The following is a 51,912-nucleotide window of genomic DNA, read 5'->3' on the forward strand; positions in this document are numbered from 1 at the left end:
GCTCCATCTAGCGCAGCGCCGCCCCTAAAACCCCAGGTCGCGTTCTCCTCGGAGACACAAACGGAGCTAGCTCCATTTGGGCCCTACCAGGCCGCAAAAACCCAGGTCGCCAACACACGTCGCATGCAAACGGAGCTAGCTCCATTGAGGAGGCTGCGGAAACTGCAAGCCCCGGCGACCACACGCGCCGCTAGCTGCCCGCCTCCACCCAGCGATGGCCCGCGTCCTTCGTCTCCGCGGTGCCCTGGGTGGAGGCGGCGAGCTGAGCGTCGACGCGCTCGCGCTCCCCCGGCGCGAACGCCAGCGTGTAGGTGGCTTGCGCGCCGTAGGCGATGTCCACGACCTCGATGCCGGCGTTGCGCAGCTCAGATTCGATCCGCCCGGCCTCGGCGTGCGGCAGGTTCACGGTGACCAGTTCCCGCAGGTTCCGCGTTGCCCGCGGCGTGACTTCCAGCGTGTCGGAAACGGCGTTGGTGTATGCGCTGACCAGCCCGCCGGTGCCCAGTTTGGTCCCGCCGAAGTAGCGGATGACCACGGCGCACACGTTCATCAGCCCCGAGCCTTTCAGCACTTCCAGCATCGGCGTGCCGGCGGTGCCGGAGGGCTCGCCGTCGTCGGAGGAGCGCTCGATTGGCAGCGCGCCGTCGACATGCACGATGAAGGCGGAGCAGTGATGTCGAGCGTCGGGAAACGCTTCGCGGGCGGCGTGGATGAACTCGCGGGCTTCTTCCTCCGATTCGACCCGCCCGACCCAGGTGATGAAGCGGGAGCGTTTAATTTCAAGCTCGCTGGTGGCGGGCGCGCCGGCGGCTGGCAGGTCGTAGGAGGTCAGCATAAGCCCTTAAGTGTAGCGAGTCATTGCAGCGCCTCTGTCACCTCCTTAGGCTTGGGGCCATGGTTGAATCACATGTTGCTCCTGCCCGCTTCGAGGTGTGGGCCCCCCGCGCGCACCAGGTTCGCGTCCACCTCGAAGGCACAGACTTCGCGCTTGCAACCGACAGTGCGCGCGAGGGCTGGTGGGTGCTCGACGACATCGCGCCGCAGCCCGGCACGCGTTATTCTTTCTCGCTGTATAACGGCACGCAGTGGTCGCATCCCATGCCGGATCCCCGCACCCGCGCGCAGCCCGACGGCGTGCACGGGCCTTCCGAGGTGGTCAGCACCGAGTTCTCCTGGACCGACAGCGCATGGGCGGGCATCGAGACCAAAGACCTGCGCATCTACGAGCTGCACGTGGGCACCTTCAGCCCGGAGGGCACCTTCGCGGGCGTGATAAGCAAGCTGGATCACCTGTCTGAGCTTGGGATTAACGCCATTGAGCTGATGCCTGTGCAGCCTTTCCCCGGCACGCGCAATTGGGGCTACGACGGCGTCGACTGGTTCGCCGTCCACGAGGCCTACGGTGGGCGCGAGGGGCTGAAAAAGCTTATCGACGCCGCGCATTCCCGCGGCATCGCCATCCTCCTCGACGTGGTGTACAACCACTTCGGCCCGGAGGGCAATTACAACAACGCCTTCGGCCCCTACCTCGCGGGCGGGCGCACCGGCTGGGGCGAGGTGATTAATCTTTCCGGCCCGGGCTCCGACGAAGTGCGCGCCTACGTGCTCGATGCGGTGCGCCAGTGGTTGGATGAGTTCCACGTTGACGGGCTGCGCCTGGACGCGGTGCAGACGTACGACGACCGCCGCGCGTTTTCCATCATGGAGGAGATCACCCGCCTCGCTGACGAGATTGCCGCCGAGACGGGCATTCCGCGCACTGTCATCGCTGAATCCGACCAGAACGACCCGCGCCTGATCAGCGACGTCGATCGCGGCGGCTACGGTTTGTCCGGGCAGTGGCTCGACGACGTCCACCACGGCATCCACACCCTGGTTACCGGCGAGAATCAGGGCTACTACGTGGACTATGGCACGATGGATATCCTCGCCGACACGCTGCGCCACGGTTACCGCTTCCGCGATTCCTACTCGCGGTACCGGGGCCGCACCCACGGCCGCGAGCTGGACCTAGCCCACGCCGCGCCCTGGAAGCTGGTCACCTACACCACCACCCACGACCAGACCGGCAACCGGGCGGCCGGGGATCGTCCGAGCCAGAACCTTACGCCTGCGCAACTGGTGCTCAAGGCCGCGGTGGTCTTCCACTCCCCGTTTACCCCGATGCTGTTTATGGGCGAGGAGTTCGCCGCGCAGACGCCCTTCCCCTTCTTTGTCTCGCATACCGATGAGGGCCTGCTCGAGGGCACTCGCCTGGGCCGTCTCGAGGAGTTCTCGCGACAAGGCTGGGACGCGACAGATGTCCCCGACCCCGCGAGCCCTGACACCTACGAGCAGGCGAAACTCGACTGGGAGTTCTCGGAGCAGCAGCAAGACGTCCTTGACGCCTACCAACGCCTACTGCAGCTGCGCAGCGAGCACAGCTGCAACCGCGAGGACCTGCGCAACTTACGCGTCGAACACGGTGAACGGTGGCTGACCATGGCCAACGACAGTGATGACGCCGTCGTCCTCGCCGCGAACTTCAGCGACGATCCGGCCACCGTGCCCGTCGGCGGCACGCTTGTGTACTCCTTCACCTCTCCTGAGGTCGGCGCGGACGAGACCGTGCTCGATCCGTGGGGTTTTGCCTATATCAAGCGCTAGCCCGCGACGATGAACTCGTACTCCGGGGTGCCGGGCTTGAGCTGGCGGCACTCGATGACCGAGTCCGCCATGCGCTCCAGCAGCGGCTCGAGATCGCTGGCGCGGGTCAGCTCAATGCCGACGAGCGCCGCCCCGGTCTCGCGGTTGTTCTTCTTCAAGTACTCGAACAACACGATGTCGTCGTCCTCGCCCAGGATGTCGGTGAGGAAGGTGCGCAGCTGGCCCGGTTCCTGCGGGAAGTTGACCAAGAAGTAGTGCTTCAGACCGCGGTGGACGAGTGAGCGTTCCATGACCTCGGCGTAGCGCAGTACATCATTGTTGCCGCCGGAGATCACGCACACCACAGTGCTACCCGGCTGGATCTTCATGCCAGCCAGACCAGCAACCGAGAGGGCACCGGCCGGCTCGGCGATGATCCCCTCGTTCTGGTACAGCGCGAGCATCTCCGTGCACACCGCGCCCTCGTCGGCGCGCAGCAGGTGGGTGCGCCCCTGGTTGTGCTCAATGACCTCGAAGGGGAATTCGCCGATGCGCTTGACCGCCGCGCCGTCGACGAAGGGGTCAATATCAGTCAGGGTGACCGGGCTGCCATGCTCGAGGGCGGCGTGCAGCGAGGCCGCGCCGCTCGGCTCCACGCCAACGACCGCAGTGCGCGGGGACATATCGGCAACGTAGGAGACGATGCCGCCGAGCAGGCCGCCGCCGCCGACGGGCACCATGATGGTGTCCAGCTCGCGGCCGAGGCCGGTCAGCTGCGCGAGGATCTCGGCGGCGACGGTGCCCTGGCCGATCACGGTGTCGCGCGCGTCAAAGGGCTCGATCATGGTCGCGCCGCGCTCCGCCGCGTCCGCGCGGGCGGCCTCCGCTGCCTCGTCGAAGGTGTTGCCGGTGACAACGAGTTCTACGAAGTCCCCGCCGTGGACCAGGATGCGGTCGCGCTTCTGCTTCGGCGTGGGCTTCGGCACGAAAATCTTGCCCTGGATGCCCATCGCCCGGCAGGCATAGGCCACGCCTTGTGCATGGTTGCCTGCCGACGCCGCCACCACGCCCGCAGCACGCTGTGTGTCGCTGAGACGCGAGATGTTGTAGTACGCGCCCCGGATCTTGTAGGAGCGCACGTCCTGCAGGTCCTCGCGCTTGAGGTAGATATCAGCCTCGTACTGCTGCGACAGGCGCGGGCAGTACTGCAGCGGGGTGGGCTCAATCACCGAGGAAATCTTTGCCTGAGCTGCCTGAATATCTGCCGCGTGGACCGGCTGGTAGTTGCTCGTGGATGGCTGTGTGTGCTCGGTGCCTGCATTCATGGTGGATAAGTCTATCCCTTCGCAGGCAGTGGTGTGTCGCGACCTCGGATTCCACTTGAACGTGCGGTGGTTCACCGAGAGTTCACCCCAGATTTTCCTGGCAACTACCTGGCGAAAATACGCTGGCTCCAAGCTTCAATTACGCAGAAAGGTGCCCCATGTCCACGCTTCCCCGTTCCTCCCGCCGCGCGCTGACGCTTCCTGCCGTCGCAGCGCTCGCGGCCGGTCTCGTCGCTGTCGCACCGGCCGATGCCGCAGTCGTCGCCCAGCCTGTCTACGACCAGGCCGCGGATTCCAGCGTCGCGGTCAAGACCCTGGGGTCCTACGGCACGGGCGTGTTCGATGAGTCGGCGGCGGAGATTGTGGCCTACCACGCGGCGTCGAAAAGGCTGCTCACGGTAAACGCGAACTCTGGCAAGATCGACGTGCTGGACGTGTCCAACCCTGCTGCGCCGACCAAGGTCGGCGAAGTCGACGGCGGCAAGGACACCACCATCAACTCCGTCGCCGTGCGCGCCGACGGCCTTGCCGTAGCCACCGTCGAGCCCAACGCGGATAAGACGGCTCCGGGCGAGGTGATTTTCTTCGACGCCGGTGCGGAAACACTCGGCGAGGTGCTCGGGCGCGTGGGCGTCGGCCCCCTGCCGGACATGGTCACCATTACCCCGGAGGGCGACTACGCCCTGGTGGCTAATGAGGGCGAGCCCGCCGAAGACTACTCGGTCGACCCAGAGGGCACGGTGTCGGTGATCAGCCTGCCGAAGGACCTCGCCGCGCCTGCGGCAGACGCCGTGCGCACCGCCGATTTCCGCGCGTTCGAGGGCACGTTGGCGAACAAGGGCGTGCACATCTTCGGGCAGGTGGGGGCGTCGACAAGCGAGGCGCAAAACCTCGAGCCGGAGTACATCGCGGTCGACAGGGGCAAGGCGTACGTCACGCTGCAGGAAAACAATGCGGTCGCCGTCGTCGACATCGCTTCTGCCAAGGTGGAGGACGTCTGGCCGCTGGGCTACATCGATCGCCGCGAGGTGCCTTTCGACGCCTCCGATAAGGACGGCAAGATCAACATCACCAACTGGCCGGTCAAGTCGATCCTGCAGCCAGATTCCATCGCTGCCTACAACGTCGACGGGAAAACCTACCTGGTGCTGGCCAACGAAGGCGACGCCCGCGACTGGGACGGCTACTCCGAGGAGGCACGTCTGAAGAAGTTCGGCTCCAAGGGCATCGCCCCGATCTGCGAGGACTACGCGGGCCTTTCCGCCGACGAGCTGGACACACTCCAGTCCGACGAGCAGCTGGGTCGGCTGAACATGACCACCGCCTTCGGCCTCAACGAGGAAAAGGGCTGCTACGACGACCTGTACGCCTTCGGTGGCCGCAGCTTTTCCATCTTCACCGCCGACGGCACGCGCGTATTCGACTCCGGGGCCGACTTCGAGGAGATCACCGCTCGCGTCCTGCCGGACAACTTCAACTCCAACCACACTGAGACTTCCTTTGAGACCCGCTCGGACGATAAAGGCCCGGAGCCGGAAGGCGTCACTGTCGGCGAGGTCAACGGCCGCACCTACGCGTTTGTCGGCTTCGAGCGGCTCGGCGGCGTGATCGTCTACGACATCACCGACCCAAAGGATGCGAAGTACCAGGCCTACATCAACAACCGCGACTTCTCCATCAACATGGAGGAGCTCGAAGAAGAGGCGCTTGCCGACGGGCTGTCGGAGGTCGGCGACCTCGGGGCCGAAGGCCTCATGTTTATCCCCGCCGCGGACTCACCCAATGGCGAGGCGTTGTTGGCAGTGGGCAACGAGGTTTCCGGCACCACGACCCTGTTTTCGGTCACCTCCCTGCTGGAGAAGCCAGTCAACCCGGGTGCGGACCAGAGTGAGGGCAAGGACGGCTCCTCGACCGCGGGCAAGGTCGCAGCAGCCATCGCCGGCGTGCTCGGCGTCATCGCTGCGGTTGTTGCCGCGGGCGTGTCGATGGGGTGGCTGCACAACCCTATCGACCAGATCCTCAGCCAGCTGCCACAGTTGCCAGGCCTTCCCCGCTAATGGGGTGTACGGGTGCCCACATAGTTTTGCAGTAAAAGCCAGTTGAGCTGCGACGGGTGTGGGCATCCCGCCTGGTAGCGCCACTGCACTATCCAAATCGTTATAAACCTGCTACTTTTTCTAACGACCTTGCTGTAATCGTCCAGTCGATTCACGGCTAAGCACAGAGATTCCCACGAGGAGCACACAACTATGAAGCGTATTTCTACCGCCGTTGTCGCCGCCGCGACCGCACTGGCCATGACCGCAACCCCGGCATTCGCTGCCGAGGAGAACCAGAACGACCAGAACGTCACTGGCACTGACCAGGGCACCGAGAACACGGGAGAGTCTGAGACCCCGGAGAACCAGGGCGAGGGCTCCGAGGAGGGCGAAGGCTCCGAGGACCAGGAGAAGCCTGAGACCCCGGAGAACCCCGAGAAGCCGGGCGATACTGGCAACCAGGGCGGCAACACCAACAAGACGCAGGGCTCCGCTGGTTCCTCCAACGGCCACGTCGTGGGCATCACCTCTGGCCTGGCTGGCGCTACCGTGACCCTCGCGCTGATCATCGGCTCCAACCCGACCGGTCTGAACAAGATCATCGACTACCTCAACGCAAACTTCCAGCTGGGTCTGCCGCACCTGCACGTGCCGAAGGTACAGCTGCCGAACATCCCGAACTTCTTCTAAGTTCGTTGTAGTGTCTTAGACGGCACTGTCGGCGGGGCGCTGTTTGGTGCGCCCCGCCTTTTCTTTTCTCATTCTCCGGAAGGACTCAAGACGTGAAGGCTACTTACCCCGTTGCGGCCGCGACTGTCGCAGCACTTGCCGTCGCTGGGCTCAGCCCCGTCTCGGCGCAGGACAAACCGCAGACTTCTCCTACCCCAGCCGCCACAGCGACTGCGACGCCGAGTGCGACTGCAACGCCGACGACCACCACGCCGACGTCGTCAGCCACGCCCGAGGGCCCGACCCCGGTCACCGTGACCGTCACCGCCCCCGCCGTGACCGCCACCACGACGCCGTTCCGTGCAACGGGTCCGAGCTCCGAGTGGATCAACAAGGGTGCGCTGGATGAGCGAGGCCAGGAGATCTTCACCTACATCTCCTTCGCCCTCAGCATGATCGGTGGCTTGCTGCAGGCTGCGGCCTTCGTGGCGGCCGCCTCCCCCAATATGCAGGCGCAGTTGAAGGCGATGCTTGCGCGCGTCGGCATCAAGTAGCCGCTTGCCTCACGAAAAACGCACCGCCCGTGGTACTGCAGCAAAGCAGTGCCACGGGCGGTGTGCGTTCTGTACCGCTGTCCTAACCCAAAATGCCCATGCCCATGGTGGCCTTGAGGTCACCCATCAGGTTGGCGGAGCGCTCCACGCGCAGGTGATCGCCAAGCACCATCATCTGCGTGTGGTCCCCGTTGACCAGGTTCAAGTACACGTCCGAGTCGCCGGGGTTGTTCTGCAGCACGCCTTTTAGACGCGCGATGTTTTCGATGGTGCACTGGTCGGTGCGCAGCGTCAGGCGCAGGGGCAGACCTGTGCCCTGCCCGGGCCCGAGCTCGGGGACTTTCACGTCGTCGCCGAACAGGCTCATGCGCTCGTCGCGAATGGTCACGCGGGCCTTGACCAGGATGATGTTGTCCTCCACGATCTGCGGGGCGACGAGTGAGTACACCTTGTTAAACAGCAGGACTTCCACCTGCGCGCCGTGGTGGTCCTCAATAGTCACGATGGCCCAGGGCGAGCCGTCCTTCTTGGAGAAGCGACGGTCCACGCTGGAGATCAGCCCGCCGAGGGTGACCTCGGTGCCGTGGCGCAGCTCGCCGGAGAGCACAGTGGTCAGCTCCGTGTCGGTCTGCTGCGCGATCGCCTCCTCGAAGCCGTCCAGGGGGTGGCCGGAAACGTACAGGCCAAGCATTTCACGCTCCAGAGCGAGCTTGTGCTTCTTGTCCCACTCGTCGTCCGGGATGTCCATGGAAAAGACGGCCGTGGCGCTTTCCTGGCCGTCCTCGCCGCCGCCGAGGCCAGCAAAGAGGTCAAATTGGCCCTTGTCCGCAGCCTTCTTCGTGGTGAGTACGGAATCGACCATGTCTTCCTGGACAAGCATGAGCCCCTTGCGAGCGTGACCGAGCGAGTCGAAGGCCCCGGCTTTGATCAACGACTCGGTGATGCGCTTGTTGCACGGCAGCAGATCGATCTTGTCCAGGTAGTCGGAGAAGCTGGTGAAGTCACCCTTCGTGCGGCGGGTTTCCTTGATGGACTCCACCACTTCGGCGCCCACGTTGCGCACCGCGGCAAGGCCGTAGCGGATGTCTTTGCCCACAGCCATGAAGTTCTCTTCCGACTCGTTAATATCCGGCTGCAGCACGGAAATACCAAGGTGGCGGCAGTCGGACAGGTAAATGGCGGACTTGTCCTTCTTGTCGCCCACCGACGTCAGCAGCGCGGCCATGTACTCGGCGGTGTAGTTCGCCTTCATGTAGGCCGTCCAGTACGAGACCAGCGCGTAGCCGGCGGCGTGCGACTTGTTAAACGCGTAGGAAGCAAACGGCTCGATCGTGCCCCACAGCGCGTCCATTGCGCTCTTGGAGTAGCCGTTTTCCTGCATGCCGCCCCAGAATTTGTCGTACTGCTGCGCGAGCACCTCTGGTTTCTTCTTACCCATCGCCTTACGGAAGCCGTCTGCTTCGCCAGCGGTGTAGTTCGCCACCTTCTGGGAGATACGCATGATCTGCTCCTGGTAGACGATCAGGCCGTAGGTCTCGTCCAGGATTTCCTTGAGCGGCTCGTCCAGCTCGGGGTGAATCGGCGTGATGGGTTTACGCCCATTCTTGCGGTCGGCGTAATCCCAGTGGGCGTTCACACCCATCGGGCCCGGGCGGTAGAGCGCGAGCGACGCGACAATATCCTTAAACCCAGTCGGCTTCATGCGCTTGAGCAGTTCCTGCATGCCGCCGGAGTCCAGCTGGAACACGCCGAGCGTGTCACCGCGGGAGAGCAGCTCGTAGACCGCCGGGTCGTCGGTATCCAGGCCCTCCAGGTCGAGGGTCTCGCCGCGGTTCTTCTGCACGTTCTCTAGGGCGTCGCCCAGCACGGTGAGGTTGCGCAGGCCCAGGAAGTCCATCTTCAGCAGGCCGATGGCCTCACAGGCCGGGTAATCCCAGCCGGTGATGATCGCGCCGTCGGCGGGTCGCTTCCACATCGGAATGTGGTCCATCAGCGGCACCGAGGCCATAATCACCGCACAGGCGTGCACGCCCGCCTGGCGCACCACGCCTTCCAGCCCGCGGGCGGTCTCGTAGATCTTGGCCACGTCCGGGTCGGTCTCGATCAGCGAGCGCACCTCGGCCGCCTCGGCGTAACGCTCGTGCTCGGGATCGGTGATACCGGCCAGCGGGATGTCCTTGGCCATGATCGCCGGCGGCAGCGCCGCGTTGATGCGGTCGGCCATCTGGAAGCCGGGCTGGCCGAAGTTCACCTTCGCCGAGTCCTTAATCGCCTGCTTCGTCTTCACCGTACCGAAAGTGATCACCTGGGCGATCTTGTCCTCGCCCCAGCGCTCCGCGGCGTAGGTGATCATTTCGCCGCGGCGGCGATCGTCAAAGTCGATATCGATATCCGGCGCGGACGGGCGCTCCGGGTTGAGGAATCGCTCGAAGAGCAGGCCGTGCTCCATCGGGTCGATGTTGGTAATGGTCAGTGCGTAGGCCACCAGCGCGCCAGCGGCGGAGCCACGGCCGGGCCCAACACGGATGCCGATCTCGCGGGCGTGCTTGATCAGCTCGGCGACGATGAGGAAGTAGGACGGGTAGCCCTTCATGTCGATGACGTCGATCTCGTATTTCGCGCGGTCGAGGTACTCCTGCGGGACTTCCTTGCCCCCGAAGCGGTCCTCCAGACCGCGCTGGACCTCCTTACGCAGCCAGCTGGTCGGGGTCTCCCCTTCCGGCACGTCGGCGATCGGCATGCGGTCGTGTGGGTGTTCCTCCCACAGCTCGCCGTAGTCGCCGACACGCTCGGCGATCCAGAGCGTGTTGTCGCAGCCGTCCGGCACCGTGGAGTCCCACAGCTCGCGCATCTGCTCGGCGGTCTTGATGTAGTACCCGGTGCCGTCGAACTTAAAGCGGTCCGGGTCCATGAGGGTCTTGCCGGTTTGCACACACAGCATGGCCTCGTGCGAGGGTGCCTGGGACTCCAGCACGTAGTGGCAGTCATTGGTCACCAGCGGCGGCAGGTCGAGTTCCTTGCCGATGCGCAGCAAGTCGTCTCGCACGCGCCGCTCGATGTGCAGGCCGTGGTCCATCAACTCCAAAAAGTAGTTGTCCCGGCCGTAGATGTCCTGCCACATCGCGGCGGCCTCGAGCGCCTCGTTGTACTGGCCGAGACGCAGGCGGGTCTGCACATCACCCGACGGGCAGCCGGTGGTCGCGATGATGCCGTCAGCATGCTCGGCAATCAGCTCAGCGTCCATACGCGGCCACTTACCAAGCTGCCCCTCGTAGGAAGCGAGCGAGGACAGGCGGAACAGGTTGCGCAGCCCCGTCGCGTTCTCCGCGAGCATGGTCTGGTGCAGATACGCGCCCGAGGCGGAGACATCGTCGCGCTTCTGGTCCGGGGTGCCCCACAGCTGGCGCTTCTTGTTTAAGCGCGAGCCGGGCGCCATGTAGGCCTCGATGCCAATAATCGGCTTGATCCCCGCGTCCACCATGCGGCGATAGAAGGCGTTGGAGCCGAACATGTTGCCGTGGTCCGTCATGCCTACGGCGGGCATGCCCTGGCGGGACACCTCCTCTGCGAGCAGATCCACCTTTGCCATGCCGTCCAGCATGGAAAACTCGGTGTGGTTATGCAGGTGGACGAAGGAGGATTTTTTGGCCATGCGGCCATCATATCCCGCCGCGCAAACCGGCAAAACTACTCGTAGCGAAGCGCCTCGATGGGCTGCATCTTCGCCGCCTTCGACGCCGGGTATGCGCCGAAGAACACGCCCGTGGCCAAGGAAAACAGCAGGGAGAAGAGCACCGCGCCTAAGGGCGGCCACACAAAGGCGTCGAAGGCTGCGGTAGCGATCATGCCGATCGCCCCGCCCAAAATCACGCCGATGACACCGCCGACAAGGCAGACCAGCATCGCTTCGACGATGAACTGGGTCCGGATGTCGCCGTGGGTAGCGCCAAGCGCCTTGCGCACGCCGATCTCACGGGTGCGCTCGGTCACCGTGATGAGCATGATGTTCATCACGCCGATACCGCCGACCAGCAGCGAGATCCCGCCGATGGCGGAGAGCACCGTGGACATGATCCGGAAGACACTGGTCAGCTCCTGCAGGGAGGACGACAGGTCGATGACCTCGGCCTCGAAGTCCTCATTGCCCTTGTAGAGCCGGTCGAGGTAGGACTGCAGGTCCGCCTGGAAGATTTCGGCTTCCTCGTCAGACGCGGAGCGCACGGAGAAGGAGGTAAACCAGTCGCCGTTGAGCCCCACGCGGTCGGCTGCGGTCACCGGGATGTAAATGTCCGAGTAGGACTCCATCCCGCCAAACATGCCGCCGCCGGAGTCGTTCTCGGCGTCGCCGTTCATCACGCCGATGATGGTGAACACGGCCGGGCTGCCATCCTGGATCACGTCGATGCGCTGGCCGAGTGCGGAGATGGCGTCGCCGTCAAACATGGCGTCGACAAGCTCGGGGCTCACCACCGCCACGGGGCGCTGGCCGGACATGTCTTTGTCCGAAATACCGCGCCCGAACTCGATCTCGCCGCCGCGCATGTCGAAGGATTCGGGCAGCACCGGGTAGATCGTCGTGCTGACCATCTCGCCGCCGTTGTCGATTTCGCCCATGCTGGACAGCTCGATATCCACGCCGGTCACGCGCTCGCCGAACGACGCTTTTAAATCGTCGAGGTCCTGCAACGTCACCGCGTCTTGCTCGTTGGAAGGCGGTGCCATAGACAGTGCGGCAAACGGGTCCTCGGAGCCCTCGCCTTCTTCGGCGCGCTCGTGAATGGTCACCGGGTGGGTTGTCGTGCCCACGCCCTGCAGGCCGGACATCACCTGGTTTTCCAGCCCGCGACCGAGCGTCATGATGATCACCACGGCCATGATGCCGATGATGATGCCCAGAAGGGTCAAAAGCGAGCGCAGCTTGTTCTTGTTCAGGCTGGAGGTGGCCAGCCTGATGGATTCTGTGAGATTCACGTCCTACTCCTCGCCTCGCAGCCCGGAGGGTACCCGCACGTTGTCGATGCGCCCATCGAGCATCTCCACGATGCGTCCAGTTTCCTCGGCCAGCTCCGGGTTGTGGGTAATAAACACCACGGATTTGCCTAGCTCGTCGTGCAGTTTGTGGAATAAGTCCATCACCAAGCGGCCGGTTTTGGAATCGAGGGCGCCGGTCGGCTCGTCGGCAAGCAACAGGTCCGGATCATTGGCCAGGCTGCGCGCGATCGCCACGCGCTGCTTCTGACCACCCGAGAGCTCGTTCGGGTTGTGGTGGAGGCGATCCCCCATCCCCATCATCTCGAGCAGCTCGGCGGCGCGCTCCTCACGCTCGTGCCGTTCCACGCCCGCGTACATCATGGGCATGGCCACGTTTTGCAGCGCGTCGATGCGACCGATCAGGTTGAAGTTTTGAAAGATAAACCCGATGTTCTGGCTACGATAGGCGGCCAGCTCCTTATCCTCCTTGGCGTAGACCGGCTCGCCGTTGAAGGCGTAGCCACCCTTAGTGGGCCGGTCCAGCATGCCGATGAGGTTCATCAGCGTCGACTTACCGCAGCCCGAAGGCCCGACGATGGAGACGAACTCGCCGTGCTCGGCGTAAAAATCAATGCCGTGCAGCACGGTCAGCTCGCTCGGCTCGCCCTCGTTGTAGGTCTTGACGATGCCGCGCATGTCGATGAGCAGCCCAGAGTCAGCCATCGAAGGCTGCTTGTCGACGCCCACCTGCTCACCCCCAGTGACCACCCCAGCTGGGGCGTCAGTCACCGGAAGTACCTCGGTATCGGAAGTGTCGACAGGTTCAGCGGGTTCTGCTGGTGTGTCGTCGCCCTCATCCCCGAAGAAGAACGGGTCCGTCTCCGGATTGCCGTCGTACTCTTCCTCGGCGGGTTTGGCGTGCCTGGACTTTTTGGAAAACTTTGAGAACTTCTTCGAAAACGGAGTGCTCAATGGCTCACTCCCCTACTTGTCCTCGCCGCCGTCGGCGGCTTCGGCGTTGTCGTCCTTCTTGGAGTCTTTCTTGTCGCCCTGCTTGTCGTTCTTGTTCTCCTCGGTGGTCTTGCCCTCTTTCGCCTCACGGACCTGCTCCGGGTCGAAGCGCGGGTCCGAGATGCTCACCTTTTCCCCGATCTGTTCGGAGTACTCGTCGGGCCAGTTGATGACGATGTCGCCAGCCTTGAGCTCGCCGCCGGTAATCGCGATGTCGACGTCGTTGCTGGCGCCGGTTTCCACCTTGCGCTCTTCCACCACGCCGGAGGATGCGTCATCACCATCGGTGGCCATGACCAGGACCTTCTTGTCACCCTCTTCGCCGTAGACGGCGTCAAGCGGGACGTTGAGCGCATCCGCGGACTCCTGGGTGATGATCTCCGCGCGCACCGTGCCGCCGAGCAGGAGGCCCTTGGTGTCGCCGGTGACCTCGATCTCAACCGGGAAGGTCACGCTGCCGGACTCGCTATCGGATCCGCCCCCGCCTGCTGACATTCCGCCCGGCATTCCGGCCGGTGCGGCGCTGGACTGGTCGGCGGCGGGCGCGATGCGCTTAACACGCCCCTTGAACTTCTTATCGCCCGTTGCCGTGGAGGTAAATTCCACGCGGTTGCCCTGCTTGATGTTGGGCACGTCCGCTTCGCGGACTTCGGACTTAATGAGCAAGCTCGAGTCGTCGGCGAGGCTGAGCAGCTTGCCCTGCGGGATGTCGCCCTCCTCCACATCGACGGAGGTAACTACGCCGGCGAGCGGCGAGTACAGGGTCGCCTCCTGCAGCTGGTACTCCAGGGTGCCGTCGGACTCGGAGATGCCGGCGCTTTCCGCCTGCCTACGTGCCGAATCTACCTGGCCCTGGAGCTGCTGGCGCTCCTGCTGCGCCTGCGATTGTGCAGCCGCGAGTGCCGCCTTGGCATCCTGGAGGGCGGCGTAGGCCTCGTCCACGCTCATCGGTGCCCCGCCACCTTCCGCGCCAGCGATCTGAGCGATCTCGTCGGGCGACATGCCGGCCGCAGCACCACCCGGCGCGGGCGCGGCTCCCGGTGCAGCGGGTGCGCCACCCGGTGCGGCCGGTGCGGCTGGTGCCGCCGGTGCCTTGGGGCCCTGGCCTCCACCGCTGGACGTGCCGTTGGAGCTGTTGCCTGGCAGGTGGGAGGAGAGGTTGCCGGCCATCTGGCTGAAGACATCGGCCACGCGGGTGGCGGAGCGGCCGCCCTGGGCGGCAAGCGCAGCGTCGTAAGCCGCCTGCGCCTGGTTGACCTGGGCCTGTGCCTGCCGGATCGTCTGGTTCGACCCGTTTGCAACCGACTGGTCGTGTGCGTTGAGCTGCGACTGCGCCTGCTCGAGTGCCTGGGCGGCTTCGGCTTGCGCGTTGGCCTGCTGGCGCTCCTGGGCGGCGAGCTGTCGGTCCAGCTGTTCGGTGTTCATCGAGGCGAGGAACTGATCCTTTTGCACCCGATCGCCCGGCTGCACGGCGATCTTTTCCACCTCGGACTGCACCGAAGTGGTGATGTTCATGGCCCGAATCGGGGCGATGTGCCCGTTGACGATCACGCTGTCCGAGACGTCCTCGGCAGCGGCGATGGTGTAGTCACCCGGCTGAAGGCCCGAGCCGTCCGCCTCGTCTGACCCGCCAAAGCCACACGCGGACGCGAACAGCGCCACGCTAGTCAGCGCGGCGACGGTGCGCAGCTTCAGCGAGCGGCGACGGGTGGTGGCGTGCGGGGTGGTTGTTCCGAATTCGGACACCAAACATTCTCCTCACAAACGAGCGCGCCACGAAGAAGGCCCAAATTACGAAGGGCGACGGGCGCGAAGGGCGTGCAACTTCCGAAAACTATACACGCCGACCCCGCCAGATGGCAGTGCTGGACGAGCGTTTACGCTCTCGGTGTGGAAACCGCGATTGCGCCCCACACCGCATCGGCGGGCAGCGCCTCGACTGCGGCGATGTCCGGCCCGGCCGCGATGGCTTTGAGCGTGGCCGCGTCCGCGGTAATGATCGCGCCGACTACGCGCGCGTCGGCAGGCTCCGCGTGGGCGCGGAGCACCGCGCGCTGCAGTTCGCGCTCGCACACCTGGGCACGGTTGGCACCGGCGGCAGGTTCCGGAGTGTCCTTGTGCGGCAGCCCTTGAGGCACGATCGCGTTGACCCGGGGCGCGGCCTCGTAGGCAGCCGCGGCTAGGTCACAGGAAAGCGGTGTGGTGAAACTCACGAGGGCCAGGTGGTCCAGGCCGTCTTCGCCCAGCGCTTCGAGGGAGGCGGCGGCACGCGCTGCGTAATGCTCGGCTGGTTCGTTGTTGAAAGGCCCGAGCGTGTCACCCTGCACCACCGGCGGGACGGGCGGGTGCAGCGCGCCGACGGCGAAGATGCCTGCACCAAGGACGGCCGCGGCCACCAGCGCCCCGATCCCCTCCTTCGCGCGCACCTTAGGGCGCTCGCAACATATCGAGGGCGTGCTGCAGGTCCTCCGGGTAGCCGGATTCCACCACCATGTACTCGCCGGTGCGGGGGTGGGTAAAGCCGAGCGCCTTGGCGTGCAGCCACTGGCGGATCAGGCCGAGGCGCTTGGCCAGGTTCGGGTCGGAGCCGTACATGGGATCGCCCACGCACGGGTGTCCGGTGGCGGCCATGTGGACGCGGATCTGGTGGGTGCGGCCGGTCTCCAAGTGGATCTCGAGCAGGCTGGCCTGACGGAAGGCCTCGAGCACCTTGTAATGGGTCACGCTCGCGCGGCCGTCGTCAGTCACGGCGAACTTCCACCCGGCGGAGGGGTGGCGGCCAATGGGTGCGTCGATGGTGCCCACGATCGGATCCGGCAGGCCCTGGACCACGGCGTGGTAGGTCTTGTCCACAGTGCGCTCCTTGAACGCACGCTTGAGCACCGAGTAGCCCTGCATACTCGCGGCGACGACCATCACCCCGGAGGTGCCCACGTCCAGGCGCTGCACGATGCCCTTGCGCTCGGGCGGGCCGGCGTCCGGCAGCGTAAAACCCATGGCCTGCAGGCCGCCGAGCACGGTCGGGCCCTCCCAGCCAAGCGTGGGGTGCGCGGCGACGCCCACCGGCTTGTCCACGGCGATGACGTCGGCGTCGTGGTAGAGCACGTGCATCCCCTCGACCATCTCCGCGACTGGCTCCGGGGCGCGCTTCGGCTCGGGCAAGGTTGCCTCGATGATCACGCCGGGGGTGACGCGGTCGGACTTTTGGGGCAACGTGGCGTCGATAAGCACCTGCTCTGCGGCGATCATCTCGACAGCGACGCTGCGCGAAATCCCGAAGAGCTTGGCGAGCGCGGCATCGACGCGCATGCCCGCCAGGCCTTCGGGGACGGGGAGGCGGCGGAAATCACCCGGCATCCGACTCCTCCTTCAGAAAGAGGGCGAGCGCGAAGATCGCCACGCCGACGGTGATGGAGGCATCGGCCAGGTTGAACACCGCGAAATTGCCCACCGAGATGTAATCCACCACGTGCCCGAACCAGAAGCCCGGGTCGCGCGCAAGCCGGTCGATGAGGTTGCCGAGCGCGCCACCGGCGATCATGGCCAAACCGATGGCCTCGACGCGGTTGCTCAGGCGCGGGGCGGCGATGAGCGAACCCACGACGAAGACGAGCTGGATCGTGGTAAACAGCCAGGTCGAGTTCTGGCCCATGGAAAAGGCCGCACCCGGGTTAAACAGCAGGTAGAAGCGGAACCAATCCCCGATTACGGCGACCGGTTCGCCCGGGGTGAGCCAGCCCAGCATCAGCTGCTTGACCGCCTGGTCAATCGCGGCGATGGCGAGCATCATGCCCGCTACGAGCGGCAGGTACCGCGGCCTTTTGCCCGCGGGCTGCGCCGAGCTCCCTTCACTTGCTTGGCTAGTTGTGTGTTGCATCGCCTGTTTACTGTAGTCGGTTGGCAACAAAGCGGGTATCGCCTCAATCGCTGCGGGTGCCGTGCGGTAGGTTCGAAGTGTGTTTTCTCTGCTCGATCGCCCTGCTCACCCCGCCCTCCTGCTGAGCGCTAGCCTGCTCGTTTTCCCACTGGCCGCCTGCGGCAGCGAGGAATTCGACCCGCTGGAGACCATCCCCGCCTTCGCGCTCGACAGCCCGGCCGTGGAGGTCGTCGAGGCGGGTGAGCGCCCGCAGCTTTTGCAATTCAAGGACGCGGCTGTTGAAAAGGCCGAACCGTGGGAGACCACCGTGGAAGTCGCAACTGGGGTCGAGCAGGACGTGGTGCCGGCCGAGCAGGCCGACGAGCTGGGCCAGGCCCCCGCCGGCGGCGACGTGGACACGGTCACGCTGCCGCTCACGGTCACCGCGGAGCCCGCGGACGAGCCCGGCGAGGGCGAGTCGCCAGCCGCGCGCGCAGTCGAGCTGGCCGTGGGCACTGCTACCCACTCGGACTTGAGCCGCAACGAGGAGCTCGCCAGCGCCAAGGACTTCCTCATGCGCTGGCGCGCCGCCGAGAGCGGGGCGATCTCCACGCTCAAGCTCTTAGCCCCCGGCGATTCGACGGAAGCGGGACGCGAAGCCGTGGAGCGCTCGCTGCTCCTGCTCGCCTCCACCAACGTGGTCCTGCCCAAAGACCCGGTGGGCGTCGGCGGGTCTTGGACGGTGCGCAACCGCATCACTGGTGCGTCGAACATGCTGCGGACCAGCACGTATACGGTCACCGCGATCGACGGCGACCGGGTTGAGCTTGACGTGAGCGTCGAGGAGCGCCCGACCCAGCAGTCGCTGTCGATCGATAACGAGGTGGCAGGCGAGCTCGACGGTTCTTCACTGGATGTGGAAACCACCTCCACAACCGCGCAGGGCAGTATTACGCTGGACCTCACACGCCCGCTGCCGGTGGCCGGCCAGGTCGCCGCCACGACGCGCCTCGTCTACTCGGGTACCGAGGGCGCAGGCGGATTCAAGGTCGTCCAGGACGTCACCGAGGCGCTGACCTACGGCGCGGACGCTTAAGTTACACGGAGGTTTCCCATGGTTGCACCGCTGCACATCGGCCTTGACGGCATCTCATTTTCCTACCCCGGCGGCAAGCGCGTGCTCACCGACATCTCGTTCGCCGTCCCCTCCGGCTCGGTCACGGGGCTCATCGGCGAGAACGGCGCGGGCAAATCCACCCTGCTGTCCGTCATCTCCCGCGAGCTTGTCCCCGACACCGGCGAGCTGATCACCCCGCCGGTCACCGGCTTCATCGCGCAGGAGACCTCCCTGCCTTTCACCGAGCCCGCCAGCATGCTTATCGACGCCGCCGTGGCCGAACTCCGCAACGTCGAAGCCGACATCACCCGCCTCGGCGAGGCCATGGCGACCGCGGAAGGCGCGGACAACGCCGCGCTCGCCGCCGACTTCGACCTCGCGCTCGCCCGCGCGGAGCAGTCCGGCGTGTGGGAGCTGGATGCGCGCATCGCCACCGTGCTCGCCGGCCTGGGCCTGGCCAACGTGCCGCTTTCCACCCCGCTCGGCGAGATGAGTGGTGGGCAGCGCCGCCGCTTCGCCCTGGCCACGCTCCTTCTGCGCCCCGTCGACGCGATGGTGCTCGACGAGCCGACCAACCACTTGGACGACGAGGCCGTCGACTTCCTCGTCGGCGAGCTCGAGGCGTTCAAGGGCCCGGTGCTAGTGGCCTCGCACAACCGCTACTTCTTGGACACCGTCTGCGACGGCATCGTGGACCTCGACCTCGGCCTGGGCGCCGAGGGCGGCTTCGGCGAGGAAACCCGCCAGGGCGCGCGCTTTTCCGGCGCGTTCTCGGACTACCTTGCAGCCCGCGAGGACCGTCGCCGCCGCTGGGAGAGCGACTACGCCGCCCAGGAGCACGAGCGCGTGCGCCTGGAAAAGGCCGCCGAACAGGACGAAGAGGACATCTTCCACTCCCACGAGAACAAGACCGAGACGCGCAAGGCCGCGAAGTTCTACGCCGATAAAGCGGCGAAAACGGTGGGTAACCGCCGCCGCTCTGCCCGGCTGCGCCTCGAGGCGCTCGAACGCGAGGCGATTCCCGCCCCGCCCGCGCGCCTGGCGTTTCGTGGCGTGCCGGAGCACACGGTGACGTCGATTGGCGTGCCCGCGATCGTGACCAAAGGCCTAGCGGTACCAGAGCGGCTCGCCCCGCTGGATCTCAAGGTGCAGCCGGGCGAGCAGCTGCTCATCGAGGGCCCGAACGGCTCCGGCAAGTCGACCCTGCTGAAGATTCTCGACGGCACACTCACCGACTATGAAGGCGAATGCCTCATCCCCGAGGAATACACGGTCGCCCGCTTAGAGCAGGACGACAACTGGCAAGACCTCAGCGTCACCGCTGCGGAAGCCTTCGCCGCGCGCACCGGCGAGACCGGCCCCACCCTGGTGGAGATGGGACTGATGACGCAGGCGCAGTCGGAGAAGAAACTCGAGGACCTCTCGCTCGGCCAGCGCCGCCGCGTCTCGCTCGGCATTATCTTGTCGTCGCCGCCGGACCTTTTGCTTCTCGACGAGCCCACCAACCACCTCTCACTCGCACTCGCCGAAGAACTCGAGCACGCGCTGCTCGACTTCGCCGGCACCGTCGTGATCACCAGCCACGACAGGTGGGTGCGCCGCCAGTGGCGCGAGCGCATCCGCCAAAAAGACGGACGCGCCAGGATCCTCACCCTGTCCACGATGTGGACCGGGGAGGTCTGGCGCGACGAGACGGACTAGCGCTTGGTTTTTACAGCGCCGGAGCCTCCTGGTACTCGCCCTCCGGGGCCGGCGCCTCCGCAGGCGCTTCCGCCGGCGCTTCTTCGCCTGCCGGGGCCGGTGCCTTACACATCTGCGGCAGCTGCTCCGGCGGCAGAGTGTTGCTGACCAGGGTGCAAGCCCACTCCTGAGACAGCTTCCACTGGCCGTCCTCGAAGACGAACTCCACGTCCTCCGCCTGCTGGGAGGACTGCTGCTCCGGCTGGGTGAAGTTCACCGTAGCCAGCACGGTGTTCGGCCCATAGCCGGGCAGAATCGGGTCCACGACCTGGAAGTTCGCGCCGGACTCCTGCTGGGACTGCGCCATGACGTCGAAAAGCTCGGGCACTGTCTCCCCGCCCTGCACCGTGTTAGTGCGCTCCCCGATCGGCAGGTTGGAATCGGTGGCGCGCGCGAGCACCGCGTTGAGCTCGTCTGCGGTGGGCAGCTCCGCGACCGGTGCGGCCTGCTGCGCCGAAGTCTGCTCGCTCGAGCTGGCAGGATCGTTGTTGGCGGCATCATCGTTGGAGCAGGCGGCCAACCCCAGGCTCAGGCCTACGGCGGCAACGGCGGCGACGAGTTTGTGTGCGTTCACTGGTTCTCCTTGCAGCAGCTCATGCGCCATACCTTCTGGTATGGGCTCTTCTTGCACCCAAGCGTACCGCCCGCGTAGCCCCACACCAACTACACCATCTGGCACGCTAATAGCTATGGATCCCAAAGAACCTTGTGTCCTCGTGATCGCCACCGGCGGCACGATCGCCTCCACTACCGACGCCAGCGGTGCCCGCGTGCCCACGCTCGACTGTGCTGCACTTGTCGCCCGCGCCGACGTGAGCGCGCCCGTGCGCACGCACGATGCGGTCAGCCTCGACTCCTCCGCCATGACGCTCGCCGACGTCGATATGCTGCGCGAGCTCGTGCGCGCCTCGCTTGCAGACGCCTCCGTCACCGGCATCGTGATCACCCACGGCACCGACTCCATGGCCGATACCGCGCTCGCCCTAGACCTCGTCCACGACGACTCCCGCCCCGTCGTGCTTACCGGCGCACAGCGCCCCGCCGACGCCGCCGCCTCCGACGGGCCAGCCAACCTGCGCGGCGCGATCGCCGCAGCCGCGTCCCCGCAGCAGCGCGACCGCGGCGTACTTGTACACTTCGGCGGCGACACCCTGCCTGCCCGCGGCCTGTACAAGGCCGACACAGAGGAACTGCGCGCCTTCGCCTCGACCGCCCCGCACCCGCTGCCCCGCCCCGCTGCTGTCGACGGCGCGCCATTGGCGGGTTTGCGCATCCCCGTCCTTGCCGCCTGGCCCGGCGCGGACGCGGAAGTTGCCGACGCGCTGGTTGCGCAGCACCCCGACGGCATCGTGGTGGCGGGCCTTGGCTCCGGCAACGTTTCCACAGCGATGGGACAGGCGCTCGCCCGCGCGCTCGAGCTCGGCATCGAGGTGGTTATGTCGACTGCTGTCGCGCACGGCCCGGTCTCGCTGGCCTACGGCGGCGCCGGAGGCGGGGCCACGCTGGCAGACCTCGGCGCGCGCTCCGCAGGTTTCCTACGCCCGGGGCAGGCACGCATGGCGCTGGCTACTGCGCTCGCCTCTGGTGCGGCCCCGGCGCGACTTTTGGGTTCCTAGTCTCCGCGCCCGTCGAGCCAGTCGCCCCAATCCAGCGAGTCGAGCGGATCCGCGGGTACGAGGTCCGGGTCATCCTCGCGCAGGCTCTTGATCCGGCCGGGCCCGGTCGCGCGCGTTTCAAAACGCACCGTCACCCAGCCCTTGCCCGCGCCCTGGACCCAGCCGTGGCCGAACTCCGGGTGGTAGACGTCCTGGGTGGCCTGCCACTTGCCTTTTACCGGCCCCTGCTCGGTCGCGACCTCGATCTCGGTGTCTGCGTCGTGGTCGCTCACGCCTGTCTCGTAGTCCGTGTTCGCAGGCGCCGGCTTCACAATCGCCTGGTCGAGCTCCGGGAACAGCACATCCTGCAGGCTGTCTTCCAGCCCGGAGTAAGACACGCCCACGAGCCGGACGGGGCCGACCTCGTCCGGGTAGCGCACCAGCTTGAAGGCGGTGGCGAGTAGCGTGTCGGCGTCGTCGGTGGCGTAAGGCAAGGTCGCCGAGCGCGACTCAATGCGAAAATCCGCCATGCGGAGCTTCACCGTCACCGTGCGCGAGCCGCGCCCGGCACGGGTCAGCCGCCGGTGCGAGTCGGCGGCCGCCCGTTTCAACGCGGCGTCTACCTCCGGCTCGGTGGTGAGGTCTTGCGGATACGTGTGCTCGGAGGAGATCTGCTTGGCCTCCGCGCGCGGGGCAACAGGCCGCTCGTCGATCCCGCGGGCCAGTTCCCACAGCTGCCTGCCCACGACTCCCCCAAGCGAGATGTCAACTTCCTTCTCGCTGAGCGCGGCGAAGTCCCCGATCGTGGTGATCCCGGCTGCGGCGAGCTTCGCCTCGGTCACCGGGCCCACACCCCACAGCTCGTTGACGGGCAGCGGGTGCAAAATGTCGAGCTGCTCCGCGTGCGGGATGACAAACACACCGTCGGGTTTCGCCAGGCCGGAGCCGATCTTGGCGTACTGCTTGCCGCTACCCGCGCCAATTGAGCTGGGCAGTCCGGTCTCTTCCTTGATCGCCGCGCGCAGCTCGTTGGCCCACTCGCGGACCTTTTCCGGGCTCGCGCCGACGAGGTCGACGGGCTCCATGAACGCCTCGTCGATGGAGAGCTGCTCCACCACATCCACGTGGCGGGCGATGACCTCGAAGACGCGGTGCGAGGCCGCCTTGTACACGGCGCGGCGCGGGGCGACGAGCACCGCCTGCGGCCCCACCAGGCGCGCGGCGCGGTGGGTGGGCATGGCGGAGCGCGCCCCGAATTTGCGGGCCTCGTAGCTCGCGCCGGCGACGACACCGCGCCCGCTGACGCCGGCAACCAGCACCGGGCGGCCCTTGAGCGTGGGCCGGGTGAGCTGCTCGCAGGACGCGTAGAAGGCGTCCATGTCGATGTGCAGCACCCAGCGTGTCATGTGCTCAAGGTACCAACCCGCTATAGCTGGCTAGTTCTTGTGCACCTTCGCGGTCACGCCGTCGATGACATCGTGGCCTTCGACCGGCTCGGTGACCACGTCGAAGGAGGTCGCCAGGGTCTCGGCCGCGATGTGCTCGGCGTGGCGCGTTGCCCACTCCTCCTTCTCGGACGGGACCGCGAGGGTGACCGAGATCCGGTCGGAGACCTCGAAGCCCTCGCGCTTACGGGCGTCCTGCAGGCCGCGGATCACGTCGGCAGCCCAGCCCTCTGCTTCGAGCTCCTCGGTGACCTCGGTGTCCAGCACAACCAGGCCGACGATGCCGCCGTCGGCGTCGACGCGCGCGGTGCTGTCCGGGTCTTCTGCAACCAGGCGCTCAGTGTAGAGCTCCGGGGTGAGCACGATGTCGCCGTCAACCACCACGTCATCGCCGCGGCGCTCGTAATTGCCTGCCTTGACGTTCTTGATCGCGCGCTGCACGTCGCGGCCCAGCTTCGGACCTGCGACCTTCGCGTTGACGACGACCTCGAAGGAACCGGCCGAGTCGACGTCGTCGGTCAACTCGATGTCCTTGACGTTGACCTCGTCGCGGATCACGGCTGCGAAGTCCGACAGGTCGCCCGCGTTCGGCAGTGCGACAGTCAGCTTCGGCAGCGGCAGGCGGTTGCGCAGCTTGCGAGCCTTGCGCACCGAGGAGGCTGCCGAGCAGACCTCACGGGTGGCGTCCATGGTGGCGACCAGCTGTGCGTCCGCCGGGATCTCCTCCGCCTTCGGGTAGTCCGTCAGGTGGACGGAGCGCTTGCCGGTCAGGCCGCGCCAGATCACCTCGGAGATGTACGGCAAAAGCGGCGCTGTGACGCGGGTGAGAATCTCCAGCACCGTGTACAGGGTGTTGAAGGCCTCCGGGTGCGCCTCCTGGCCCTCCCAGAAGCGGTCGCGGGAACGGCGCACGTACCAGTTGGTCAGGGTGTCGGCGAAGCGGCGGACCTCGTCGCAGACATCCGCGATGCGAGTATCGGCCAGCGCGGCGTCGACAGCCGCGACCAGATCGTGCGTCTTCGCCAGGATGTAGCGGTCCAGCACGTCGGTGGAATCCACCGACCAGGTGGCCTCGTGCGAGCTGTAGAGCTGCAGGAAGGTGTACGCGTTCCAGATCGGCAGCAGCGCCTGGCGCACGCCATCGCGGATGCCTTGCTCGGTGACGATCAGGTTGCCGCCACGCAGGATCGGGCTAGACATGAGGAACCAGCGCATCGCGTCCGAGCCGTCGCGGTCGAAGACCTCGTTGACGTCCGGGTAGTTGCCCTTGGACTTGGACATCTTCAGACCGTCATTGCCCAACACGATGCCGTGGGCGACGACCTTCTTAAACGCCGGGCGGTCAAACAGCGCGGTGGCCAGCACGTGCTGCACGTAGAACCAGCCGCGGGACTGCCCGGAGTACTCCACGATGAAGTCCGCGGGCTGACGGGCGTCGTGCTCTTCGACGTTCTCAAACGGGTAGTGGTACTGCGCGAACGGCATCGAGCCGGACTCGAACCAGCAGTCCAACACGTCCGGCACGCGGCGCATCATGGACTTACCCGTCGGGTCGTCCGGGTTGGGGCGCACTAGCTCGTCGATGTGCGGGCGGTGCAGCGATTCCGGGCGGCGACCGAAGTCGCGCTCCAGCTCGTCCAGCGAGCCGTAGACGTCAACGCGCGGGTACTCCGGGTTATCGGAGACCCAGGCGGGTACCGGGGAGCCCCAGTAGCGGGTACGCGAGATGTTCCAGTCGCGGGCACCCTCGAGCCACTTGCCAAACTGGCCGTCGCGGATGTGCGAGGGGATCCAGTCGATCTGCTGGTTCAGCTCCACCATGCGGTCGCGGAAGTCGGTGACCTTGACAAACCAGGCCGGCAGCGCCATGTAGATCAGCGGCTCGCCGGAGCGCCAGGAGTGCGGGTAGGAGTGCACGATCGTCTGGTCGCGCACCACGCGGCCAGCGGCCTTGAGGTCGCGGATGATGTCGCGGTTGGCGTCGAAAACCAGCTTGCCGGCGTACTCGGGCACCTGGCTGGTGAACTTGCCATCCGCATCGACCGGGATGACCAGGTCGATGTCGTACTTTTCGGTGGTGAGCATATCGTCCTCACCAAAGGCGGGTGCCTGGTGGACCACACCGGTGCCGTCCTCGGTGGTGACGTAGTCCGCCAGCAGGATCATAAACGCGTTCTTCGTGTCCTGGAAGTGCTCGAAGACCGGCTGGTACTCCAGGCCCTCCAGCTGCGCGCCTGCGAAGGTGGCAACGACCTCCGGGTCCGTGCCCAGCTCCTTGGCGTAGGCGCCCATCAGGTCAGTGGCCAGCAGGAGCTTCTTGCCGACGAAGCCCTCGACGCCGTCCTCCGCAACGCGGACCAGCGAGTACTCCACCTCCGGGTGCACCGCCAGCGCAAGGTTCGACGGCAGGGTCCAGGGGGTGGTGGTCCAGGCGATCGCGGCGGCGTCGTGAAGCTCTGGGTGCTCCTCCCACGTCTTCGCAGCGGCGAATCCCTCGCGCCCACCGGTAAACGGAAGGGTCACCGTCACGGTGGGGTCCTGGCGCTCGCGGTAGGAATCGTCCAGGCGGGTCTCCTGGTTCGACAGCGGGGTGTGCTCCGCCCACGAGTACGGCAACACGCGGAAGCCCTGGTAGATCAGGCCCTTGTCGTAGAGCTCCTTGAACGCCCACATGACGGACTCCATGTACTCCGGGTCCATCGTCTTGTAGCCGTTTTCAAAATCCACCCAGCGGGCCTGGCGGGTGACGTAGGCCTCCCACTCGTCGGCGTAGTGCATGACGGACTTGGCGCAGTACTCGTTGAAGCGCTCGAGGCCCATGTCCTCGATCTCCGCCTTGTCTTTGATGCCCAGCTGCTTCTCCGCCTCCAGCTCGGCGGGCAGGCCGTGGCAGTCCCAGCCGAACACGCGCGGCACGTAGTAGCCGGCCTGCGTGCGGTAGCGCGGCACAATGTCCTTGACGTAGCCGGTCAGCAGGTGCCCGTAGTGCGGCAGGCCGTTGGCGAACGGCGGGCCGTCATTGAACACGTACTCTTCCGCGTCCTTGCGGTTGTCCAGCGACGCCTGGAACGTGTCATCCTCGTTCCAATAGTCCAGCACGACGCGTTCCATATCCGGGAAACGGCTGCTGCCACCAGTCATGTCTACCTTGGGGTAGACGCCGCCAACCTCGGTCATATGCATCCTCCACACACTGCTCGTGCAGGGACGCAGGCTCACCTGCGCGGTACCACCCTGCTTGGAGCTGGCCTTCTGCCCGCTCCCGCTTCATTTGTGGTGAAGGAAGTAACGTCTTCCCCTTTAGGCTGAAACGTCCGGTTCTACTTGCCGCATGCGGGGTTCTTCCGGAAACGCTCCCCGGTGATGGCCGGATCAACGCGTGCGCTATTCAAAGTGCCCCGCCAGTATAACCCACAGCCGCAACACAACAACGCCCCGCCACCTCCTGCGCGCAAAACGCAGGTGGTGGCGGGGCGTGAAACCTGTGAGGTGTTACTTGTTGCCAGCGTCGCCGCTCGGGGCGGAGGTGCCGCGGGTCTCCAGCTCCTCCAGCTGGGACTGCAGCAGCGTCTTCAGGCGAGTGCGGTACTCGCGCTCGAAGGTACGCAGCTCGGCAATACGGTTCTCCAGCGCGGTCTGCTGCTGCTTCACCGTGTTCATGATCTCGGTGTGTTTGCGCTCCGCGTCGGACTGCAGCTTCTGCGCCTGCTCCTCGGCCTGGCGGATCTGCGCCTCGGCGCGGGAGTTGGCCTCGTTGGTGGTCTCCTCGGCCTTGCGCTGCGCCTCGGACACCAGCTGCTGGGCGCGGGCTTCCGCGGAGCTCGTGGTCTCCGTCGCCTTCTTCTTCGCCTCTTCCAGCTGGGTGCGGGAACGGGTCTCGGCGTCTGCCAGCTGCTTCTTCGCCTTGCTGTCCGCGTCAGACAGCTGGCGCTCCGCAGCACCACGCGCCTCGTCCAGCATGGAGCGGGCCTCAGCCTGTGCGTCGTTGGTCAGGCGATCCGCCATCTCCTGTGCCAGGCCAAGCACCTTGGCTGCCTGCACGTGGGTGTCAGCGGATGCGGCCTCTGCGGCCGGGGCTGCGGCAGCGCTTGCCGCAACAGTGGAGCCCTGCGACTGCTCCGCAGCCTTCTGCGCCTCAGCGACGCGCTTGTCTGCGTCCTGGGAAGCGGCCTCTGCCTGCTTGCGGGCCTTCTCTGCCTCGCTCTTGGCGGTGCGTGCCTCGGCCTCAGCCTTGTCCACGGACTGCTTCGCCTCGCGCAGCCTCTGCTCGTACTCAGCGCGCAGCTCCTGCTCGACCTGCTTGCGCACGGCCGCCTCATCAGCGCCGGAGGAAGCAACCGGTGCCGCTGCTGCCGGAGCGGCGGAGCCGGAAGAGAGCTCGTCTACGCGGGCGCGGAGATCATCGTTCTCGTCCTGCAGTTGCGCCAGCGTATCCTCGACGAGGTCCAGGAACTGGTCAACCTCATCCTCGTTGTAGCCACGCTTGCCAATCGGCGGCTTACTGAATGCGACATTGTGCACGTCTGCTGGAGTCAGCGGCATGGGCGTTCCCTTCGAAGTCAGTGACGTACCCGAACCTCGGGCACAAGATTGCTCCCCACGTTACGGGAAAGTAATCCGTGTTTCTAATAATTTGTAACGCTTTTACTGGACGATTCTAGCCGATACAGCGAAGCTCGCCATGTCCGGCCAAATCTATTTATACACACCTAGGCACTTCACAGGGGCGAACGCACCACCAAAACCCCCAAAAAGATATGAAAAAAGCCCCTCGCCATTTGAGGGGCTCAATTTCGCTTTTCGACGCCTACGACAACATCGTTCGCGCGATAATCATCTGAATAATCATCAGCGCAATAAAGAGCACGATCACACTGACGTCAATGCCAATGCCGTTGCCCGCGCGCAGCGGCGGGATCAGACGGCGCACTGCCTTGACCGGCGGGTCCGTGAGCCGGAAGCAGAATTCGCCCGCCACCATAAACCAGTGCGGCGGGGTGAATCGCCGGGAGAAAGACTCGATCATCTCGATGATCAGGCGAATGATCAGAACGAGGGAATAGAGTCCCACGAGTGCGTAGAGTATTGCTCCTAAAAGTGCCACGCAGCTACCTTAACCTACCTGTTAGATCAGGTGCGCTTCGCGCTGCAGCTCGCGCACCGTCACGTCCGCGCCCTGCGGCACGATGGCGAACACGCGGCGGTCAACGTCCAGACCGCGAGAGAGGTTGTGCATCTGGCCGAACAGCGCCATGCACATACCGGAGGCGAAGTCGATGTAGGCCTTCGCGTCCAGCTTCTTCATGTTGGTCAGGTCCATGATGACGATGTCGCCGTTGCGGAAGGGCTCGCCGACCTGCTTCGCGTCCCGGTAGGAGTGCAAAAGGGGCACGACCACGCTCGGGTTCGGGCGGGCTGCCGGTGCCTGTGCGTAGTCGGCGGCGCGCGCAGAGGAGTAACGCTCGCCGCGGGCGTCGTGGCGGGCGCGATTGTGCTCGCCGCGGGTGGCACGCTCGTCCACGTCGTTGTCGTACTCGTCGTCGTAGTACGCGTCGTTCTCGTAGGGGCCGAAGCCGAGGAACTCGCGCGCGCTTTCAAAGATGGACATGAGTCGTGCTCCTTTAAACAGGGGTGTACAAGTGCTGGTTATGCTGCCGTAGAGGTCAACCGCAAGTACTGCCATTTCCCCTGCTCCCGGTGCATGAATACCTGGAACAAGAGAATACAGAGCATGTAATTTACGGGTTCGCGCCTAGCCTACGGGGCGCGGTCCGCACACCGCGGTTCCGACACGCACCACATCGGAGCCGTGTGCAATCGCCAGCTCAAAATCGCCGGACATGCCAGCCGAAAAACGCAGAGGTCGGCCCAGCTGCGCGGCAAGGCGGTCGGTGTGCTCGCGAACCTCGGCGAATACGGCAGCCGGGTCGGCGTCGAGTGGCGGGACCACCATGAGGCCGTCGAGCACGAGGTGGGTGGCCTGCTCGGTGGCGTCGACAAGCGCATTAAGCTCATCGAGCGAAACCCCGCCGCGGCTGGTATCGCCATCGGCCGAGACCTGGATGAGACACGGCAGGCGGTCGCTGACCCGGTCCCCGCGCTCGAGCGCGAGCGCCATCCCGCGGTCGAGGCCGTTCGCGAGCTTCACCGAGTCGAGCGAGTGCACCTCGGCAGCCCAGCGGGCCACGGCGTTGGCCTTCTTCGACTGGATCTGGCCGATCATGGCGATGCCGCAATCGACGCCGTCAGCGGTGAGCGTCTCGGCCTTTGCGCGGGCCTCCTGCTCGCGGTTCTCCCCCACCAGGCGCACCCCGTTCTCGGCGAGCGCGCGGATGACGGCGACGTCGTGGAACTTCGTCACCGGTAGCAGCTGCGCGCTGCCCGGCTCGCGCCCGGCCGCGGCTAACGCGGCCTCGATGCGCGCGTTCACGGCCGCGAGGTTCTCCCGCAGCTGGGCGGTGGTCAGTTCCGTCATTTATTTTGCTCCCGTCAACCAGATCACGCCCGCCTGGCGGCCAGTGGTGCCCTCGCGGCGGTGCGAGAAGAACGTGTCGTCAGTAATGGTGTCGCGTGGATCCGCGTCAATGTGGGTCACGCCGACCGACATGAGCTGGCGCACGATACCGGCCCGGATATCCAGGCCCGGGGTGCCCTTCGCGGTGGTGGTGGCCGAGCCGGGCAGGTGCGCTTCGACGTCCGCGGCCATTTCGGCGGGCACCTCGTAAGACTCGCCTGCCGCGGCGGGACCAAGCAGCGCCTGGATGTTCGCCGGGCTCGCGCCGAGTTCCACCATCTTCTCCACCGCGCGCTTGACGATCCCGTTGCGCGCGCCCATCCGGCCGGCATGGACCGCGCCGATCACGCCCGCGGCGTGGTCAGACAGCAGCACCGGCGTGCAGTCGGCCACCAGTACGCACAAGGCGAGGCCCACCTGGGTGGTCACCAGCGCGTCGGTGGCGGGCACCGGTTCCACCTGTGGCCCGTCGACGACGGTCACGGTGTTGGTATGCAGCTGCTCCATCCACACGAAGCTGTCTGCGGGGAGCCCCAGGATCTCGGCGAGGCGCTCGCGGTTAGCGCGTACCGCCGCAGGGTCGTCGCCGACGTGCTCGGCCAGGTTGAAAGAGTCGTACGGGGACGCCGAAGCCCCGCCCGCACGGGAGGTAAACACCATGCGGACGGGGCGCAAAGCAAGATTTTCCATGCCCCTCAGGCTAGCGCGTCTGCCTAGCGGAGGAAGTCAGGCACGTCGATATCGAAGTCGTCGTCGCCGCCATCACGCTCGTCGCGGCGGTCGTCGCGGCGCTCCTCCTGGCGCCCGAAGTTCGATCGCTCCGTGCTGGCAGCGCTGGTGAACAGGCCGCCGCGCTGCGAGTCGTAGCTGTGGCGCGGGGCGCGCTCCTGAAGCGGCGCACGCTCCTCGCGCGGCGCAGGCGCGGGCTCGCGCTCGGGGGCGGGGGCGGGCGCGGACGGCTGGGACGCGCGGTCGTCGAAAAGCGAGGCGCGCGGCGCGGGCTCAACCTGCGCCTGCTCGGTGGCCTGCGCGGCGTCCGGGCGCACGTTGGCGGCCTCGTCGAAACCGGTCGCGATGATGGTGACGCGGACCTCGTCGCCCAGGTTGTCGTCGATGATCGTGCCGAAGATGATGTTGGCATCCTCGTCGGCCTTCTCCTGCACGATGGAGGCGGCGGTGTTGACCTCCATAATGCCCAGGTCGGAGCCACCGGCGACTGAGAGCAGCACGCCCTTCGCGCCCTCCATGGTGGCCTCGAGCAGCGGCGAATTTATGGCCTGCTCGGTCGCCGACATCACGCGGCCTTCGCCGCTGGCGGAGCCCACGCCCATCAGCGCGGAGCCGGCATCGGCCATGACGGAGCGCACGTCGGCGAAGTCGACGTTGATCACGCCCGGGATGGTGATCAGGTTGGTAATGCCCTGGACACCGTTATAGAGCACCTCGTCGGCGGCGCGGAAGGCGTCCATCATGGACAGCTCCGCATCCCCCAGCTGCAGCAGGCGGTCGTTCGGGATGACGATGACGGTGTCGCAGACCTGCTTGAGCTGCTCGATGCCCTCGAGCGCCTGCCGGGTGCGGCGCTTGCCCTCGAAGGTGAACGGACGGGTGACCACGCCGATGGTCAGCGCGCCCATCTTCTTCGCGATGCCCGCGACGACCGGGGCCGCACCAGTACCGGTGCCGCCGCCCTCGCCTGCGGTGACGAAGACCATGTCGGAGCCCTTGAGCGATTCCTCAATCTCCTGCTTGTGATCCTCAGCAGAGGTTCGGCCTACCTCGGGGTTCGCACCCGCGCCGAGGCCGCGGGTGGCCTCGCGGCCGATATCGAGCTTGGTGTCGGCATCAGTAAACAGCAGCGCCTGGGAATCGGTGTTGATGGCGACGAATTCGACGCCCTTCAACCCTTCTTCAATCATGCGGTTGACGGCGTTTACGCCACCGCCGCCGACACCGACGACGCGGATCATGGCGAGGTAGTTCGCGGGAGAGGTCATGATGTGAGGTCTCGCCTTTCAGAGAGTCAAGTGGTTTAAGTCAGTAACGCCATCCATCATGAATGACACGCGCGAAATTTTTGTGTTCTCCCCCGGCGTGTCACTACCCTCAACCTCTACTTTAGACTTTTGACCTGGGCTTTTAGCGAGTAGTGACCAGCTCCGGGTTCGAAATATTGAACTCGGTGCCCTCCATCTGCAGCACCGACTCCAGCGCGAGCGCCTTGTTCGCGTTGTCCTCCGCCGCGCCCCAGACCACAGTGCGCCCCTCGCGCAGCCGCAGCACGTACTCATAGGGGCCGCGCGCGTCCAGCGCCTCGACTTGACCGCGCGCCTTTTCGCTTATCGACGCCGCGATCTCCACCGCAGCCCGCTTCCCCTCCTCATCCTCAATCCCAGGACCGACGAGCTCCATCGCGCCCGGCGGCGGGTCCGCCACCAGGAAGTCCTTGCCCTCGGCATCGATCAGGTGCGCGCCATCCTCAAGCGCCACAAACGCGACCGCGGTGTACTCCTCCACGTCCACCTGGATGGAGCTCGGCCAATCGCGCTTGACCGTCGCCGACTTCACCCACGGGTTCGCCGCCACGCCCTCGGCTGCGGCTCGCACATCGACGCGCCCCATCGGCGTCTCCGGCACAATCCCGGTCAGCTCCTCGACCTGCTCCGGCGTGAGCGCCGCGTTGCCGTCCACGTTCACGCCGTGCACAGGCATCATCGGCGTAAACGGCATCGCCGCGGCAATACCCGCCAGCACCAGCAGCGACACGCCGACCGAGGCGATCGTGCGCCGCCGCGTGCGCTTGCGCTCCTCCGGGTCGGGCTCGGGCTCGGGTGCTTCTCGACGCTCCGCCGCCGGTTCAGGCTCGGGGGCCGGCTCCGGTGCAGGCTCGGGTTCTTCGGGCTCCTCTGGCTCTTCGGATACTTCGGGTTCCGGCTCCGGCTCTGGCTCGACGGGCTCTTCCTCGATGTCTGGCTCGGTTTCCGGCTCTGCCTTTTCGGTTTCCGGTTCGGTGTCCGGATCAGTGTCCGGTTCGGGCTCCTGCTCCGGCGTATCCTTCGGGGTCTCGTCGTCTGGGTTGCCAATGACCGTGGACATCTTATGCCTCCGGCTGCTCGCGCAGCTGCGCCAGGATCTCCGGGGCGAGCAGGGTGACCGTGCCCGCACCCATGGTGAGTACGAGGTCGCCCGGCTTGGTCACCGCGGCGACCGTCCGCGGCGCGGCGGAGAAGTCTGGCTCGAGGCGTACCACGGTGTCCTCGTCGATGCGGTCGGTGATGATGCGCGAGGTCACGCCCTCGACGGGGGTTTCGCGGGCGCCGTAGATATCGAGGATGACGCAGGCGTCGGCAAGCGAAAGGGCCCGGGCGAACTCCTCGGCGAACGCCTCGGTGCGGGAGAAGAGGTGCGGCTGGAAGCACACCACGACGCGGGCGCCGTTGCCCTCGGAGACCACCTTGTCGCGGGCGGCGGTGAGCACGGCGGCGACCTCAGTCGGGTGGTGCGCGTAGTCGTCGTAGACGCGCACGCCTTCGAAGGGGCCGGATTCGACCTGGCCGGTGAACTCGAAGCGGCGGCGCACGCCGGTGAAATCGCTCAGGCCGTCGGCCAGCTTCGCCGGGTCGCCGCCGACGAGTGCGCCGGCGAGCGTCGCGGCGGCGGAGTTGAGCACCATGTGGCGCCCCGGCACGGTGAGACGGTAGTGCACCTCTTGTGGGTCCTGATCGGGCAGGCGCAGCTCGACGGTGGTGTTGACGTAGGAACCGTCCGGCTCCTCGCCGGTGATCACGGCGCCCGCTGGGATCTCCGGGTGGTGGGCGGCGGCCTCTGCGGTGCCATAGCCGAGCACGTGCACACCGCGCTCGATGGCGCGCGCGCCGCAGCGAGCCGCGAGCTCATCGTCCAGGCAGACCACGAGGTGGCCGCCAGGCTGGACGCGGTCGGCGAAGTCGTCGAAGACCTTGAAGTAGGCCTCGTGGGTGCCGAAGAAGTCCAGGTGGTCCGGCTCGATGTTGGTGATCACGGCGACATTCGGCTTGTAACGCAGCAGCGAGGCATCCGACTCGTCGGCTTCGGCCACGAAGACTTTGTCTGCGCCGTGATGGGCGTTCGTGCCCGCGCGGTTGAGCTGTCCGCCGATGGCGAAGGAGGGGTCCACGCCCGCGGCCTGCAAGGCGACGACCGCCATCGAGGTGGTCGACGTCTTGCCGTGGGTGCCGGCGAGCAAGAGCTGGGTGTAGCCCTCCATGAGCTCACCAAGCAGGTCCGAGCGGCGGATGACCGGGATGCCAGCCTCGGCGGCCGCGACCAACTCGGGGTTGTCCTTCGGGATGGCCGCGAAGCTGGTCACCACCACGGTCGGCAGCTGGCCGGAGAGTACGAGGTTCTCCTTCGCGTGCCCGACGGCAACCTTCGCGCCCTGCATGCGCAGCGCGCGCACCGGTCGGGAATCCTTCACGTCCGAGCCGGTGACCACCGCGCCGCGGTCGAGCAGGATGTGGGCGACGCCCGACATGCCGGAGCCGCCGATGCCGATGAGGTGGACACGCGAGAGGTCAATGGTCTGCGTCATGATTGTGCTCCTTGCTCCAAGGCGGTGAATCTACTTCTGGTGGCTGCGGGCGGCTGCGGTGACCACGCGGCGGGCCAGTTCCTCGGCGACGTTGCCTGCGCCCGAGGTCGCCAGCGCGTCGCGCATCTTTGCGTAGCGCGCCTCGTCGCCCAAAATGGCGGTGACTTCGGCGGCAAGCGTATCGGGGGTCAGTTGCGCGTCGTCGATGCGCACGGCCGCACCCGTGGCCACGAGGTGGGCGGAGTTTAAGCCCTGCTCCCCGTTGCCGTGCGGCAGCGGCACGTAAATGGCGGGCAGGCCTGCCGAGGAATTCTCCGCGACCGTCATCGCGCCCGAACGGCACACCACGAGGTCGGCCACGGCGTAGGCGGCCTCCATGTCGTCGATATACGGCACTGCGGTGTAGCCGTCGTGCGGCGTGGGGGCGTCGTTTTTGCGCCCGTATGCGTGCAGGACCTGGAACCCGGCCGCGGTGATCGGCTCGACCGCACCAGCGAGCGCAGTATTAATGCTCACCGCGCCCTGCGAGCCGCCGGTCACCAGTACCGTCTTTGTGGCCGGGTCGAGGTTCCACATCTTGTGGCCGCGCTCAGCCTTCGCCCCGTCCGGGTCCACGCCCACGCCGGGTCGCACCGGGATGCCGACGACATCGCCGGCCATGCCAGAGTTCGGCACCGCGTTAAGACCCACGCCGCCAAGGCGTACGCCCAGCTTGTTCGCCATGCCAGCCAGCGCGTTGGTCTCCAGCACGAAAAACGGCAAGCCGAGCTGCTTCGCCGCCAGGTAAGCGGGCGCGGCGACGTAGCCGCCGGTGCCGAAGACTACGTCCGCGTTCGCCTCACGCATCGCGTCTTTCGCCTGGCGCACCGCACGCCGCAGGCGCGTCGGAACTTTCAGCAGCTGCAGCGGCTTCTTGCGCGGGATCGGCACTGGGTCGATCAGCGCAAGCTCGAAGCCGCGGGCCGGGACGATCGTGGTCTCCAGCCCACGCTCGGTGCCAAGTGCGACGACGTGCGCGCCATACGTATCGCGCAGCACCTCCCCGACGGCAAGCGCCGGCTCGATATGCCCGGCGGTGCCGCCACCAGCGAGAACGACAGACAGCTGTTCGGGTGTCTCACTCATGATCTGTTATGCCTTTCTAGCCCGCGCGGCGGTTGCGCGGTTCATCGTAGCGCGGCCGCTGGCGCGAGCGGGGGGAGCTTGCTTGTTTGCGCCCCGCTGTCCGGTCCGGGCGCGCCACCCGCGCATGCCCCGGCGTGCGCCCCACCTGACGAGTGCGCTCGCCGCGCGCGGTGACCGGGGTACCGAAGCGTGCTTCACGTTCAGAGGCGTGCACCACCCGGCGTCCCCGCATGACGCGCTGCTTGTGCGGGCGGCGCTCCGGCTGGGGTGCGGCGGCTGCGCGCGCCCGGCGTTCCGGCTGCGCGGCGACGGCCGGCTGCGGCTCCGGGATGCGGAAGACGCGGTCGAAGCGCGGGCGGCCGTAGTTCTGCATCGCCGAGACCGCGTCGGGTTCGTGGCGCGCGATCGAGGCGAGCACGCCCATCGCGCCGAAGGTCACCACCGCAGAGGAGCCACCGGCGGAAATCATGGGCAGCTGGATGCCGGTCACCGGCAGCAGGCCAACGACGTAGCTGATGTTGATCAGCGCCTGCACCACCACCGCGGCAGTCAGGGAGGCCGCGATCATGCGCTGCTCCTGGGTCGCCGCGCGGCGCGCCGCTCGCAGGCCGAAGTAACCGAGCGCAGCGAACAGGCCGATGACCAACGCGCCGCCCCACAGGCCGAGTTCCTCGCCGATGATGGCGAAGATGAAGTCATTCTTCGCCTCGGGAAGGTAGAACCACTTGGCGCGGGACTGGCCGAGTCCGACGCCGAAGAGGCCGCCGTCGGCAAGCGATAAGAAGCCCTGGTGGGACTGGAAGGCGATGCCGCGGGTGTCGTCGAACTTGCCGAAGAGCGCGTCGAAGTAGACGTGGAAGCGGTCGGAACGGAAGCTGCCGCTGAGGAAGGTGAACAGCAGCAGCCCGACGCCGATGAGCCCAAAGCTGAGCAACACGGTGCGCGTCACGCCAGCGAAGAACATGATCAGGCCCATGATCAGCGCAAAAGACAGGGCCATGCCCATATCCTTCTGGGCGGCGATCAGGAGGAAGCCCCCGATTCCCACGAGGTAGAAGGCCGCGCCGCTGTCCCACTTGAAGCGGATCCCCTTGCGGGCGACCTCTTGCGCGCCCCAGATAGCGAAAGTCAGACGCGCGATCTCCGAGGGCTGCACGCGCAACGGACCCAGCGCCAGCCAGGACTGCGAACCGACCTCATCCCCGCCCGTACCGAACGGCAGCACGAGGACAAGCAGGACGTAGGAGACAAGCAGCATGACCGCGCTGATGCTGCGCAGCCACCGCAGCGGCATCTGCAGCGCCGCGAGGAAGGCCACCAGGCCCATCACCACCATGAGCCCCTGGCGGGCGGCGGTCTTCCAGGGCGACGCCGCCTCGAAGTACGACATCGCCATCGACGAGGACAGCACCATCACCAGGCCGAGCCCGGCGAGCACGAACACGACGCTGCGGATCATCGTGTAGTCGATCAGCGGGCGCGCGTCGAGGAAGTCCTCAACCCGGCGCGAGGCCGCCCCCAGCCGGGACACCGGCCGCTGCGCACGGTCGTTGCGCCGTGCCGTTCGTGCGGCTGGGTGTCCGTCGCGGGTGACCGTCATGGCCTCATCCTTTCGCCAAAGGCTGAACAAAAAGTATCAAGTACCACTTGAGAGTACACGGTGCGTCGCGCCACAAGGCGCGGCCCGCCTCCGTGTCTCCTGTCAATCCGATGGGCACGCGCGCAGCGCCGCCGCGCGGAAGGCCTCCCCGCGCGCGGCCATGCCCGGGTACATGTCCAAGCTCGCCGCCGCCGGGGCGAGCAGCACCGTGTCGCCAGGCTGCGCCTGCGCGGCCGCGTAGTCGCAGACCTGCTGCATCGCGCGCTGCGGGTCCATCTCGTCCGTGACAAAGACGGGTACCTGCGGGGCAAGGCGCGCGCACGCCTCGCGGATCAGCTCCCGGTCCTGACCAAGCAGCGCGACGGCGCGCAGCTGCCCGGCGTGCTCGCGCACGAGTTCGTCGACACTCGCCCCCTTAAGCTGGCCGCCGGCGATCCACACGACTGCCCCTTCGCTGCCTGCGAGCGCGGAGTGCGCGGCGTGCGGGTTCGTCGCCTTCGAGTTATCCACCCAGTTCACGCCCTGCGCCGTATGCACGAGCGCGCCGCGGTGGTCCGCCACCTGGTACGAGGCAAGCCCCGCCTGAATCTGCGCGGGCGTGGCGCCCTGGGTCAGCGCGACAGCCGTTGCCGCCAGCGCGTCGAGCACGCCCGCCGCACCGGGTGGTTGGATGCCTTTGGCGGAGGCGACGTCGAGAAGCTCACCGCCGAGGCGAGCCACGATCCGTCCCTGTTCGACGCCGACCTCACCCTCACGCGGTGCGGCCCGGGTAAAACCGATGATGTCTTGATAGGCCGCGGCGAGCTCGCGCACGTGCGCATCGTCGATGCCGGCCACCGCGAATCGTGCGCGCAGCACTTTGCTTTTCGACGCCGCGTAGCCCGCAAACGACCCATGCCAATCAAGATGATCATCAGCCAGGTTGAGCAGCACGCCCGCATCGGGCACAAGCTGGCTCGACCAGTACAGCTGGAAGCTGGACAGCTCCGCGACCAGCACGTCGACGCGGGGCTCGGCCACGAGCGCATCCGCGACCGCAAGCCCGATGTTGCCGCAAGCCTGCGCCCGCTTCCCCGTGGCTTGACCTACCTGCGCCATGATCGCGGCGAGCATGCCGGTGGTGGTGGTCTTGCCGTTCGTACCGGTGACCACCAGCCAGTCGCGCGGGTGGCCGAAGATGCCGGCGCGGTCGAGGCGGAAGCACAGCTCCACGTCGCCGATGACCTCGAGCCCGGCCGCGGCGGCTGCGACGAGCAGTGGCGTGTCCGGCCGCCAGCCTGGCGAGGTCACCACGGTGGCGAACTCGCCGAGGCGCGCGGCGGCCTCTGCGGTCGTGAGCGTGGGAGAGCCGGTCGTTTCGTGGAGTGTGGTGCGGCCGGTGGCGTTGTCGTCGGCAACCGCGTGCGCGACGCCGAGCTGAGTGAGCAGCTTCGCCGCGCCCATACCGGACACGCCCGCGCCGGTGACCAGGACGGGTTCGGCGACCGGGATGTGTGTGGCCATTAGAGGCTCACCCCGTTTTGCGTGAGCCACTCGCCGTAGAACAGGGCTAGACCGAGGGCGACCGACATGGCGGCGATGATCCAGAAGCGGACCACCACCGAGGTCTCGGCCCAGCCGCCGTTTTCAAAGTGGTGGTGGAAGGGTGCCATGCGGAACACGCGCTTGCCAGTGGCCTTAAAGGAGGCAACCTGGATGACCACGGAGGCGGCCTCGATGACGAAGAGCGCGCCAACGACCACCATGAGCAGCTCGGTGCGCGAGGTCACCGACAGCCCGGCGACCAGGCCGCCGAGCGCGAGCGAACCGGTATCGCCCATGAAGATCTTCGCCGGCGCCGCGTTCCACCACAGAAAACCGATGCAGGCGCCGAAGCCGGCGGCGGCCAGGATCGCCAAGTCGAGCGGGTCGCGCACCGAATAGCAGCCCGGGGTGGCCTCCAGCGAGCAGGAGTTGCGGAACTGCCAGAACGTAATGGTGACGTAGGCCGACATGACCAGCGCGGTGGTGCCCGCAGCCAGGCCGTCGAGGCCGTCGGTGAGGTTGACCGCGTTCGACCACGCGGCCAACAGGACGTAGATGAAGACGAGGAAGACGATTGTGCCGATGATGCCCCCGCCAACCGCGATGTCGAGAGTGTCGATATCGCGCACAAAGCTCAGCGCGGTCGAGCCGGGGGTCAGCCCGTTATCATCCGGGAACTGCAGCACCAGGATGCCGAAGGCCAACGCGATCGCCAGCTGCGCGACAAGCTTGGCGGTCTTGTTCAGGCCGAGGTTGCGCTTCATGAAGAGTTTGATGCCGTCGTCGGCAAAGCCAACCAGCCCGAGCGCCAAAGTCAGGCCAAGCACGATCAGGCCCGTGGCCGTGAACGCCTCGTGGCCGGTCACCAGCGCGATCACCGAGCTCGCGATGTAGCTCACCGTGATCGCCACCAAGATGGCAATACCGCCCATCGTGGGCGTACCGCGCTTGCGCGCGTGGGACTGCGGACCATCCTCGCGAATCTCCTGCCCCATCTCCCGCCGGTGGAAGTACCGGATGAGCACGGGGGTGGTAAAGATTGCGACGAGGAAGCTGATAATCCCTGCGCTGATGACTTGAATCATGACACTGCTTCCTTGCTTAAAGTTCTCAAAACGAAAAATTCCGCTATGTATGAGGATAATTCCGCGCATCCTCGCGCAGACGATGCCCCGCCAACAGTGACTCCGCCACCGTCCACAGCTTGCCCGCGTTCGACGCTTTGACCAGGACGACGTCGCGATCCTCGCGCGCCTCCCAGCCGCTCTCGCCGTGCGGTGCCGACGCCAACAGGTGGCGCACGTGCTCGGCCGCCTCCTGTGCGTCCGCGACGTGGGCGGTGTGGATGCCGGCTGCGTGCGCACCGGTCAGCAGCGCGTCCATCGACGGGTTGTGCCCGACCGCCACCAGGTGCGTGACCCGGTAGCGGGCGAGTTCTTCGGCGAGTGCAGCGTGGGCGTGCGGGGCGTCGTCGCCAAGCTCGCCCATCTCCCCGAGCACCGCGACCGAGCGCACGCCCGGGCGCGCCGCGGCGGTGTAGCCCAGTGCGGCGATTGCCGCGCGCATGGACTCCGGGTTCGCGTTGTACGCGTCGTTGATCACGGTCACGCCGTCCTCGCGGGTGTTCACATCCATGCGATTGACGGAGACGGAACGCGCAGCGCTAAGCGCCTCGGCAACCTCCGCGCACGAAAGGCCGGCCTCGATCCCGACGGCCGCGGCCGCCAGCGCGTTGCCCACTTGGTGCGCGCCGAACACGCCGAGAGACACCCGCTGCGGTTCGCCTTGCGGGCAGTGCATCGTAAACGTGGCGCGGGCGACCGCGTCCAAGGAGATATCGGTGGCGTAGAAGTCGCCGCCGCGCGGGCGCGTAGAAAAGGTGACTACACGGGCTTGTGTGCGCGCAGCCATCGCAGCGACCAAGTCGTCGTCGGCGTTGAGGACGGCCACGCCGCCGTCGCTAGCCGCGGGCAGCGCCTCGACCAGCTCACCCTTCGCCTGGGCGATGTTGGCGCGTGAGCCGAACTCGCCCAGGTGGGCGGAGCCGACGTTGAGCACCACGCCAATGCGCGGCGGGGCGATCTGCGCCAGGTGCGCGATGTGCCCGATGCCGCGCGCCGACATCTCGGCGACCAGGAAATCCGTCGACTCGGTGCACCGCAGCACGGTATACGGGTGGCCGATCTCGTTGTTAAAGGAGCCGGGCGGCGCGACCGTCTCGCCCGCGCGCGCAAGCAGCGTGGCCATGAGGTCTTTGGTGGAGGTCTTGCCTGCCGAGCCCGTCACCCCGGCGATAGTCAGCCCGTGGTGAGCGGTCAGCTCGCGCGCGACGTGCGCGGCCAACGCGCTCATGCCCGCGACCACGCCAGCGGTCGAACCGTCCGGGTCGCCCGCGGCCAAGTCGGAATTGTCGTCGGGGCGGCGCGGCATCTTCGGCACGATGACGGCGGGCACGCCGACCTCGCGCACGGTCAGCGCCGCGACTGCCCCGTCGCGCACGGCGGCTTCTGCGAAGTCGTGGCCATCGACGCGCGCACCTCGCAGGGCGACGAACAGCCCACCCGCGGCGAGCTTGCGGGAGTCGAACTCCACGTTGCCGGTCACCACCGAGTCCGGGTCGGCCTCCGGGCTGAGCCGGCCGCCGGTGATCTCGGCAATCTGGGCCAATGTCAGCGGGATCATGCCTTACTCCTTGTCGCTCGTTGCTGTATAGCCTTGCTCCGCGAGCGCGCGGCGCATCTCTTCGCGATCGTCGAAGTGGTGGGTCGTCGTGCCGACGATCTGGCCAACCTCGTGGCCCTTGCCCACCACCACGATCGCGTCGCCCGGCTTCGCCCAGGCCACCAACTGGTCGATCGCGCCGGCGCGGCTTGCATCCTCGCGGATCTCCACGCCCTCAGCGGCCGCTTCCTCTGCACCGGCGCGTACGGCAGCGCGGATGGCGGCCGGGTCCTCGGTGCGCGGGTTATCGTCCGCCACCACCACGAAATCAGCACCACGGGCGGCCTCCGCACCCATGATGGCGCGCTTGGAGGCGTCACGGTCGCCGCCGGCACCAACCACGATGCCGACGCGCCCGGCAACTTGCGAGCGCAGCGTAGCCAGCACCGCGGCGATCGCGGCCGGCTTGTGGGCATAGTCCACCACGGCGACGAAATCCTGCCCGGCGTCGATGCGCTCCATGCGCCCCGGCACCGCGGCCTGAGAGAGCCCGCGCACGAAGGCGGCCACGTCCACGCCCACCCGGTACGCCAGGCCGGTCGCGAGCGCGGCGTTGGCCACGTTGAACTCGCCCGGCAGCGGCAGCCGGAACTCAAAGTTCTCCCCTCCGAGCTCGAGCGTGACCTCCTGCGCGCCGGAGTCCTCTACCGACAGCTGCGAAGCCGCAATATCGACGCCGCCCTGCCCGCGCGTACCGACCGTAAACGGGTCCTGCGCCAGCGCCGCCATCCGCTCGCCCCAGGAGTCGTCGACGCAGATCACGCTCAAACGCGCGGCCAGCGGAGAGGCGGGGTCAAAGAACAGCGCTTTGGCCTGGAAGTAGTCCTCCATCGTCGGGTGGAAGTCCAGGTGGTCCTGGCTCAGGTTGGTAAAGCCGGCGACGTCGAAGTCAGTGCCGCCGACCCGTCCGAGCATCAGCGCGTGGGAGGAGACCTCCATGACCACGTGGGTTACCCCCTCGTCGCGCATCTGCGCAAACAGGCGCTGCAGGTCGGGTGCCTCCGGGGTGGTCAGCTTGCTCGGAACATCCCTGCCGGTGATCCGTGTGCCGGTCGTGCCGATCAGCCCCACGGTGCAGCCCGCCGCCGCCAGCCCGCGCTCCAGCAGGTAGGTCGTCGTGGTTTTGCCCGAGGTGCCGGTGACCCCGATCAGCGTCATGTCGCGTGAGGGGTGGCCGTAGACCGCGGCGGACACCTCGCCGAGGATGGCGCGCACGTCGTCGACAACCAGTACGGGGCGGGTGTCGCCGGTGGCGGTGATGATGTCCAGGCCGGCGGCGTCGGTAAGCATTGCCTGCGCCTTGCTCTCAGCAGCGAAGGAAGCGCCATGCACCCGCGTGCCCGGCAGCGCGGCGAACAACCCGCCCGGGGCAAGCGCTGCGGAATCGAGGCCGATGGAGCGCACGGGCGCGGGTGTGGCCGGCGGGTTGACCACGCGCGCCCCCGCCAGCTCGGCGAGCTGCATAAGTGTGGGTGCCTCGTGGGAAGTCATTGGTTCTCCTTCGTTGTGATTCATTGTCGCTACTGCGCCTGCAGCACAAACGGTTTCGCTTCCGGGCTCGGCGGAATGTTCTCGCGGTTGAGCAGCCACGCCGCGATCTCCTTGAACACCGGGGCCGCGGACTGGCCGCCACCGCCGCCCTCGAGCGGGCCGCGCTGCGGCTCATCCAGCATGATGGCGACGACGAAACGCGGATCGTCCGCAGGTGCCACACCCGCAAACGTAATCCAGTACCGGCTTTGCGAGTACGCGCCGGTGTCCTCGTCGACCTTCTGCGCCGTGCCGGTCTTGCCGGACAGCTGGTAGCCCTCGATGCTGTTGCCCTGCGCGGTGCCGTTCTGGATCCCGTTCGGGTCCTCCTGGAAGGTCGCGCGGAACATATCGACGGTCGTGCGCGCCGTCTCCGGGCTGACCACCCGGGTCGTCGCCGGCTCCTGCTGGTCGAGCTCCTCGCCGTCCGGGCCGGTAATGCGCGAGATGATGCGCGGTTCGATGCGTTCGCCGCCGTTAGCCAGCGTCTGGAACACGCTGGCCATCTGCAGCGCCGTCCAGCTCATCCCCTGCCCGATCGGCAGGTTGGCGAAGGTGCCGCCCGACCACTGCTCGAGCACCGGCAGGATGCCCGCCGACTCGTTCGGTAGCTCAATGCCGGTGGTTTTGCCCAGGCCGAAGCGCTGCAGGTAGTCCCAGAAGCGCTCCTCGCCAAGCCGCTGCGCCAGCTGCAGGGTGCCCACGTTCGAGGACTTACCGAAGATGCCGGCTGTGGTGTACGGCAGGTCGCCGTGCTCCCAGGCATCGGCGACGGTCACGCCCGCCATGTCGATGGAGCCGGGCACGTTGTGCACCTCCTCCGGGTTCGTCGTGCCCTCCTCGATGGAGGCGGCCGCCGTGATGACCTTGGCCACCGAGCCAGGCTCGAAGGGGTGGGAGATGGCGTTGTTTTCAAAGTCGCGGCCTTCCGCGAGCTGCTTCTCGACGTCGCCGTTCGGGTCAATCGTGCCCGTATTCGCCATCGCCAGCACTTCCCCGGTGCGCGCGTCGAGCACCACCGCCTCGGCACCCTTCGCCTGCGAATTCGCCTTCGCCTGCTCGATGGTCTGCTGCACGTAGGTCTGGAGGTCTAGATCGATGGTCAGCTCTACTTCCGAGCCGTCGACGGCGGGCACCACGTCGCGCAGCGTCCCGGGGATAGACATGCCCAGGCCGGAGACATCTTCGGTGGAGCGGCCGTTAATGCCGGTGAGCACCGCGTCACTCGAGGCCTCCAAGCCGAACTGGCCTTGGCCGTCCATGGAGACCTTGCCCACGATGTTCTCCCCGATCGCGCCGTTGGGGTACTTGCGGATGTCCTGGTGATCCGCCGCCAGGCCCTGGAACGTGCGGGCCAGGCCCATCGCCACGTCCGGGTCGACGTTGCGCACCAGCACCTCGTAGTTGGTGTCGGCGTGCAGCTTCTCGTAGATGTCCTTCGAGCTGACCGCGCCGATCTTGCGCTCCTCGTTGTCTTTCGCGTCGGTGACTTTCGCGCCGGAGCCGCCGTCGGCGTCGATCTCGGCGAGCGCCCGGTCGAGGACCTCCATGCGGGTCTCGTCCTCGCCCGCCTCCGGCAGCACGTAGTCATTGCCGATGATCACGGGGATGGAGTTGGCCATCTTGCGCAGGTAGTCCTCCACGCGCGCGTCGAGCTGCGCTTCGATGCTCCCAACGGAGACACCGTCTTTACGCATCTGACTCGTCATCAGGTCCGCGACCTCGCCGCGCAGCATCTTCGGCGAAATAGTCAGCGAGCGCGCCTGCATGGTGTAGGCGAGCTGGTTGCCCTCGCGGTCGACCACCTGGCCGCGGCGGGCCGGGTCGACGTAGACGCGCGTGCGCTGGGTCTGCGCCTGCTCGCGCAGCTCCGGCCCCCACACCACCTGGACCCACGCGAGCCGTCCGATGAGTATCACGGCCACCACGATCACCACGGTCACCACGATGCCCACCCGCGAGTTGGTGATCTGGCGCTTGGACCGCGCCGTCTCACGTGGCCCTCGCGACCCCGAATCCACCACGTGTACTCCTTCTATGTGTGCTGTGTCCGCTCCTGCGGATGCAGGTACCTCATCTTAGAAGTTCGAGGCGACATTTGGTTGGTACGGCGCGACATTATCGAGCCGCTGCGCGGGCGCCGGCCGTCGGTCGTTGCCGCCCGGGGTTGCGGTGAGCGAATCGCCGATCTCATCGGTGGCTTTCCTATCGCTCGAGGCGCGCCCGGCGTCGGCTTGCGCGCTGTTGACGTCGATGACCTTCGCGTTGGCCTCCGGGTTGAAATCCCGGCGGATGTGGGTCGCCCCGTTGTCGGTCACGTCCACGATGCCGGGCTGCGAAGCCACGAGCATGCCCTGCTCGGAAGCGCGCTGCGCCAGCTCCGCTGAGGAGCGGCGCTGCTCCAGGTCGCGGTTGAGCGTCTCCACCTCGGCCGCCAGCTGCCGCTCCTGCTTCTGCAGGTCCTGAATGCTAAACGACTGCGACGTCGCCAGCCCCGACAGCCCCATCGCGGTAAGCACACCGGCGATCAGCAGCGGCACGCCAATCGACGACACCTTGGAGAAGCGGTGCGGCGCATCAGTCACCCGCGCCTCGGCGACGCGCCGGCCGCGCACCGAAACGACCTGGCTCGAGCCGAGCCGTCCGCGCGCCTTTTCGTGCGGCACGTGCGGCCGCGCCACCCGCGTGCGCTCAGGGTGCCGGCGGGGCCGGGTGAGCGTGCTTGTCGACGCCACCGCGTTGAAGTCTCGTGCTCCCATAGTTTCTTGCGTCCTTTTCGGCCAGGTGTGTTATGCGGACAGTTTCTCTATTCCCCGCACCCTGACGGGCGCGGCGCGCGGGTTGCGCTCAATTTCTTCTTTCGACGCCTGCTCCGCCCCGTGCGTAATCAGGGCGAACTTCGCCTCGGTGCCGGGCAAGTCCATCGGCAGCCCCGGCGGCGTTTTCGAGGTAGTCAGCTCGCGCAGCGCGGACTTGATGATCTTGTCCTCGTGCGACTGGTAGCTCATGAACACCACCCGCCCGCCGACGGCAAGCAGGTCCGTGATCACCGGGATGACGTTCCGGATCGCATCCAGCTCGCCGTTGACCTCCACGCGCAGCGCCTGGAACGTGCGCTTCGCGGGGTGCCCGCCGGTGCGCCTGGTCGCCGCCGGGATCGTGTCGTAGAGCAGCTCGACCAGGCGCGCACTCGTCGTAAATGGCTCACGCTCCCGCTCTTTGACCACCGCCGCAGCAATCTTGCCCGCGAACCGCTCATCCCCGTAGGTCTTGAGCACGTGCGCAAGCTCGCCGTGGCTGTAGGTGTTTAACACCTCCGCCGCGGTAATCCCGCGGGTCGGATCCATCCGCATATCCAGCGGCGCGTCCACGCGGTACGCAAAACCGCGCTCAGCCTGATCCAGCTGCATCGACGACACGCCAAGGTCAAACAGCGCCCCGGCCACGCCATTAGCGCGGACCAAGTCGAAGGCCTCCCCCTCGGCGGCGGCGATGGCTTCGCCCATCTCGTCGAAGCGCGCCTGCACCGCGGCGAAACGGTCGCCAAACGGCGCGAGCCGCTCGGTCGCCTCCGCGAGCGCATTCGGATCACGGTCGACGCCAATCACCCGTGCGCCGGGGAACGTGGTGAGGAAGTGCTCGGTGTGTCCGCCGGCGCCGAGTGTGGCGTCGATAAGCACAGCATCAGTGCCCACCGCCGGGGCGAGCAACTCGGCCATCCGCTCACGCATCACTGGCACATGCCCGTGCATCTGCTGATTCGTCACCCGAGGAACCTCCCTCCGTCACACTTGCCGCTTCCTTCACACTCACACAAGGGGAGCGCATAGAGCCCTGCCCGGGGCGGCTGTTCTGATGTCGGGGAAGTACACCAGAACGCTCCACGCCCCAGACAGAGTCCGTACACGCTCTCCGTCAGTAGTCACGCCCACTGCCGGGGAGTCAGCCCTACAGCAGACCGGAGAGAATGTCGTCATCATCCGCCGCCGAGAAAGCGGCTTCAGTCTCTTCTTGGTACTGAGCCCACGACTCAGCGTCCCAAATCTCGAGAAAATCCACCGAACCAATCACCACGCACTCCTTAGTCAGGGAGGCGTACTCCCGGTGCGCCGGCGACAACGTAATACGGCCGGACCCATCCAACGTCTGCTCATCCGCACTGGCAGCCAGGTTACGAATAAACGCGCGCGCCTTCGGGTTCGTCCGGGACGCCGCCGCAGCCTTTCTGGCCCTGGCGGTGAACTCCTCCCGCGGGTATACCGCGAGCGAATGATCCTGCCCCTTCGTCACCATCAGCCCGTCCGCAAGCCCCTCACGGAACTTCGCGGGCAGCGTCAAGCGACCTTTGTCGTCCAGCTTGGGAGTGTAGGTTCCCAGAAACATCCGGCGACCCACCTTCCCTTCACCTTCGGAATCGGCTCTGAAATTTTCTCTACGGCGATTCGCGCCGCACACGTAGTCAAGATGTACGCCACTGCTCGCCGCTACGCCCCACCTTAACCCACTTTGCCCCACAAACGCCACACTACGGGCGAACTTTCCGCGTTTGATTGTTGTTTTCGCAGGTAGATTGAGAGTTTTTTGGTGGGGAGAAATCCCCTAAGCGCGGGCAAAGAGCGCGGTTGTCGACGGCGCAGACGACGGGTTTCGGGGCGTACACACGCGAGGTCGCCCGCCCCAGGGGGCACGGGTGGGTGAAAGTGGGGAATTTCGGGCGGGCACGAAAAAAGCGCACCCCCTACGCGGGGATGCGCTGTGTTTTACAAAAAGGCGTTACTGACGGTCCTCGAAACGACGCCGGAAGCTCTCCTCCAACGAAGCGCCACGCTGCGAGCGCTGCTTCGCGCCGCGCTGCGGCTGCACGTGCGCGGTCGGGGTCGACGGGGTGCGCAGCGCCATGACTCCGCCCGCCATCATCACGCCGAAGCCGACGATGCTCAGCGCCACCATCCACACGCTCACCGAGGCGAGCGCTACCCCGCCCAGCAGCAGCACGAGGCCGAGCACCATGAGCGCCACGCTGCGGAGCGTGAGCTTGCCCGCCGGGTGCTCGCCGCCAAAGCTCACCTCTTGCGCTACGGAGCTCCCGAACTTCGGATCCTCGGCGAGGAGCGATTGCTCAATCTCGCGGAGTGCGCGCTGTTCCTGTTCAGAAAGAGACAATGGTTCACTCTCCAGCTACCCGACGGACATTCTTACTTATACAACGGTCATCCTACCCAGTTTGTTCCCGCCGCTGAATTCTTTTGCGCAAAACCTTTCCCACCTACGCAACCAGCGGGGCACCGGTGCCGAAATCGGGTCGCGCAAACTCGTAGAAGCGCTCGGCCTCACCCAGCAGTTCCGCCACGCGGGCCGCCGGAACCTCGCGCTGGATCCCCGAGGCGACGCGCCCCCGCAGCGCAGAATACTGGCGAAATGTGCCCGCCCAGCGCTTGCCGTCCGCGCCGGTGATGGCGAGCTTGTCCCACGCGCTGGTGGGCAGCCGCCTCCTTTTCCGTATCGCCGGCGCGGTCGCGCACACCGCACCCGCGATCCGTAGCGCGGCAAGGTAGGCCTGTTCTAACGCGATATCTTCGCGGCCCGCCTCGAGTTCCTCGTGCGCCTGGGCAAGGAATCCGTCGGCGGCGGCGAGGAAGCGATCCCGCTTGCCTTCCGCCGAGCTGGCGCGGGAGACGGTGGCAGAGACGACGCTGGTGTTGGTGTGCATGGTTGTGCTCCTTCTGTAGTTTGTGTTGCCCCAAACTTTAGGAACACGACCGAACATCACCCCACACACTTTCGATCACGTGTTCTAACTTGCCGATTCTTCCCCGCCCCACGCGCAGCCGTGGTTCCATGGAAAGCGTGACCGTCACTATCCGCCGCCTCAGCGCTGCCGAGTTCAGCCAGCTCGCGCCACAGCTCGTGGACATCTACCTCGACGCCATGGACTACCCGCGCACCATCCGCTCCGAGCGGATCCGCGTCTGGCGCCGCGACGTGACCACCCCGGGCTTCGAAGCCTTCGCGGCAATCGAAGGCACACGCATCCTCGGCGTCGCCTACGGCTTCCTCGGCCAGAGGGAGCGCTGGTGGGACCGCCAGCTCATCCGCGCGCTGCGCGAAAACAACCGCCTCGACGACACCGCCCGCGAGATGCTGCGCAGCTACTTCGAGATCGCCGAAGTCCACGTCTCCCCCGCCGCGCAGTCCCGCGGCATTGGCACGCGACTTCTGCGCTCGCTTCTCGACGCCGCGCCCGCCCACTGGGCACTCCTGTCCACCCCCGAAGCGCCCGGGGAAGCCAACGGGGCCTTCCGCCTCTACCGCGCCTTCGGCTTTGCAGACCTCGCCCGCAACTTCTACTACTCCGGCGACCCACGCCCGTTTGCCATCTTGGGACGCCGCCTGCCCTGTGGGTAACCTGGGGCAGAAGATCTACCTCAGCAAAGGAGCCCCACCGTGGCCACAAGGCACACCTCACTCGAGACGATCCCGGCAGCAGTCGAAGCACAGCTGCGCGAATTCTTTGCCGACCAGCGCGACACGGTGAGCCGCATCGGGGCACCCGTGTCCAACTCCGTGGGCTACCTGGAGCGCTTCGTGCTTGGCGGCGGCAAGCGCATCCGCCCGCTCTACGGCTGGGCAGGCTTCGTCGGCGGGGGCGGTCTCGATCGCACCGACGAGGACCCGGTCGCCGTGCTGCGCGCTGTCAGCTCGCTCGAGTTCATCCAGGCCTGCGCGCTTGTCCACGACGACATCATCGACGCCTCCGATACCCGCCGCGGAAACCCCACCGTCCACCGCGCCGTCGAGGCCGCGCACCGCGAAGCGGGCCGGCGCGGCGACGCCGCCGAGTTCGGCCGCAACGCCGCCATCCTCATCGGCGACCTCGCACTCGTCTGGGCCGAGGACATGTGGCGCTACTCAGGCGTCAGCGCCGCCGCCTTAGCGCGCGCCGCCGAGGCCTGGCGCGGCATGCGCACCGAGGTCATCGGCGGCCAGCTCCTCGACATCATGCTGGAGGGCGAGGGCAGCGAGTCGATCGAACTGGCTGATCGCGTCAACCGCTTCAAGACCGCCGCCTACACCATCGAGCGCCCCCTCCACTTAGGTGCCGCGCTCGCCGACGCGTCGCAGGCCACCATCGACGCGTTCCGCGGCTACGGGCGCGACATCGGCATCGCCTACCAGCTGCGCGACGACATCCTCGGTGTTTTCGGCGACTCCGCGATTACCGGCAAGCCCGCCGGTGACGACATCCGCGAGGGCAAGCGCACCGTGCTCTATGCCACCGCGCTCGAACTCCTCGACGACTCCGACCCTGCCGCCGCCGCAGAGCTGCGCGCCGGCATCGGCACCGCGACCGCGCCGCAGGAGCTCGCGCGGCTGGCGGAGGTGATTGCGGAAAGTGGGGCGCGGGCGGGCGTCGAGAAGCGAATCGAAGCACTGACTGCCTCGGGCCTGGCGCACCTCGAGCGAGCGGAGATCGACGCCGACGTTGCCGACACGCTGCGCCAGCTCGCAATCCGCTCCACCGAACGGCGCGCCTAATGCGGCGTGTACTCGCCCTCGGCACCGCCGCCGCCACCTTAATCGCGCTCGGCTCGTATGGCGCCGGCGCCACCCGCAACCGCAGCGGCATCATGCGCGAGCTCGGCCTCGACCCGCTCATGTACGGCCACGGCCGCGGGCTCATGGAAGCGCTTTTGACCATCGGTATCCTCGGGCTCGTCGCCGCCTGGCTTACCCTCGGCCGCGCCCGCCCGAGTTTGCGCACCACGCGCCTGGCCACCTGGGCGTGGACCGCGCCGCTCATGCTCAGCGCCCCCATCCTCTCGCGCGACGTCTACTCCTACCTCATGCAAGGAGCGATGCTTCGCGACGGCTACGACCCCTACACCGAAGGCGCCGCCGTCAACCCCGGGCCATATCTGTGGGAAGTCAGCCACGACTGGCGCAACACGACGACCCCCTACGGACCCGCCCACCTCGGGCTGGGCAAGGCGATCACTTCCCTGGTTGGCGACGACGTCACCGCAGGGCTGATCGTATATAAGCTCGTCTCGCTGTTGGGGTTCGCGATGATCGTGTGGGCGGTACCGCGGATTGCCGAAGCGCTCGGTGCCAACCCCGCGTTCGCGCTCTGGATCGGGGCGGCGAACCCGCTCATGCTGCTGCACATGGTCGGCGGCATGCACAACGAATCCATCATGGTCGGCCTCGTCTCCATCGGGCTGCTCGCCTGCATCGCGCCGACGCGCCGCCGCTTTGCGTGGGCGAGCGGCGGGATCGCGCTGATCGCGCTGGCGGTCTCGCTCAAAGCTACTGCCGCGATCGCGCTGCCGTTCGTCGTGTGGATCATGCACGCACACTTTGCGACGGGCAACTGGCCCCGCCGCCTCGGCGTCTTCGCCGGCTGTGGTGCGTGGGCGCTCGCGCTGACCCTCGCGGTCGTGGACCTGGTCACCGTGGTCTCCGGGGCCTCCTGGGGGTGGGTCGCGGAGATCTCCGGCAACTCCAAGGTGGTCAACCCGCTCGCCGGGCCGACGCTTTTGGCGGAGCTCATCACCCCCGTCGCCCAGCTGGTCAACGAGAATTTCCACTACAACACCGCCCTTGCCGCCACCCGCGCCGCCAGCGGGGTGGTCATGCTCGCGGGCCTGGTCGTCGCGTGGTGGTACTTCCGGCCGCGCAAGGGCGGCTACCCCACCCGCGCAATCGCCGGGACCTGCGCCGCCTACGCCGTCGCGTTTGTGGCAAACGCGGTCACCCTTCCGTGGTACTACGCCTCGCTGGTGTCCTTGGTGGGCACGTTCCGCGCACCGGCGTGGGTGCAGCGGGTCGCCGTGGGGGCCTCGGTGGTGGTCTCGCTCGCGTTTACGGGTAGCGGCAACCACCGGTTTTACGACCCCTGGTTCCTCATCCTCGCCCCCTTCGTCGCCCTTGCCGCCGTGGCGTTCGTGTGGCCGCGCACCGCTCCTGTTGCGGAGGCCCAGGGCCTGCGCTAGGTTTTGGGCTTATGGGGGATCAACAACAATTACGGGCCTTTTTGGCCTTCAAAGCAGGGGGAATCGGAGCACTCCGGCTCGTCTACGAGGCAGGCCTGGATGCGGACGCGCTCATTGGGATGGGCGCGGCCGACGACTACGCCGACACGCTCGTGCGCCTCGCCCGCCGCTTCTTTCAGCGAACGAGCCACTCGCGCTACCAACTCGAAGCACGCGCTGCGGCAGAAGCTAACCGGCACTGCATCGAAACCCTAGAACTCATCGAGCGCACCGCACGCCGGATCACGAACCCCACGAAGCGCTGGGAGTACACCGCGCAGCTGTGCGCCACCGAAGGGGATACCACCACCATCAGCAAGAAAGCCACCCGGCTGCGCAAAGAGTATCT

The 51,912-nt window shown here is 66.7% G+C and carries 42 protein-coding genes and 1 pseudogene; 11 read left to right on the plus strand and 32 right to left on the minus strand.

What is annotated here, in order from left to right; genetic code table 11:
- Window positions 1-190: 190 nt before the first annotated feature.
- Window positions 191-835: a YigZ family protein gene (locus HMPREF2550_RS09010; protein WP_070763526.1), complete on the minus strand. Its 645-nt coding sequence runs from the start codon at window positions 833-835 to the stop codon at window positions 191-193.
- A gap of 59 nt (window positions 836-894) precedes the next feature.
- Between HMPREF2550_RS09010 and treZ the strand changes: the two genes are divergently transcribed.
- A complete protein-coding gene (treZ, locus tag HMPREF2550_RS09015; protein WP_070763524.1) occupies window positions 895-2,646 on the plus strand; it encodes a malto-oligosyltrehalose trehalohydrolase in 1,752 nt (583 codons plus the stop codon).
- Here treZ and ilvA read toward each other — a convergent pair.
- Window positions 2,643-3,950: a threonine ammonia-lyase IlvA gene (ilvA, locus tag HMPREF2550_RS09020; protein ID WP_070763522.1), complete on the minus strand. Its 1,308-nt coding sequence runs from the start codon at window positions 3,948-3,950 to the stop codon at window positions 2,643-2,645. The genes treZ and ilvA overlap by 4 nt on opposite strands.
- A gap of 158 nt (window positions 3,951-4,108) precedes the next feature.
- On the opposite strand from ilvA, the gene HMPREF2550_RS09025 reads away from it, so the two are divergent.
- From HMPREF2550_RS09025 to HMPREF2550_RS09035, 3 genes are all read left to right on the plus strand, one after another.
- Window positions 4,109-6,007 (plus strand): choice-of-anchor I family protein, encoded by a 1,899-nt coding sequence (locus HMPREF2550_RS09025; RefSeq protein WP_210400224.1) that lies wholly within the window; start codon window positions 4,109-4,111, stop codon window positions 6,005-6,007.
- Window positions 6,008-6,199: 192 nt separating this feature from the next.
- On the plus strand, window positions 6,200-6,679 hold the full coding sequence (locus tag HMPREF2550_RS09030) for a hypothetical protein (protein ID WP_070763520.1): 480 nt from the start codon (window positions 6,200-6,202) through the stop codon (window positions 6,677-6,679).
- 92 nt (window positions 6,680-6,771) lie between these two features.
- The gene (locus HMPREF2550_RS09035) at window positions 6,772-7,212 is read left to right on the plus strand and encodes a hypothetical protein (protein WP_070763518.1); all 441 of its coding nucleotides are present in this window, start codon (window positions 6,772-6,774) and stop codon (window positions 7,210-7,212) included.
- An 82-nt stretch (window positions 7,213-7,294) separates the two neighbouring features.
- Here HMPREF2550_RS09035 and dnaE read toward each other — a convergent pair whose 3' ends face one another.
- From dnaE to lspA, 7 genes are all read right to left on the minus strand, one after another.
- Window positions 7,295-10,864 (minus strand): DNA polymerase III subunit alpha, encoded by a 3,570-nt coding sequence (dnaE, locus tag HMPREF2550_RS09040; protein ID WP_070790757.1) that lies wholly within the window; start codon window positions 10,862-10,864, stop codon window positions 7,295-7,297.
- A 35-nt stretch (window positions 10,865-10,899) separates the two neighbouring features.
- A complete protein-coding gene (locus HMPREF2550_RS09045; RefSeq protein ID WP_070763514.1) occupies window positions 10,900-12,183 on the minus strand; it encodes an ABC transporter permease in 1,284 nt (427 codons plus the stop codon).
- A gap of 3 nt (window positions 12,184-12,186) precedes the next feature.
- Window positions 12,187-12,906, minus strand: a complete 720-nt coding sequence (locus HMPREF2550_RS09050; RefSeq protein ID WP_038594517.1) for an ABC transporter ATP-binding protein — start codon at window positions 12,904-12,906, stop codon at window positions 12,187-12,189.
- A gap of 261 nt (window positions 12,907-13,167) precedes the next feature.
- Entirely contained in the window at window positions 13,168-14,940 is a 1,773-nt protein-coding gene (locus tag HMPREF2550_RS09055; RefSeq protein WP_070790758.1) for an efflux RND transporter periplasmic adaptor subunit, read from the minus strand.
- A 131-nt stretch (window positions 14,941-15,071) separates the two neighbouring features.
- The gene (locus HMPREF2550_RS09060; RefSeq protein ID WP_070790759.1) at window positions 15,072-15,620 is read right to left on the minus strand and encodes a hypothetical protein; all 549 of its coding nucleotides are present in this window, start codon (window positions 15,618-15,620) and stop codon (window positions 15,072-15,074) included.
- A 1-nt stretch (window position 15,621) separates the two neighbouring features.
- The gene (locus tag HMPREF2550_RS09065; protein ID WP_070790760.1) at window positions 15,622-16,551 is read right to left on the minus strand and encodes an RluA family pseudouridine synthase; all 930 of its coding nucleotides are present in this window, start codon (window positions 16,549-16,551) and stop codon (window positions 15,622-15,624) included.
- Window positions 16,541-17,071, minus strand: a complete 531-nt coding sequence (lspA, locus tag HMPREF2550_RS09070) for a signal peptidase II (protein WP_083319872.1) — start codon at window positions 17,069-17,071, stop codon at window positions 16,541-16,543. Before lspA ends, HMPREF2550_RS09065 begins: the two co-directional genes overlap by 11 nt.
- 79 nt (window positions 17,072-17,150) lie before the next feature.
- On the opposite strand from lspA, the gene HMPREF2550_RS09075 reads away from it, so the two are divergent.
- Together HMPREF2550_RS09075 and HMPREF2550_RS09080 are read left to right on the plus strand one after the other, a co-directional pair.
- Window positions 17,151-18,146 carry a DUF6263 family protein gene (locus tag HMPREF2550_RS09075; RefSeq protein WP_083319873.1) on the plus strand — a complete coding sequence of 332 codons (996 nt, stop codon included), beginning with the start codon at window positions 17,151-17,153 and terminating at the stop codon, window positions 18,144-18,146.
- A gap of 18 nt (window positions 18,147-18,164) precedes the next feature.
- Window positions 18,165-19,868, plus strand: coding sequence for an ABC-F family ATP-binding cassette domain-containing protein (locus HMPREF2550_RS09080; protein ID WP_070790762.1), 1,704 nt, complete (start codon window positions 18,165-18,167; stop codon window positions 19,866-19,868).
- 10 nt (window positions 19,869-19,878) lie between these two features.
- Here HMPREF2550_RS09080 and HMPREF2550_RS09085 read toward each other — a convergent pair whose 3' ends face one another.
- Window positions 19,879-20,481 carry a WKL family lipoprotein gene (locus HMPREF2550_RS09085; protein ID WP_141760580.1) on the minus strand — a complete coding sequence of 201 codons (603 nt, stop codon included), beginning with the start codon at window positions 20,479-20,481 and terminating at the stop codon, window positions 19,879-19,881.
- A 115-nt stretch (window positions 20,482-20,596) separates the two neighbouring features.
- Here HMPREF2550_RS09085 and HMPREF2550_RS09090 point away from each other — a divergent pair, with 115 nt between their 5' ends.
- A complete protein-coding gene (locus tag HMPREF2550_RS09090) occupies window positions 20,597-21,523 on the plus strand; it encodes an asparaginase (protein ID WP_070790764.1) in 927 nt (308 codons plus the stop codon).
- Here HMPREF2550_RS09090 and HMPREF2550_RS09095 read toward each other — a convergent pair.
- The 22 genes from HMPREF2550_RS09095 to HMPREF2550_RS09200 form a co-directional block, all read right to left on the minus strand.
- A complete protein-coding gene (locus HMPREF2550_RS09095; protein WP_070790765.1) occupies window positions 21,520-22,908 on the minus strand; it encodes a DNA polymerase IV in 1,389 nt (462 codons plus the stop codon). The two genes, HMPREF2550_RS09090 and HMPREF2550_RS09095, sit on opposite strands and share 4 nt — an antisense overlap.
- Window positions 22,909-22,938: 30 nt before the next feature.
- Window positions 22,939-26,124: an isoleucine--tRNA ligase gene (ileS, locus tag HMPREF2550_RS09100; RefSeq protein WP_070790766.1), complete on the minus strand. Its 3,186-nt coding sequence runs from the start codon at window positions 26,122-26,124 to the stop codon at window positions 22,939-22,941.
- A gap of 315 nt (window positions 26,125-26,439) precedes the next feature.
- Window positions 26,440-27,489, minus strand: a complete 1,050-nt coding sequence (locus HMPREF2550_RS09105; protein WP_070790767.1) for a DivIVA domain-containing protein — start codon at window positions 27,487-27,489, stop codon at window positions 26,440-26,442.
- A gap of 265 nt (window positions 27,490-27,754) precedes the next feature.
- Complete coding sequence (locus HMPREF2550_RS09110) at window positions 27,755-28,051, minus strand: YggT family protein (RefSeq protein WP_070790768.1); 297 nt, start codon at window positions 28,049-28,051, stop codon at window positions 27,755-27,757.
- A gap of 21 nt (window positions 28,052-28,072) precedes the next feature.
- On the minus strand, window positions 28,073-28,555 hold the full coding sequence (gene sepF, locus HMPREF2550_RS09115) for a cell division protein SepF (RefSeq protein ID WP_038591464.1): 483 nt from the start codon (window positions 28,553-28,555) through the stop codon (window positions 28,073-28,075).
- A 144-nt stretch (window positions 28,556-28,699) separates the two neighbouring features.
- Window positions 28,700-29,422, minus strand: a complete 723-nt coding sequence (locus tag HMPREF2550_RS09120) for a YggS family pyridoxal phosphate-dependent enzyme (RefSeq protein ID WP_070790769.1) — start codon at window positions 29,420-29,422, stop codon at window positions 28,700-28,702.
- Window positions 29,423-30,151 (minus strand): peptidoglycan editing factor PgeF, encoded by a 729-nt coding sequence (gene pgeF / locus HMPREF2550_RS09125; RefSeq protein ID WP_070790770.1) that lies wholly within the window; start codon window positions 30,149-30,151, stop codon window positions 29,423-29,425. It abuts the gene before it with no gap.
- Between the two features lie 23 nt (window positions 30,152-30,174).
- Window positions 30,175-31,458, minus strand: a complete 1,284-nt coding sequence (gene ftsZ, locus HMPREF2550_RS09130; RefSeq protein WP_070790771.1) for a cell division protein FtsZ — start codon at window positions 31,456-31,458, stop codon at window positions 30,175-30,177.
- Between the two features lie 142 nt (window positions 31,459-31,600).
- The gene (locus tag HMPREF2550_RS12490) at window positions 31,601-32,557 is read right to left on the minus strand and encodes a cell division protein FtsQ/DivIB (protein ID WP_246819793.1); all 957 of its coding nucleotides are present in this window, start codon (window positions 32,555-32,557) and stop codon (window positions 31,601-31,603) included.
- Between the two features lies 1 nt (window position 32,558).
- On the minus strand, window positions 32,559-34,031 hold the full coding sequence (gene murC, locus HMPREF2550_RS09140) for a UDP-N-acetylmuramate--L-alanine ligase (RefSeq protein ID WP_070790772.1): 1,473 nt from the start codon (window positions 34,029-34,031) through the stop codon (window positions 32,559-32,561).
- Window positions 34,032-34,061: 30 nt separating this feature from the next.
- On the minus strand, window positions 34,062-35,156 hold the full coding sequence (locus tag HMPREF2550_RS09145) for a UDP-N-acetylglucosamine--N-acetylmuramyl-(pentapeptide) pyrophosphoryl-undecaprenol N-acetylglucosamine transferase (protein ID WP_070790773.1): 1,095 nt from the start codon (window positions 35,154-35,156) through the stop codon (window positions 34,062-34,064).
- A 16-nt stretch (window positions 35,157-35,172) separates the two neighbouring features.
- Complete coding sequence (locus tag HMPREF2550_RS09150) at window positions 35,173-36,756, minus strand: FtsW/RodA/SpoVE family cell cycle protein (RefSeq protein WP_070790774.1); 1,584 nt, start codon at window positions 36,754-36,756, stop codon at window positions 35,173-35,175.
- 102 nt (window positions 36,757-36,858) lie between these two features.
- On the minus strand, window positions 36,859-38,259 hold the full coding sequence (gene murD, locus HMPREF2550_RS09155; protein ID WP_070790775.1) for a UDP-N-acetylmuramoyl-L-alanine--D-glutamate ligase: 1,401 nt from the start codon (window positions 38,257-38,259) through the stop codon (window positions 36,859-36,861).
- A complete protein-coding gene (mraY, locus tag HMPREF2550_RS09160; RefSeq protein WP_070763477.1) occupies window positions 38,259-39,365 on the minus strand; it encodes a phospho-N-acetylmuramoyl-pentapeptide-transferase in 1,107 nt (368 codons plus the stop codon). The genes murD and mraY overlap by 1 nt, the downstream gene beginning before the upstream one ends.
- 43 nt (window positions 39,366-39,408) lie before the next feature.
- On the minus strand, window positions 39,409-40,962 hold the full coding sequence (gene murF, locus HMPREF2550_RS09165) for a UDP-N-acetylmuramoyl-tripeptide--D-alanyl-D-alanine ligase (protein ID WP_070790776.1): 1,554 nt from the start codon (window positions 40,960-40,962) through the stop codon (window positions 39,409-39,411).
- A gap of 3 nt (window positions 40,963-40,965) precedes the next feature.
- Window positions 40,966-42,492 carry a UDP-N-acetylmuramoyl-L-alanyl-D-glutamate--2,6-diaminopimelate ligase gene (locus HMPREF2550_RS09170; protein WP_070790777.1) on the minus strand — a complete coding sequence of 509 codons (1,527 nt, stop codon included), beginning with the start codon at window positions 42,490-42,492 and terminating at the stop codon, window positions 40,966-40,968.
- A 29-nt stretch (window positions 42,493-42,521) separates the two neighbouring features.
- Window positions 42,522-44,555, minus strand: coding sequence for a peptidoglycan D,D-transpeptidase FtsI family protein (locus HMPREF2550_RS09175; RefSeq protein ID WP_083319874.1), 2,034 nt, complete (start codon window positions 44,553-44,555; stop codon window positions 42,522-42,524).
- A 54-nt stretch (window positions 44,556-44,609) separates the two neighbouring features.
- Window positions 44,610-45,290 carry a cell division protein FtsL gene (locus HMPREF2550_RS09180; protein ID WP_070790778.1) on the minus strand — a complete coding sequence of 227 codons (681 nt, stop codon included), beginning with the start codon at window positions 45,288-45,290 and terminating at the stop codon, window positions 44,610-44,612.
- Between the two features lie 30 nt (window positions 45,291-45,320).
- Window positions 45,321-46,283, minus strand: a complete 963-nt coding sequence (rsmH, locus tag HMPREF2550_RS09185; protein ID WP_070790866.1) for a 16S rRNA (cytosine(1402)-N(4))-methyltransferase RsmH — start codon at window positions 46,281-46,283, stop codon at window positions 45,321-45,323.
- A gap of 196 nt (window positions 46,284-46,479) precedes the next feature.
- On the minus strand, window positions 46,480-46,914 hold the full coding sequence (mraZ, locus tag HMPREF2550_RS09190; RefSeq protein ID WP_038591497.1) for a division/cell wall cluster transcriptional repressor MraZ: 435 nt from the start codon (window positions 46,912-46,914) through the stop codon (window positions 46,480-46,482).
- Window positions 46,915-47,304: 390 nt separating this feature from the next.
- The gene (locus HMPREF2550_RS09195) at window positions 47,305-47,694 is read right to left on the minus strand and encodes a DUF3040 domain-containing protein (protein ID WP_070790779.1); all 390 of its coding nucleotides are present in this window, start codon (window positions 47,692-47,694) and stop codon (window positions 47,305-47,307) included.
- Window positions 47,695-47,797: 103 nt separating this feature from the next.
- A complete protein-coding gene (locus HMPREF2550_RS09200) occupies window positions 47,798-48,241 on the minus strand; it encodes an SAV_6107 family HEPN domain-containing protein (protein ID WP_070790780.1) in 444 nt (147 codons plus the stop codon).
- Between the two features lie 128 nt (window positions 48,242-48,369).
- Here HMPREF2550_RS09200 and HMPREF2550_RS09205 point away from each other — a divergent pair, with 128 nt between their 5' ends.
- The 4 genes and pseudogenes from HMPREF2550_RS09205 to HMPREF2550_RS12345 all read left to right on the plus strand — a co-directional run.
- Window positions 48,370-48,936 carry a GNAT family N-acetyltransferase gene (locus HMPREF2550_RS09205; RefSeq protein WP_371441177.1) on the plus strand — a complete coding sequence of 189 codons (567 nt, stop codon included), beginning with the start codon at window positions 48,370-48,372 and terminating at the stop codon, window positions 48,934-48,936.
- A 39-nt stretch (window positions 48,937-48,975) separates the two neighbouring features.
- Window positions 48,976-50,067, plus strand: coding sequence for a polyprenyl synthetase family protein (locus HMPREF2550_RS09210; protein ID WP_070790782.1), 1,092 nt, complete (start codon window positions 48,976-48,978; stop codon window positions 50,065-50,067).
- Entirely contained in the window at window positions 50,067-51,524 is a 1,458-nt protein-coding gene (locus HMPREF2550_RS09215) for an alpha-(1->6)-mannopyranosyltransferase A (RefSeq protein ID WP_070790783.1), read from the plus strand. Before HMPREF2550_RS09210 ends, HMPREF2550_RS09215 begins: the two co-directional genes overlap by 1 nt.
- A gap of 11 nt (window positions 51,525-51,535) precedes the next feature.
- Window positions 51,536-51,912, plus strand: a pseudogene (locus HMPREF2550_RS12345) (hypothetical protein); the annotation flags it as partial.

Origin of the sequence: Corynebacterium sp. HMSC074A01, from assembly GCF_001831515.1 — a bacterium.
Classification (GTDB): Bacteria; Actinomycetota; Actinomycetes; order Mycobacteriales; family Mycobacteriaceae; genus Corynebacterium.

Excerpts from the sequence above, each read along its gene's own strand:
- HMPREF2550_RS09010 (WP_070763526.1), bottom strand. The coding sequence starts at position 835 with ATGCTGACCTCCTACGACCTGCCAGCCGCCGGCGCGCCCGCCACCAGC.
- treZ (WP_070763524.1), top strand. The coding sequence starts at position 895 with ATGGTTGAATCACATGTTGCTCCTGCCCGCTTCGAGGTGTGGGCCCCC.
- ilvA (WP_070763522.1), bottom strand. The coding sequence starts at position 3,950 with ATGAATGCAGGCACCGAGCACACACAGCCATCCACGAGCAACTACCAG.
- HMPREF2550_RS09025 (WP_210400224.1), top strand. The coding sequence starts at position 4,109 with ATGTCCACGCTTCCCCGTTCCTCCCGCCGCGCGCTGACGCTTCCTGCC.
- HMPREF2550_RS09030 (WP_070763520.1), top strand. The coding sequence starts at position 6,200 with ATGAAGCGTATTTCTACCGCCGTTGTCGCCGCCGCGACCGCACTGGCC.
- dnaE (WP_070790757.1), bottom strand. The coding sequence starts at position 10,864 with ATGGCCAAAAAATCCTCCTTCGTCCACCTGCATAACCACACCGAGTTT.
- HMPREF2550_RS09050 (WP_038594517.1), bottom strand. The coding sequence starts at position 12,906 with ATGGCTGACTCTGGGCTGCTCATCGACATGCGCGGCATCGTCAAGACC.
- HMPREF2550_RS09065 (WP_070790760.1), bottom strand. The coding sequence starts at position 16,551 with ATGCCGGGTGATTTCCGCCGCCTCCCCGTCCCCGAAGGCCTGGCGGGC.
- lspA (WP_083319872.1), bottom strand. The coding sequence starts at position 17,071 with ATGCAACACACAACTAGCCAAGCAAGTGAAGGGAGCTCGGCGCAGCCC.
- HMPREF2550_RS09080 (WP_070790762.1), top strand. The coding sequence starts at position 18,165 with ATGGTTGCACCGCTGCACATCGGCCTTGACGGCATCTCATTTTCCTAC.
- HMPREF2550_RS09090 (WP_070790764.1), top strand. The coding sequence starts at position 20,597 with ATGGATCCCAAAGAACCTTGTGTCCTCGTGATCGCCACCGGCGGCACG.
- HMPREF2550_RS09095 (WP_070790765.1), bottom strand. The coding sequence starts at position 22,908 with ATGACACGCTGGGTGCTGCACATCGACATGGACGCCTTCTACGCGTCC.
- ileS (WP_070790766.1), bottom strand. The coding sequence starts at position 26,124 with ATGACCGAGGTTGGCGGCGTCTACCCCAAGGTAGACATGACTGGTGGC.
- HMPREF2550_RS09105 (WP_070790767.1), bottom strand. The coding sequence starts at position 27,489 with ATGCCGCTGACTCCAGCAGACGTGCACAATGTCGCATTCAGTAAGCCG.
- sepF (WP_038591464.1), bottom strand. The coding sequence starts at position 28,555 with ATGTCCATCTTTGAAAGCGCGCGCGAGTTCCTCGGCTTCGGCCCCTAC.
- HMPREF2550_RS09120 (WP_070790769.1), bottom strand. The coding sequence starts at position 29,422 with ATGACGGAACTGACCACCGCCCAGCTGCGGGAGAACCTCGCGGCCGTG.
- pgeF (WP_070790770.1), bottom strand. The coding sequence starts at position 30,151 with ATGGAAAATCTTGCTTTGCGCCCCGTCCGCATGGTGTTTACCTCCCGT.
- ftsZ (WP_070790771.1), bottom strand. The coding sequence starts at position 31,458 with ATGACCTCTCCCGCGAACTACCTCGCCATGATCCGCGTCGTCGGTGTC.
- HMPREF2550_RS12490 (WP_246819793.1), bottom strand. The coding sequence starts at position 32,557 with ATGTCCACGGTCATTGGCAACCCAGACGACGAGACCCCGAAGGATACG.
- murC (WP_070790772.1), bottom strand. The coding sequence starts at position 34,031 with ATGACGCAGACCATTGACCTCTCGCGTGTCCACCTCATCGGCATCGGC.
- HMPREF2550_RS09145 (WP_070790773.1), bottom strand. The coding sequence starts at position 35,156 with ATGAGTGAGACACCCGAACAGCTGTCTGTCGTTCTCGCTGGTGGCGGC.
- HMPREF2550_RS09150 (WP_070790774.1), bottom strand. The coding sequence starts at position 36,756 with ATGACGGTCACCCGCGACGGACACCCAGCCGCACGAACGGCACGGCGC.
- murD (WP_070790775.1), bottom strand. The coding sequence starts at position 38,259 with ATGGCCACACACATCCCGGTCGCCGAACCCGTCCTGGTCACCGGCGCG.
- mraY (WP_070763477.1), bottom strand. The coding sequence starts at position 39,365 with ATGATTCAAGTCATCAGCGCAGGGATTATCAGCTTCCTCGTCGCAATC.
- murF (WP_070790776.1), bottom strand. The coding sequence starts at position 40,962 with ATGATCCCGCTGACATTGGCCCAGATTGCCGAGATCACCGGCGGCCGG.
- HMPREF2550_RS09170 (WP_070790777.1), bottom strand. The coding sequence starts at position 42,492 with ATGACTTCCCACGAGGCACCCACACTTATGCAGCTCGCCGAGCTGGCG.
- HMPREF2550_RS09180 (WP_070790778.1), bottom strand. The coding sequence starts at position 45,290 with ATGGGAGCACGAGACTTCAACGCGGTGGCGTCGACAAGCACGCTCACC.
- rsmH (WP_070790866.1), bottom strand. The coding sequence starts at position 46,283 with ATGCACGGGCATGTGCCAGTGATGCGTGAGCGGATGGCCGAGTTGCTC.
- mraZ (WP_038591497.1), bottom strand. The coding sequence starts at position 46,914 with ATGTTTCTGGGAACCTACACTCCCAAGCTGGACGACAAAGGTCGCTTG.
- HMPREF2550_RS09200 (WP_070790780.1), bottom strand. The coding sequence starts at position 48,241 with ATGCACACCAACACCAGCGTCGTCTCTGCCACCGTCTCCCGCGCCAGC.
- HMPREF2550_RS09205 (WP_371441177.1), top strand. The coding sequence starts at position 48,370 with ATGGAAAGCGTGACCGTCACTATCCGCCGCCTCAGCGCTGCCGAGTTC.
- HMPREF2550_RS09215 (WP_070790783.1), top strand. The coding sequence starts at position 50,067 with ATGCGGCGTGTACTCGCCCTCGGCACCGCCGCCGCCACCTTAATCGCG.